A 56,718-nucleotide genomic window follows, 5' to 3' on the forward strand; every position below is an offset into this window, starting at 1 on the left:
GAACGCGTCGGCACCAGGTGGCCGGTCTTTGGCGCCAGTTGGGCGCGCACGCCGGTCTCGCGTATCGACGCCGCCATGCGAAATGAGATGATCACAAGGATTACGGACAGGAGCAGGACCAACAAGCCGTTAGCCGACCAGCGCAGAATGTTTGCAACCACGAGGCCTCGCAAAATCGATCGATCAAAACGGGGGACGAAAACGGACGGGGTTTTAGGCCAACGCGAATGGCTGGCGACTGAAAATACCGGACATGATCAGCGTCCGGTTAACACCGGGAGAAAATACAACCTACTGCCCCGACGGCGTCCGCAGGCCGTGCCAGGCGTCGCGCACCTGATGGTAGTGCACTTCCGGCAGATAGTCCGGCGTGTTGAGGCCGAGGTTCTTGACGTCGAGCCGGCCGATTGCGCTCAGCAGCGTATAGGAGGCGATCACGCGGTCGCGCTGCGCGCCGATCAGGCGAGCCTTTGCCAAAATCAGGTCCTGCTGCGCATTCAGCACGTCGACCGTCGTGCGCTGGCCGCCAGCCGCCTCCCGCTGCACGCCCTGTAGCGCAACGGTGGCGGCGCGGACTTCGGCTTCGGATGCCGTGACCGCAATCTTGGCGCCTTCATTGGCGACCCAGGCGCCGACCGCGGCAGTGCGGGCCTGGTTGCGGAATTGATCCAGTACCTGGCGGCTTTGGGCCGCGACTTCCTTGGCCTGCCGGGTCTGCGAGGCCGCCATACCGCCATCGTAGATCGGTTGCGTGAGCTGGCCGGTGACCGAAGCCTGGTCGGTCCCTGAGCTGCTGAGGGTAGGATCGGACTGCCTGCTGCGGCTCGCGCTGCCTTGCAGCGTGATTGTTGGCATCAGGCTGCTTTCGGCGACGCGGATGGAGGTCGAGGCGACGTCAAAGTCATAGCTCGCCGCCATCACCGCGGGGTGCTCCCGGAAGGCAAGGCCGGTGGCGTCATCGCGGCTGCGCGGCAAGAGCCGGTCCACGGTTTCAGCGGGGCGGAGCGAGTTGGGCGCGTTGCCGATCACCTGGGCATAGGTCGCCTGGCTGATGGCGAGGTTGACCTCGGCGGCATTCAGATCGGCGCGGCCCCGGCTCAGGCGCGCCTCGGCCTGCGCGGTGTCGGTCGGAGTGACGTCGCCGGCATTCAGACGTTTCTGGGTGATGCCGAGCGTTTCCTGCAGAAAAGCGACGTTGGCGCGCTGCGCTTCGACCAGCGATTGGTTGGCGAGAACATTCGTATAAACGGTGACCGCGTCGAGCAGCACGCCCTGGCCGACATTGCGCAGGGCCTCGCGACCGGATTGCACCTGCAGCTCGGCCACGCGCACGCTGTTGGCTGTCTTGAAACCGTTGAACAGCGTCTGCGTCACGGTGATGCCGACGGTCCAGGGCTTCAGGTTTGCGGACTGGATGGTGTTGTCGGGCAGCAGGTTCCGTACCGACTGAAGGCCGGCGGAGAGGCCGGCGATGATCTGCGGCCGGTAGGCCGAAAGCGCCTGCGGCACGTTCTCGTCGGTGGCGCGCTGACGCGCCCGTTCCGCATTGAGAGTGGGATTGGTCTGGTAGGCCTTGGCCAGCGCCTCGGGGAGGTTTTCGCCATGCGCGGCCGGCGCTGCAAACGCAAAGCAAGCCGCCGCAAGGCAAATGCCGGATCGAAGCAACCGCCTTTCAACGTGGCCAGCCCTAGCGGCACGCTTAGCCATTTGATCCCGTAGCCAACACAAGAATGTGATAACCCTGCTTCGAGCCATTCCGCTCTATCTGCTTGTTTGGGCATGGTCTTCGTGAACGCCGGTCACCCGTCATTCCGGATCATGCATTGCTTGTCCGCCCCCGCCGACAGCCTCGGCTCGTCTACCTGTTTAGGGGGCGTCGCCGCTACAGGCAAACTGCCGCGCGACATCAGTACATTAATTCGGTGAAAATCAGCGCTTGGCTGTTGCCGGTTCGTCACAGACGAAGTTCGGCGCCAAATACGCTATAGCTTCGCTGGCTGGCGTCCGATTCAGGGCGGTTGGCTCCCCAGCTATGCCCGGGTCCGCAACTCGATGCCAAAACTGTTTTCCGACCCCGAAGCGATCGCGGAGGATATCATCCGCGATGTCGGAACCAACCTCGTGGTCGGCTTGCCGCTCGGGCTTGGCAAGGCCAACCACATCGTCAACGCGCTGTACGCGCGCGCCGCCGCCGACCGCGCGATCAACCTGACGTTCTTTTCGGCGCTGACGCTGGAAAAGCCGCGGCCCTCGAGCCTGCTCGAACGGCGCTTCATCGGCCCGGTGATCGATCGCCTGTTCGGTGGCTATCCCGACCTCGCTTATGCCGGCGCGCTTCATGCAGGCGAATTGCCGCCCAACATAGAGGTGATCGAGTTCTTCTTCCTGGCCGGCAAATGGCTGCACGTGCCGTTCGCGCAAGAGCGTTACATCTCCGCGAACTATACCCATGCCTCGTCCTATCTGCTGACGCGCGGGCTGAATGTCGTCACCCAACTGGTCGCGAAGCGTGTGGTCGATGGCGTGACGCGCTACAGCCTGAGCTGCAACACCGACACCACGCTCGACATCCTGCGCGCCCGCGGGCAGGGCCGGGCATCGTTCAAGCTGATCGGCCAGGTCAATTCCGAGCTGCCGTTCATGCCGGGCGCCGGCGATCTGCGGGGGGACGAGTTTTCCGCTGTTCTCGACAGCCCCGCGACCGACTTCCCGCTGTTCGCGCCGCCGGCCGAGCCGGTCAGCGACACCAAATACGCGATCGGGCTTCATGCAGCCGGCCTCGTGCCCGACGGCGGCACCTTGCAGATCGGCATCGGGCAGGTCGGCGATGCGCTGGCGCAGGGGTTGATCGTTCGCCACCACGACAACGCGCAGTTCCACGCCATCATGAAGCGGCTTGCGCCAGGAGCGGCACCTGCGGAGAGCGCGCCGTTCGCGAGGGGGCTTTATGGGGTCAGCGAAATGCTGATCGAGGCGTTTCTCGGCCTGATCGAGGCCGGAATTCTCAAGCGCGAGGTCGATGGCGTGACGCTGCACGGCGCGTTTTTCTTGGGACCCAAATCGTTCTATCGCGCGTTGCGCGAGATGCCGGCCGAGCAACTCGCGCGCATCCAGATGATGCCGGTATCCTTCACCAACCAGCTCCATGGCGACGAGGATGCCAAGCGCCGGGCGCGCGTCGGCGCCCGCTTTGTCAACACCGCGATGATGGCGACGCTGATGGGGGCCGCGATTTCGGACGGCCTTGAAGACGGCCAGGTCGTGAGCGGCGTCGGCGGCCAGTACAATTTCGTTGCGCAGGCGTTCGCGCTTGAGGGCGCGCGATCGGTCCTCGCGCTGGAAGCGACACGGCAGGCGGGCCGCAAAACGCTTTCCAACATTCGCTGGAATTACGGGCACCAGACCATCCCGCGGCATCTGCGCGACGTGTTCGTCACCGAATACGGCGTTGCCGACGTCAGAGGCAAATCGGACGCCGAGACCATCGCGGCGATGCTGGCGGTCACGGATTCCCGTTTCCAGGATGAACTGGCCGGGATCGCCAAGGATGCCGGCAAGCTGCCGAAGAGTTTTGAAATTCCGCGCAGCCATCGCGAGAATTTTCCGGAGCGGATCGCGCAAGCCTTAAAGCCTGCGCGCGATGCGGGGCTGCTGCCGTCATTCCCGTTCGGCAGCGATTTTACCGAGGTCGAGCAACGGCTGATCCCGGCGCTGCAATTGCTGCGAGAAGCGCAGCGGACACCGCTGCTGTTGCCCGGGTTGCTGTGGCAGGGGATGCGGCATCCGCCGGACGCCTCGAACCGCGAATGCCTGGCGCGGTTGGGTCTCGATCGCCCGACGACGTTTGCCGAGCGCGCCTACCGTGCGCTGGTCAACGCGGCGCTGGCGCGGAGTGGGGCGGGATAGACGCCGGTGCCGTAGGGTGGGCAAAGCGCAGCGTGCCCACCATCGCTTGCACCGAACGTTGGAACGGTGGGCACGGCGCAAGTGCGCCTTTGCCCACCCTACAAAATTCGAGCAAACCCTACCTGTTCTTGTTCACCGGCTTGCGCTTCTCGATGAACGCCGCCATGCCCTCGGAGCGGTCTTCCAGCGCAAAGGTCGAGTGGAACAAATTGCGCTCGACATTCATGCCTTCCGACAGCGGCGTCTCGAACGCGCGGTTGATGGCCTCCTTGGCCATCGCGGCCGCGGGATGCGACATCGAGGCGATCTTTTCGGCAGCCGAGAGCGCCTCTTCCATCAACTTGTCCGCCGGCACGACGCGGCTGACGAGGCCGGAGCGCTCGGCTTCCGCCGCATCCATCATGCGCCCGGTGAGGCACAGATCCATCGCCTTGGATTTGCCGATCGCGCGCGTGAGCCGCTGGGTGCCGCCGATGCCGGGAATGGTGCCGAGCGTGATTTCCGGCTGGCCGAATTTTGCGGTGTCGGATGCGATGATGATGTCGCACATCATGGCGAGTTCGCAGCCGCCGCCGAGCGCATAACCGCTGACCGCCGCGATGGTCGGTTTGCGGCAGGCGGCGACGCGGCCGCCGCCGATCGCGGCGAAATCGCTGGAGAACATGTCGATGAAGCTTTTCGGCTGCATCTCCTTGATGTCGGCGCCGGCGGCGAACGCCTTTTCGCTGCCGGTGAGCAGGATGCAGCCGATCTTGTCGTCGGCCTCGAGGTCGTCGACGGCTGCCGCGATCTCGCGAAATACGCCGAACGACAGCGCGTTGAGCATTTTCGGCCGGTTCAGCGTGATGATGCCGACCGCGCCCTTGCTCTCGACTATGATGTATTCGAACGTCGCCATGATCCACCCCGGTCCTGATCTTGTGGGCAATGTGCCCGCTGCCGGGGTGGGCATCAAGTGGGACGGGAACGGATCCCTGACGCGGTGTGGCCCGCGTCCGGTACGCCGGTAGCTACGCCATGAACATCCGCGCGGCCGACGCCACCGTCAGCAGCGCGCCGAAGGCGATAAAGATCTTTCCGATCAGTGAGGTCTTGTCCAGAGTGGAACTATCGTTATTCGCGGCCTGGCCGGTCTCCGATGCCGGTCTGCTGGTCGAGGCCATCGCAACCGTCTTAGTGGAGGGGACGTCCTGCAACTGCAGCGCCCGATCGGTCTCGTTGAGCTGGTCGGGGGCCGCCACGGCGGGATCGGCCGGCGCCTCCGCGTAAGCCGGCTTGTCCGCCGCCGCCTGCAGGACTGTGTTGGCTTTCTCCGACATGGCCGCCGACATTCCCTTGGCGCTATCCGGGGGCGCATCGGTGGCAGTCATTTGCGCGTTGGCATTGGAGAGCCATTGGGGAAACGTGAGCGCGGTGCCGCCGCCAGCATCGGCGACCTGCTTTTCGTCGGCTTTCTTGTCCTCGGTGGATTTCGATGCCGTGCGCGTGTCTTTGCGATGGGCGTAGCGCTTCTTCAGGTAACGCGAACCCGATTTGACGGACTTGCCCGACGTCGCATTCTCCGACTTCGAGGTCGGGGCGCTATCCGTATCCGTGCCGGCAGCCATCGCCGCCGGCGGTCCTGCGAAACTTACCAAAAGTCCTGCTGCGAGAATCAAGGCCGACCGCGCGCTGGCTTTGATCGTCATGTAGAAATCTCCCCATTGGCGCCCGCCCATCCACGAAAAAAGACCCCACGCCGTGTCCACAGTTCGGCAGAAAAAGGGAATCTTCGGGCAACACCGGGCAAAAGCTGGGCAATGGTGTTGCAGCGAGCATGTGCCGGCGGCATTTTTGCCGGGCCGACCTTCCTCGGCAGGGGCTGCGCTGGATGCGAGCCTGTGCAATCGATGTTATGAGCCTGCCGTCCGCGCAGCCGGCCGTCCCGATTCCCGGATAGGGCGCGGGGCCGGATGGTGCTGGGCCTTCTGCGTCAAGACTTTCGATCACGACTTCGTGATCGGGTCGTCCTGATGTAACAAATTGAAAGATCGATCGAATTGCAGGGTAGGAGCGCTCTTGCGTGAACGGGATGACGAATGGACCGGCCTGATGCGGTCGGCCATTGCGGGCGACAGTGCGGCGTATCATCGCCTGCTCAAGGCCGTCACACCGGTGCTCCGGGCCGCGGCGCGCCGCGGTCTGGCGCGGGCAGGGCAACCGGTCGATCAATCCGAGGACATCGTGCAGGACATTTTGCTGGCGGTCCATCTCAAGCGGCACACCTGGGACGTTACCGCCCCGTTTGCCCCATGGCTGTTTGCGATCGCCCGCAACAAGCTGATCGATGCGTTGCGCCGCCGCGGCCGGCGCATTTTCGTCGACATTGACGATTTCGCCGAGACGCTGCCGGGCGAGGCGCCGGCCGAGACGGCGTCGGCGAGCGAGGTCGCCGCCCAGCTCCAGACGCTGCCGGCGCGGCAGCGCGACGTGTTGCAGTCGATCGCGGTCGACAGCGCCTCGATCAAGGATACGGCGGCGAAATTTTCGATGACGGAGGGCGCGGTGCGGGTGGCGTTGCATCGCGGCCTGACCAGCCTGACGGCGAAGTTACGGGAACAATGAGAATGGATACCGATCGTCTCATTCGAACGCTGGCGGCCGACAACGAGCACCGTGCGCGCCCGGTGGGATACGCGCTGATGCTGGCGCTGCTGGCCGCGGCGCCGGTCTCGCTGCTGATGTTCTTTACCGAACTCGGCGTCAGGCCCGACGTGATGATGGCGATGCGTAACCCGTTCTTCGACCTGAAATTCGCGGTGACGCTGGCGCTGGCGATTGCGGCGATTGCCGTCAGCCTGCATCTGTCGCGGCCCGAGGCCTCGCTGCGCGGATTTGGCTGGCTGCTGCTGGCGCCGGTGGGGATTTTGAGCGCGGCGATCGGCGGCGAGATGATGATGCCGCAGCGGCTTCCGATGATGACGCGGCTGGTCGGCAAGAACTCGTGGGTCTGTCTGACGGCGATCCCGCTGATGTCGCTGCCGCTGCTGGCCGGAGCGCTGCTCGGATTGCGTCATGGTGCCCCGTCGCGGCCGGCGGTCGCCGGCGCCATCGCCGGACTGTTGTCGGCGGGATTGGCGGCAACGCTCTACGCCTCACACTGTACCGATGATTCACCGCTGTTCGTCGCGACCTGGTACACGATCGCGACCGCGCTGGTGACCGCAATCGGCGCGCTCGCCGGAGCGAAGCTGCTCAGATACTAGGCGCCGGCAGCGGAGCGTAATCCGGGACCCTTTCGCTAGGGGCAGGAACCCCGGATTTCGCTGCGCTGCATCGGGGCTACTAAGCTGAATTCACGCCGTAGGCTCAGGTACTAGGCGCTCACGCCACCGGCGCGTTCTGTTGCATGCGGTGGAAGCGCAGCACCTGCTGCGCCGTCGACGGCCGCAACCGCTCATAGGTGTCCTGGCAGGCCATAAGATCGGCCGGCTCCGCGCCGGACAGCTTGTCGCGCATCTTGATGATGGTCTTGACCGTCGGCCACGACAACCCTGCGACCTTCGCCAGGATCATCACGCCTTCGGCCCGGCTTTCGATCATCATGTTCTCGGCGATCGCCACCGGCACGTTGGCGAGCGCCGCGATCGAGGCATTGGCCTCGTCGAATTTCCCGGCATCGGCAAACGACGCCACTTCGGATTCGTCGAGCCGGCCGTCCTCGTACAGGGACTTGACCCAGCGCGTGCGCAATCTCAGTGTCCCTGGTGATCGTCGAGGTCGCCGAGCGCGCGCGCCGCGTTGCCTCCCTGACCACGGTCGGCACCTCGGCTGCCTGCTGCGGGTTGGCGGCCTCCAGCCGCTGCCGCACCGTATCGGAGGCCTTGGCGAGCAGTTTCAGATAGAGATGCCGCGGCACGGACGGACGCAGGCCGATGCAGCTCGTGAGATTGTCGTCGCCTTCGGCGCGGCTGACGAGGCGGGTAAAGCCGCGCTCGGTGAACTCCGCGCCCGGATTGTTCACGGTCGACTGGATCACCTCGTCGTTGCCGCGCTGGACCAGCACGTCGGTGACCGCGCCGCTCAGGGTCCTGCGGGTCGAAATCGCCATCAAATGCGCCTGGCTCTTGCTGCGCGCATTCTCGATCAGGGTCTTGTCGTCGAGCCGCATCGACTGCGACAGCACGGGACCTGCCACCTCGATGACATCATCGAAAGCAAGCGCGCGGATGGTGAGCGGCGGGGCGGTGTCGACCGCGGCGAGACGGTTGGCCAGGAGCATCCTGGCCGAGGTTTCGATGTGGTCGATCAGGCACTGGAAGACGTCGTCGAACAGCCCGACCTGCTCGTCCGAATAGTCCACCGCGCCGTTGATGAAGAGATCGGTTACCCGGCGCAGGGTCTCTACCCGGCGAGCGACGGTTCCGTGCGCGAGCGTCGACTGCAGCTCATCGAGCAGACTTCCGGGAGAAGGGGACTTGGCGGCTTTCGAAATCATGACTCTGTCCTGGAGCAAAAGCTGGCGGCGTATTCTGCGCCGCCGGAGCTGAAATATGTCGGATCAGGCGCGGGTAATGCGGTTGCGTCCCTGCGCCTTGGCTGCGTAAAGCGCGCTGTCGGCGCGCGCGAGAAATAGGTCTGACGTCTCGTTCGGATTAAGCGTTGCAACGCCGGCCGACATCGTCACCTTCATGCCCGGCGAGAACGCGCTCCAGTCGAGATCGGCAATAATGGCGCGCAACCGGTCGAGCGCCCGCATGGCCTGGTCGGCGTCCATGTCGGGCAGCACCAGCAGGAATTCCTCGCCGCCATAGCGGCCGAACCGGTCGACGCTGCGGATGTTGGCGAACATGGTGATCGAGAATGTCCGCAGCACCTCGTCGCCGGTCGGATGGCCGTAGGCGTCGTTGATGCGTTTGAACCAGTCGAGGTCGATCAGCGCGATGGAGCAGGGCGATCCGCTGCGGGTCGCGCGGGCGATCTCCTCCTCCAGCATTCGCATGATGCAGCGCCGGTTGGACGCCCCCGTCAATTCGTCGAGCTCGGCAAGCTCCTCGATCCGCTTGTACGCCGCTTTCAGTTCGAAGCTGCGGTCGTAGAGCATCTTGCGCATGGTGCTGCCATACAGTCCCACGAAGGCGCACTGTCCGATCGTGAGGACAAAGGAAAGCATGGCCGCGACGCGTTCGGTCTGGGTGGTAATCGGCAAGCCGATCGGGGTGCTGCTGAAGAGGAAGATCGGCGCCAGGCCGATCATGGTGAGCGTCCAGGAGGTGATCGCCTGCCGCGAGGTCATTCGCAGCGCGCCGAACCCGAAAATGAGAAATACCACACTCAGGAAGGCAAATCCGATTTCAGGCGCCGCCAGCAGGAAACAGAGCTGAAGCGCGACGTGGCCGGCAACCTGGAAGATCGTCAGATAGTGGTCTTCGAACCGGTCGTTGAAGTTGGCTTCCGACAACACGACAAAGACCGAGACCAAGCCGATGCCGGAAAGGAAATAGGTCGACGGAATGACGATCGAGATGGTGCCGGCGTAGCAATAGGCCAGCAGCACCGAGGTGATGAGCGCATAGCTAACGACCTGGACGGCCAGCATGTGCCGGCGCTGGCCGACCCGGCGCTTCAATACCTCCGGCGGCAGTCGGACCGGCGCGGCCTTACTGTGGGAGCCTTGCCCCTGAAGCAATGAAGCCGCGCTGCTCATGTCCCGTCGCTATTGGAGGATACCCGACGAAACTTTAGGGAATAAAGCCTTTAGGTTTGGTATCTTTTGCAGTCGAATCGGGTCCGTTAAAACCCTGCCATTGCACTGTTTCGTAACGGAAATCTGCCGAATTCCGATAGCGCGAAACCCGCTTGCGCGGGAAACCTTTGTGCGTACGCAGATGCTGCCCCGCCGGCGAAGCCTTGCTAAGGTTGGGGCGGAGCGTCTTTAAGAAAGTTTTTCCGTATTATGGTACCAATTCTAGAGTTCAGCTCGTCTTTGCCGGGAAAATGGCCTGGTAACGTCCGTCTGTGCGGTAGGTCACACATGCGCTCCGGACATTGCCGTAATGTGAAGAATCTCACCTTTCACATCGAACCGCCGGCCTCTCCCGTCAGACCAACTTTGCGAGACGGCCATTGAACGCGGCACAGGCGGCTTCAGACGAAATTCTGATCGCTCGGATCGCTCAAGGCGACCGGCTCGCCATGCAGGTGCTTTACGGAAGGCACCATGTCAGGGTGTTCCGTTTCGGGCTTCGGCTCGTAAGGGATGAACAGATTGCGGAAGACCTCATCAGCGAGGTTTTTCTCGATGTGTGGCGTCAGGCCGGCAAGTTCGAAGGCCGATCCGCCGTTACCACGTGGCTGTTGGCGATTACGCGGTTCAAGGCCCTTTCGGCACTAAGGCGCCGCAAGGACGTTGGACTGGACGACGAGACTGCGAACGCGATCGAGGATACGTCCGACGATCCCGAAGTGGTGGTGCAGAAGAAGGATACGGGTGAAGCGTTGCGCAAGTGCCTGACGGCGCTTTCGCCAGATCATCGGGAGATCGTCGATCTCGTCTACTACCACGAGAAGTCCGTGGAAGAGGTGGCCGAAATCGTCGGAATTCCGGAGAACACCGTCAAGACGCGCCTGTTTTATGCGCGCAAGAAATTGGCCGAGTTGCTGAAGGCAGCCGGCATAGAGCGAGGTTGGCCATGATGGCGGCGAGCAAAAAAATGCTGGATCACGAGCCCAGCGAAATCGAGATGCTGTTGCCGTTCCACGCGGTCGGCACCTTGAGCGCGCGCGATGCACGCCGTGTCGAGGAAGCGCTCGCCGGCGATCCCGAGCTTGCCCGGCAATACGCCGTCATCCGCGAGGAATACGCCGAGACGATCAGCCTCAACGAGAGCCTCGGTGCGCCGTCCACGCGCGCCATGACGAAGCTGTTTGCCGCGATCGACGGAGAGCCCGTGCGCAAGCCATCGCTTTCGGTCAGCCTGTCCGCCCGGATATCTGAATTTTTCGCACGGTTGTCGCCGCGCACGCTGGCCTGGTCGGCGAGCCTCGGCGCCGTGGCGCTGTTGTTGCAGGCCGGCGTGATCGGCGCCGTGCTGATGAAGAACCAGACCGCTTCGTTCCAGACCGCCTCGCTCAGCCTGAACGAGCCGTCGTCAGCGCCCATCACCCGCGATCTTGCAGGTAGCGCCGCGCCGACGCGCGCGCTGGTGCGGTTTACGCCGGAAGCGCGCATCGCCGACATCACCGCGCTGCTCGACAACTACCAGGCCTCGATCGTTGACGGCGCCAAGGGCGGCATGTTCCGGCTGCAGTTCGGCAACAAGGCGATGAGCAAGGACGAAGCCGCCGGCCTGCTCGCCAGACTGCAGCGCGAGAAGATCGTCAGTCTTGCGGTGGCCACGCCGTAAGAATCTGCCGGCGCGCCGCCCCGGGAAGGCCGAGGTTCCATGGTTCACGATGGTCCGAATTGGCTGATGAAGACGCGCCGCGCGGCATTGATTTTGTCGGCGGCGCTTTTGCCATTGATGGCTTTCGCAGCCTCGGCGGTTCATGCGCAGGGCATCATGCGCACGCCCAATCTCAATGTCGGGGTGCGGACGCCTACCATCAATCCAACGATTACGCCGCGGATCAATCCCGGTATCGCGGCCCGGCCGAGTGTGAGCGCCGATCGCGTGGCGCGGACGCCGCCGTCCCGGATCGGCACCATGAGTTCGACTCTGCGAGTCCGCCCGGGGGCCGGCGTGCCGTCTACGCTGCCCCATGCGCGGTTTTCGCCCAATCTCTATCCGGCCTGCCAGAACGCGTTTCGCGGTCCCGACGGCGAATGCTTCGATCGTCCGGTTATGTCGGCCGGCGACGGCAACGGCAGCTCGGCCAAGAAGGGCAAGGGCGGGTCGCGCAATGACAACGCGCAGGTTGCGGTCAATACGCGCGCGGTCCAGAACGAGCTCGTCGCCGAAATCGACGGCGCATTGTCCACCGCCGAGGCGGACGAATTGGCGCGGCGTCATGGCCTGGAGCGCATTTCATCGCAGAGTTTCCCGCTGCTCGGCGGCACCGTCGGCCTGTTCCGCATCATCGATCGCCGTCCGGTGGACACCGTGCGCCGCGAACTCGCCGCCGACGGCAGCGTGCGCTCGGTGCAGCTCAATTTCCGTTACTTCCTGCAGGATCAGAAGAAGCCCGCGATCGAGGGCGACGCCGCGCAGTACGCCGTCGCCCAGCTTCGGCTGCCGCAGGCGCATGCGCTCGTGCGTGGCATGAACGTCACCATCGCGGTGATCGATTCAGGTGTCGACGTCAAACATCCCGAACTCGCCAATTCGGTCGCCGACAGTTTCGACGCGCTCGGCAGCAAGGAAGGTCCGCATGTCCACGGCACCGGCATTGCCGGCGCGATCGTCGCGCATGCTAAACTGATGGGTAGCGCGCCGGAGGCGAGGTTGCTCGCGATCCGCGCATTCGGCATGGGATCGAAGGGCGCGGAGAGCACGTCCTATGTGATCCTGAGGGGATTGGACTACGCGACCGAGCATGGCGCGCAAATCATCAACATGAGCTTTGCCGGCCCGAAGGATCCGCTGATCGAGCGGGGAATCGCCGCCACTGCGGCCCGCGGCATCCTGATGGTGGCTGCGGCCGGCAATGCCGGCGCCAAATCGCCGCCGCTCTATCCAGCGGCCAATCCGAACGTGATCGCGGTGAGCGGAACGGACGCGCAGCAAAAGCTGTTCGCGGCGTCCAACCGGGGTAACCACATCGCGATATCAGCTCCAGGCGCCGATATCTTCCTGCCGGCGCCGGATGAAAAATATCAGATCACGTCGGGCACCTCGTTCTCCGCCGCCTATGTCAGCGGCGTTGCGGCGCTGATGCTGGAACACAATCCTGCATTGAAACCTGGCGATGTTCGCGCGATCCTGACGAGGACCGCCCGCGATCTCGGCGCCCCTGGCCGCGACGATCAGTTCGGGGCAGGCGAGGCCGATGCCTTTGCGGCGGTCACCGCGGCGACCGCCCCGCCGGCAGTTCCGCTTGCCTCGGTTTCCGGCAAGCCTGCGGGAGAAAAAACGCCGGCGCCTGACGCGTCCGCCGATAACGCTTCCGTGAGCCGGGCGCTGAATGACTCTCAGCCATCGATGGCGGCGGACAAATCGGCCGCAAACGCCGCAAAATAGCCCGCTGCGCAGTGATTTTCCGGCAATCTCCCCGAACACAAGGTTAAAAAAATCGTCCGGCGTTTTGAACGTCCGACGAGGGTGCTGCGACTTATCTATGTGGGAGCGGTAATCCCTCCCCATCGGCTGTATTCGGCGCGAGCGCCCATCCACCCCAAGCGCCCCATATGGCTTGACCCGTCCGGTTGTCCCCCCGGACGGGTCTTTCATTTTCGGCACAGGTTTTGTTGGAAGAAGCCGCGTCGCGCGCGGCGCAGTCCCGGCTTTGCAGACCGCAAGCTCTCCGTCTGTTTGCGTGACGCCCTGATAATTCCCCGCGTGGCTTTCAGACGGATGATCGAGCGTACTTCGCAACACGGCCATGCTGCTGCGCAGCTTGACGGTGGATAGAGCTGACAACTCCGTATTTGTGCGGATTTCTTCGATCGCTGCGTGGCTCCGTAGCTCCACGTACTGGACAAGGAGAAAGTTTTCCACAGAATATACCTGTCACGTTTGATTGATTCGTTTCAGGTTGCGTCTTGCGTCCGTCTCTCTTTTACGGGCTGATTTATGGCACATCCTGCAGACGTGGCACGTGGCCGCAACATTGTTGCGCGCTGGTGCAACCTTGCCGAGCAGCGGCTGGAATACCTTACTGAACTGTTCGAGACCGGGCGCTGGCGCCGATATCACACGGAACTCGAATTTCTCGAAAACATCCAGGAAGCCAAGGCTGCTGTCGAAACCTGGCGCGACTTGTTGAACCGCGAAGCCTCGCTGGAAAACACCGCGATCGACCTGACCTGGCTCGGCCGCCGCCGCACGACGCCGCGGCTACTGACGCCGCTGCCGCGCGATGAAGGGTTCCGTCAGCCGGTTGTGCACCTGCAGCCGGCGCCGATTGCCGCAACGCCGCCGCGCGAAATTCCCGCGGATGTTCTGGTCGCGCTGGAAAGCCGGCTCGCCGTGGCGGACGAGGCGCCGTCCGTACCTGACGCGCCGGCGCTGGATGAGGTGCCGTTGCCCCCACTCGATTTCGACACGATGAAGGAACGCTATCCGCTGCTGCGCAACGCGCTGTAAAGCGGCGAGAGGGGCCGGCGCGAACTAGCGCCGCACCGCGTTGCCCCCGACCACCACCTGCGCGTAACGCTGCGCGCCTTCGGCCGACAGGTCGGTCGTGATGGTGCGCGCATGATCGAGGCCGACCACGGCGCCGCGCGGGGTTTCCGAAATCATGTTGTTGTTGACGAGCGCCGTCCCGGCGCCGGGCATTACCGACACGCCGACGCCGACAAAGGCGTTGCGGATCACGTTGCCTGTAATGGCGACGTCGCGCAGATACTTGCCCCAGCCGGCGATGATGCCGAACGAGGGCGCGTTCTCGATCACGTTGCCTGTCACCGTCGAGTCCGCCTCGACATAGATGCCGATTCCGGCATCGTCGTCTGGCGCGGTGCCGATCGGCCGCTTCGGCAGCAGGTTACGGATGATGTTGCCCTGCACGACGGCGATGCGGCCGCCCTCGTTGAAATTGCAGACGGAGACGCCGACGGCGGCGCCATCAACGGTGTTGTTGGCGATCACGGCGCCTTCGAACGCGAACTCCGAATAGAGCGCGACTTCGCGGACATTGCTGACGCTGTTGCCGGTGATCTGGATGTTCGAGGCCGAATTGCCGCGCACCGCAGAGTAGTCGCAATTCTTGATGCGGTTGCCGCGCACGATCACATTGCCGGCGCGGAACGCATTGATGGCGTTGCCATACTGCCCGGAGCCGCCGGGCCCGGCCTTGATGTCCTCGATGCGGTTGTCGAGAACGAGCGTGCCGTCGTCGCCGATCGACGTGCGCAGGATCTCGATGCCGTTGTCGTTGGTATCGATGATGGTGTTGCGCGAGACGACCAGGCCCAGCGCGTCGAACGATACAACTGCTGTTGTCGCGATCTTCCTGAAGATGTTGCCGGAGATGTCGCCGGAGACCTGCTCCAGCCAAATGCCGTTGCCGCCGCTGCCGATGACTTCGCAATCGGCGATGCGGATGTCGCGCCCGCCGAGGCAATGCACGAGCCCGCGCCGCTCCGGCAGCGGAATGCCGCCGCCATCGAAGGTGATGCCGGTCAGGCCGACACTGTTGGCGCCTTCGCCCTGCAGCATCGAAGGGCCGCCGTTGAATATGAGTTTGGTCGCGCCGCGCACGCCGACCAGTTGCGTGCCGCTTTGCAGGCGAAGCATGCCGGTGCGATAGACCCCCGGCGGCAGCGCCAGCGGCGCTTGCGCGCGCGCGGCTTCGTCGATCGCGCGTTGCAGTTTCGCGGTTTGATCGTCGGGGCTGCCGGGACGCACACCATACTGCGTGACGTCGCGCCCGAGCGCCGAGGCGGGCGGCGCCGCGCGCGCTGGCTCCGGCGACATCGCAAGTGCGGCGGCGACACCGGCGGCGGATGCTCCAATGAGATGGCGGCGATTCATATCCATGGTGGCCCTCGCGCAATGCAGATCGCGGCATTTGCATCTTCATAGGTATCGCGAAAATGCGGCCGGGCATGGTGAAGACCGGGAAGAAAGGCGGCGATTGTTCGGGGTAGGGTTAATGTTGGGTACGATGGCGGTCGGTAGGGTGGGCAAAGCGCAGCGTGCCCACCATTTCCATTTGGGGAGCGTAGTGGTGGGCACGCTGCGCTTTGCCCACCCTCATATGAGGCCTTTTGAGTCAAGCATCCCAACCGGGGCTTGGATGTGATTTTTTGCATTCGGCGGAGCGGCGGCGCGCGGAGCCATGCGTAGCGCAGCGTGCCGCCGCGGTCGGTGCGCTCAGGAACTGGCTTCCGGCGATTTATGCAGCAGCTCACTGCATCACCTCATATCCGGTCGGGCGGTTACAGCCCGGTACCCACATTCCGCATGCTTGCGGCGAGGAAGCCACGAGGATGAGACCCATCTACGAAGCGGCCTGTTGATTTGGCCCAAGGGTGGCACGGTCATCATCCATTCCGCGCTGACCGCGGCTGGTGCCGCGACGCTGACGCGTTGCTTGAAACGGTTACGGCTTTGTGGCCTTGAGCAGGGCTCCTTCGGGGACCAGGCCGGTTGTGAGATAGCGCCAGAGCGCCACCATCAGCTTGCGCGCCAAGGCCACGATGGCGATGCGCTTGTTGCGCTTGCTGGCGTTGTTGTGGGTGCGGCTGCGGAACCATCGGGTGAGCGCACTCTCCGGCTGATGCCGCAGCCACAGCCAGGAAAGTTCGATCGCGGCGCAGCGGGCGCGCGGGTTGCCCGCCTTGCTGATGCCCTGGTCGCGGTCGATCCCGCCGCTCTGCCACGGACTGGGCGTCAGCCCGAAATAGCTCGCGACCTCACGCCGGTTGCGGAAGTCCTTGTAGAACACCTCGCTGGCCAGCGTCGTCGCGAACGCCGGGCCGAGGCATTTGAGCCGGAGCAACAGTTCGCTGCGCTCCGCCATCTGCGCCGCCGCAGGTGCCGGATCCGCTTGAGCCTGTGCCTGTGCGAGCCCCTCGAGCTGTTCGCGTACCAGCATCAGCCGCGCGTGCTCGTACTTGATCTCCGCCAGCATCCGTGGCGGCACCGCCTGGCCCTGCCAATCCCGCTGCGTCGCCAGCCAGTTCAGCCAGTCGCGCCGGCGCGGGTTCCCGACCGCCATGCCCAACAGCCGCAGCAGCGCCTTGATCCGGCTGGTGTGCGCGGTCTGTTCCTTGATCAGCCGGCCGCGTTCGCGGCTGGCGCGGCGGGCGTCCTCTTGCTCCGGCGCAGGTACCCGCACGATCCGTACCACCTGCGGCTCACCGCGCAGATACGCCATCAGCGTCCGCAGCATCTTCTCGCCGTCGATCCGGTCGGTCTTCACCCGACGCGCCCGCTGATCCACCGCAATGCTCGCAGGGTCAAACACGTAGTTCGTGATCCCGGCCGCCATCAGAAGCCGGTGCAGCCAGAACCCGTCGTAGCCGGCCTCGTAGCAGCTCACCACCGCCGGAATGGCTCCCAGCGCCCGAGCCGCTCGGTCGCGCTCCCGACCGATCAGTGCCAGCAACTCGGCATGATCTCCTCCCTCCAACTTATGGCGGGACATCTTGCCTTTGTCCGGGCTGTGCAGCGTCACCAGCCAGCTCTTCTGACTCAGTTCGATTGCAACGAAAATTGTGCCACAATGGTCGACGGTGGGCGTGTCTACGGTCGATGCTTGCATCTGACTCTCCGATGGTTCGAGTGTGGAAACCCAAACCTACCGGAAAGGCCACGCTCACCGCCCCATGGAATCTACGAAGCTACGCAGCCCTTCGCGCCAGCCTTACCATTTCCAGCAGCATCGCCTCTCCGGCGTCGACCAGCTCCTCCAGCGTGATGCGCGGAAAACCCTTGCGCCTGACGGCGCCGCCGCGCGCAAGCGGCGGGATGTGGACGAAGGCGGCGAGGCGGGGGCCGTTGTCGGCATTGACGGCCTCGATCGCGCGCCAGCTCAAATAGTTGCAGAGATAGCTGCCGGCATCGCGCGAGGCGCGGGCATCGAGGCCGGTACCCTCAGCGGCACGCAGCAGTTTGGCGGTGTGCGGGCCGAATCTTTGCGCATCGGCGCCATCTGATATCGATCCCTTACGGGCGCGGGTTTGCGCGGCGTCGGGCCACAGCATGGTGATGGCATTGCGGGCGCGGGTCTCGACCCGGAGATATCCGGTGCGGCCGGCGAGGCCGAACATCAATATTGCGTGCGGTTGGTGCTTCTTCAGCGCCAGCGGCAGTTCGCGGTCGACCGCCTGATACGTCACGGGAAAGATGTGGCTGGACAGTTCGACGTTGGTGAAGGCAGGACGGCGCAGCCGAGTCAGACGCGCCACCAGCGGCTGCGTTGGATTGTAGGGCGCACCGGGAAACGGGCCGAAGCCAGTGACGAGAATGCGAAGTTTTTCGCTCACCGCAGCCACTCCGCGATTTGTTCGGCGGCGACCGCCGGCGTGACGCGGCCGTCGGCTACCTCGGCCTCGGTCTTCTTGACCTTGGCGCGGATCGCCGGATCGGCGCGCAGCCGGGCCATCATGCGTTGCTCCAGCATCGACCACATCCATTTCACCTGCTGCTCACGCCGCCGGCCCGCGAACTCGCCGGAGGCATTCATGGCGGTGCGGTGATCGAGAATCTTCTGCCACAACGCGTCCATGCCGGTGCCGGTCAGCGCCGAGTAAGTCAGGACCGGCGGATGCCAATGCTCCGAGCGGGGGCTCAGGATGTGTAGCGCGCCGCGATACTCGGCCGCCGCCAGATTGGCGCGCTTGACGTTGTCGCCGTCGGCCTTGTTGATCGCGATCATGTCGGCGAGTTCGACCAGGCCCTTCTTGATGCCCTGCAACTCATCGCCGGCGCCGGGCAGCATCAGGGCCAGGAAGAAATCGGTCATGTCGCAGACCGCGGTTTCGGACTGGCCGATGCCGACGGTCTCGACCAGCACGACGTCGAAGCCGGCGGCCTCGCAGAGCAGCATCGCCTCGCGAGTTTTCGCGGCGACCCCGCCGAGCGTGCCCGATGAAGGCGAGGGCCGGATGAAGGCGCTTTCGGAATTCGCCAGCCGCGCCATCCGCGTCTTGTCGCCAAGGATCGAGCCGCCGGTGCGGGCCGAGGAGGGGTCCACCGCCAGCACCGCGACCTTGTGGCCGCGCTCGATCAGGAACATGCCGAGCGCGTCGATGGTGGTGGATTTGCCGACGCCGGGCGAGCCGGTGATGCCGACACGGACCGCCTTGCCGGTGTCGGGCAGCAGCGCCTGCACCAGATCGCGGGCGGCAGCCTGATGATCGGAACGCCGGCTTTCGATCAGGGTGATCGCGCGCGCCAAGGCTGCGCGGTGGCCGGCGCGGAGTTCTTTGGCGAGTTTCCCGACATCGGGGGAAGGAATCTTCGGCAGGGTCATGGCTTGGTTTACAACGCCCGCGCCATGCAGGCGAGGGGGCCCTGCGCAGTCCTTCAGCGCGCCGATGCGGCGGGGACGGGCGCCCGTTTGAGCTTCCGCCACACCCAGACCAGTACCGGCCAGATCAGTGCGCCGATCGCCATGGCGGCGAGAATCGCGGCGATCGGCCGCTCGAAGAACGGAAACACGCTGCCGTCGGATTTGATCAGCGAGGTGACGAAACTCTGCTCGATCATGGTGCCCATCACGATGCCGAGCACCATCGCGGCGACCGGATAGCCGTTTTCTTCCATGACGTAGCCGATGATCCCGAAGGTTGCGACGGTGACGACGCCGAACATGTTGTTGCCGATCGCGAACGAGCCGACCGCGCAGCACAGCATGATGACCGGCATCACGGTGGACCGTGGCGCGCGCAGCACGTAGCTCGCCAGCCGGATCATAATGATCCCAAGCGGAATCATGATGATGTTGGCGATGATGAACATCAGGTAGATCGCATACATGCTCGACGCTTTTTCAGTGAACAGCGTCGGACCGGGGTTGAGGCCCTTCATGTAGAGCACGCCGATCGCAATCGCCGCGATGGTGTCGCCGGGAATGCCGAACAGCAACGAGGGCACCCAGCCCGAGGCGATGCTGGCGTTGTTGCTGGCACCGGCCTCGACCAGGCCCTCGACATGACCGGTTCCGAACTTCTCCGGCTCCTTCGAGAAACGCTTGGACATGGCGTAGCTGACCCAGGCGGCCATGTCGGCGCCGGCGCCCGGCAGCACGCCGATGATGATGCCGACGATGTTCCCGCGCGTCATCTGCCAGTTGTACTTCTTGGTGAGCCTCCACTGGCCGGCCATGATGCTTCCGAACTTGCGCCGCGGGATCGGCGGCGGCTCGGGTGTGAGCATCGCGCGCATCACCTGCGCCACGGCGAATACACCCACCAGCGCCGGGATCGGTTCGATGCCGCCGAACAAATTGGTCATGCCGAAGGTGAAGCGCGGCACGCCGCCGGGGTTTTCGATGCCGATGCACGCGACCAGCAGGCCGATGAACATGCTGGCAATCGCCTTGACCGGAGAGGAGCGCGCGACCAGCGTGGCGCACATCAGGCCGAGGAACGCCAGCCAGAAATATTCGAAGGTCGAGAACGACAGCGCGATCTCGGCAAGCGGCGGTGCCAGGATCATCAGCGAGAGCGTGCCGGCGATGCCGCCGACGGCCGAGAACCAGACGCCAGCCCCGAGCGCAAGTTCGGCCTCGCCCTTGCGCGTCATAGCATAGGCTTCGTCCGCATAGGCCGCGGAGGCGGGGGTGCCCGGGATGCGAAGTAACGCGCCGGGGATGTCACCGGCGAATATCGCCATCGTGGACGCCGCCACGATCGTGGCGATCGCGGCGATCGGCGAAAGATAGAAGGTAACCGGGACCAGCAGCGCGGTCGCCATCGTGGCCGACAGGCCAGGCAGCGATCCGATCACGAGGCCATAGACCGATGCCGCCAGCATCGCGACGATGACTTCCCAGGTGGTGATGAGCGCGAAGGCTTGCGTCAGGGTATTGAGCATCGATCACCAGGGCATTGGCAAAACGCCGGGCGGCAGCGGCACGCGCAGCAATTTTGAGAAAATCAGGTGGATGCCGATCGGCGCCAGCACGGCGAGCGGCAGCGCAACCTTCCAGCGCGCTCCGAGCGCGGTTGCAGTCACGTACACGATCAGCGTCGCCGTAAGGATGAAGCCGAGCCGGTCGGCGATCGCCACGTAGAGCAGCAACAGCGCCGGCGGAAGCAGGGCGCGCAGGCCGTAGAGCTTGCCAGTCGGTGGCGGCGGCTGGCCGCCCTCGACCGGAATGAGCTCTTCTTTCTCTTCGAAGTTGTGGCCGATCCCGAACGCGATGGCGAGCCCGCACAGCGCCAGACCCGAGCCGATCACCAACGGGAAGACGTTAGGTCCGACCGGCTGACCAGGGACCGGCGGCAACTGCCATCCGCCATAGGCGGCAGCCGCGCCGAGACCAACGAGAAACAATCCCGTGACGCGATCGGGAAGACGCATGAACGAGCCCTATGGTTTCCGGTGAAGGGGGCCGCCGGAATGGATCAAGCCTTCGATAGTCCGGCGGCCTTCATCGCCACGCCCATCTGGGCGTCGCCCTTGTCCATGAAGGCGGCGAATTCGGACGCGTCACCCCACACCGTTCCGAAGCCGCGATTGCCCATGAAGTCCTTGAACTCCTTGGAGTCGTAAACCTTCTTCAGCGAGGCCGTCAGCTTGGTCGCGACATCGGCCGGCAGGCCTTTGGGACCGGCAATGCCGCGCCACGCACCGGTCGAATAGTCGATGCCTATGGCTTCCTTCAGCGTCGGCACATCGGGGAATGCAGGATTGCGCGCCGTAGCCATGACGGCAAGGCTGCGCGCCTTGCCGGCCTCGATGATCGCGCGGGCTTCCGGCACCGAGCAGGTGGTGAGGTCGAGGCCTCCTGCCGCGAGATCCTGCATCGCGGGCGCGGCGCCGTTCGACGGCACCCAGGCGACATGATTGGGCGCCAGTCCCATCGCCTGCATCCAGCCGACCAGCGCTAAGTGCCAGATGCCGCCCTGGCCGGTGCCGGAGGCCTTGAACTTGCCGGCTGGCGCGGCCTTGATGGCGTCGGCGAGCTCTTTCACGGTCTTGTAGGGCGATGCGGAACTGACCTGGATGCCGGGCGGATCCTCGTTCATCAGCGCCAGCGGCGTATAGCTCTTCGGTGCCAGTTCCGTGAGCCCCTGCCAGTGCATCATCGAGATTTCCACCGTCAGCATGCCGATGGTGTAGCCGTCGGGCTGGGCGGTCGCGATCGCGGAATGGCCGACCACGCCGGAGCCGCCGGTGCGGTTGACGACGTTGAAGGGCTGGCCGAGATCCTTCTCCAGTAGCGCCGCGACGATGCGCGCGGTCGCGTCGGTGCCGCCGCCGGCGCCCCACGGCACGATCACGGTCACGGGACGCGCCGGATAAGCCTGCGCCAAAGCCGGCTTGAAGCCAAAACCGGCGACGGCCGCGGCAGCAGCGGATGAAGCCGCGAAGGCGCGGCGCGTGATCTTTTTGGACATCGGTGGTCCTCCCTGCGGCATCCGTGAGGCCGGACGCTCTTGTGATGAGACATTCTAGGCGGCTTTTGCGTTGTGGTCGCAAGGCATTGGCTCGTGAGAAGGATCGTCGCCGGCGGGCATCTCGCCACATCCAGAAATCGGGTGGCGGCGACCGGGCTACCCGAAATAGGTATCCATATGCGGCTCAGTCATTGGGCCGCGATCGATTGCGGAGAGAACCATGACGACAGCCTATTACAGCACCGTGCTGAACCATCCCCTGGAAACCGTGTGGGACCTGATCCGCGACTTCAACAATTACCCGGCCTATATCGATGGCGTCAGCGAAAGCATGATCGAGGACGACAAGGGCGACGATGAAGTCGGCGCCGTCAGGCGCTTCTGCTACCTCGGCAACTGGATCAGGCAGCGGCTCGCCGGCCATTCCGACGAAGCGCATTCGCTGACCTATGCGGGCATCGAGCCGCTGCCGTTTCCGGCCGAGGCGACGCCGGATGCGCCCGCGCCGACGCGCTATGAGGGGACGATGCATCTGCTGCCGGTCGTCGAGGGCAACCGGACCTTTATCGAATGGAAAGTGCAACTCGATACCGCGCCGCAGGATGCCGATCGCTGGCAGACGCTGTTCCAGTCATGGATTCCGGATTGGACGCATTCGCTCGAGAGAGCGCTGGGCCGTCAGGCTGCTTGATGGTGCGGCTGTTACTGTGGCCGCTCTTCGTCGTCCTTCGGTCGCGCGCCGCCGAAAATTTTGGCGCCTTCCGGCGTCAGATACGGCTTCAACGTCTCCCACGGGACGAAGGCGATATACTCGCCTTCGGCATAGGAGCCGACCGCGTAAGGTGCGTAGCGAAAGGTCAGGCCGGAGCTCTTGCCTTCCTCGGTCGATGGCGCCAGCGAGACCGGCCCGATCTTGAGAAGCTTCGGCTCGATGGCTTCGATGGCGCTGGCATCCGTGTCTTCCGCGCCCCGCTTCTTTTTCTCGGCCCGGAGGGATGCAATGACGCCCTGCCGCATCGCTTTCAGTGTTGGACCGTTGTCGGCTGTTTCGGTGAAGAACGGACGGATGCTGATGCGTTTGCCTGCTGACCTGTCCCACAGGATCGTGTCGGACGAGCTGTTGGGGTGCGCGCCGCCCGTATATTCGTAGTCGCCCCTGACGATGCTGACATAGCGGCCGTCGACCACCGAGCGCGTCTCGTATTTCCGCTCAAACGACCACGCGTTGCGGAACAAATCGGGGTCCTGCTTGCGCTCCTTGTCGGCATCGGTGCGGCTTTTCTCTGTCCACTTCTTTCCCTCAGCCAGGCAGTTTGCCGCCAACGCCGGATCGGCCTTGATCTTCGCGTCAAGGATGACACTGGCCTCGACCCATTTGGTCTTGATGGAAAAGTCCGGCTTGGGCTCGGCAGCCAACACTGGACCGAGCGCCGCAGCGAATGCGATCGCGCCCGCTAAAGCGAATGTCCGGGCGAATGCGATGTTGCGCAAGGGCGATCCTTTGAAAGTAGCTGCGCCCGGCGGAGGTTATTCCGCCGCCTCGCTGCTGTGGCCGAGCCGGGCGTTGAGCTTGTGGATCAGCTCTTCGGCAGCGTCCGAGATCACGGTGCCGGGCGGGAAGATCGCCTCCGCGCCGGCCTTGTACAGCGCGTCATAATCCTGCGGCGGCACCACGCCGCCGATGATGATCATGATGTCCTCGCGGCCGTGCTTCTTCAGAGCGGCCTTGAGCTCCGGTACGGCGGTGAGGTGCGCGGCCGCCAGCGACGACACGCCGAGGATATGCACGTCGTTCTCGACTGCTTGGCGTGCCGCCTCGTCGGCGGTGGCGAACAGCGGTCCGATATCGACGTCGAAGCCGACGTCGGCAAAGGCCGATGCGATCACTTTCTGGCCGCGATCGTGACCGTCCTGGCCGATCTTGGCGACGAGGATGCGGGGGCGGCGACCCTCGGCATTCTCGAACGCGTCGATCAGCTCCTGCACTTTTTCGACCCGGTTGGACATGGCGGACGCCTCCCGCTTGTAGACGCCGGTGATGGATTTGATTTCGGCGCGGTGACGCCCGAACACCTTTTCCATCGCGTCCGAAATTTCGCCGACGGTGGCTTTTGCGCGCGCAGCATCAATCGCCAGCGCCAGCAGATTGCCGTTGCCTTCGCCGGCGCTGCGTGTCAGCGCCGCCAGCGCCTGATCGACTTCCTTCTGGTCGCGCTCGGAGCGCAGCCGCTTCAGCTTGTCGATCTGTAGCCGCCGCACGGTGGAGTTCTCTACCTTGAGCACGTCGATCGCCGCTTCATTGACCGGCTTGTACTTGTTGACGCCGATCACGGCCTGCTTGCCGGCGTCGATCCGAGCCTGCGTCTTGGCGGAAGCTTCCTCGATGCGCAGTTTCGGCACGCCGGCCTCGATGGCCTTGGCCATGCCGCCGAGCGCCTCGACCTCCTGGATATGGCCCCAAGCTTTCGCCGCGAGGTCGCGGGTCAGCCGCTCGACGTAGTAGGAGCCGCCCCAGGGATCGATGATGCGATTGGTGCCGCTTTCCTGCTGCAGGAACAATTGCGTGTTGCGCGCGATGCGGGCCGAAAAATCTGTCGGCAGCGCCAGCGCCTCATCGAGCGCGTTGGTGTGCAGCGACTGGGTGTGGCCTTGCGTCGCCGCCATCGCCTCGATGGTGGTGCGCATCACGTTGTTGAAGACGTCCTGCGCGGTCAGCGACCAGCCGGAGGTCTGGCAATGCGTGCGCAGCGACAGCGAGCGCGGATCCTTCGGATTGAACTGCGTCAGCAGCTTGGCCCACAAAAGCCGCGCGGCGCGCATCTTGGCGACTTCCATGAAGAAGTTCATGCCGATCGCCCAGAAGAACGACAGCCGCGGCGCAAAGCGGTCGACGTCGAGACCTGCGGCAAGCCCGGCGCGCAGATATTCAACACCGTCGGCCAGCGTATAGGCGAGTTCGAGATCCTGCGTAGCTCCAGCTTCCTGCATGTGATAGCCGGAGATCGAGATCGAATTGTACTTCGGCATTTTTTGCGAGGTGTACGCAAAAATGTCGGAGATGATCCGCATCGAAGGCGCCGGCGGATAGATGTAGGTGTTGCGCACCATGAACTCTTTCAGAATGTCGTTCTGAATGGTGCCCGAGAGTTTTTCCGGCGGAACGCCCTGTTCCTCGGCGGCCGCGACGAACAGCGCGAGGATCGGCAGCACCGCGCCGTTCATGGTCATCGACACGCTCATCTGATCGAGCGGTATGCCCGCAAACAGCGTGCGCATGTCGTAGATGGAATCGATCGCGACGCCCGCCATGCCGACGTCGCCGGACACGCGGGGATGATCGGAATCGTAGCCGCGATGGGTGGCGAGGTCGAACGCAACCGAAAGGCCCTTCTGGCCGGCGGCGAGGTTGCGGCGATAGAACGCGTTGGAATCTTCCGCCGTGGAGAAGCCGGCATATTGCCGGATGGTCCAGGGCTGGTTGACATACATGGTGGGGTAGGGGCCACGCAGATAGGGCGCGACACCCGGCCAGGTTTCCAGGAAGTCGATGCCTTCGAGATCGGCCTCGCTGTAACCGGGCTTCACCGGAATGCCCTCGGGCGTCAGCCACGGCTCGGCGCTGCCGGCGGGCTGCGCGGGCGCGGTGGCTTCAAAGGCGATATCTGCGAAGTTCGGTATGCGGCTCATGGTACCCATCATAGCACATGTGAACGTCGGGGATCGTCACCCCTAGTCATGGTCTGGATGCTGGTGGCTGGTGATGGTCGCCATCTTCTCCGGGCCGTAATTCTGCTGTGTGGTCTGGCTCGGCAGGTTGGCGATGCCGACCACCCAGCCGAGCCGGGATTCGGTTCCATATTGCCGCGTCGGCACCACCCGGTCGGGGCGGTCGAACGCGCCGGTCATGATCTCGATCCGGGGGCCGCCGATCAGCCGGTAGGTCAGGGGCGTGCCGCAGGCCGAGCAGAAATCGCGCTCGGCGATGGAAGAGGACTGAAACGTCGCCGGCTTGCCGCGGGTCCAGGTGAAATGTTCATGCTCGATGTCAGCGAGAGACGCGAAGGGCGCTCCGGACGCCTTCTGGCACATCCGGCAATGGCAGATGCTGATCTTGGTCGGTGCCTTCAACATCGCAAAGCGGATGGCGCCGCACTGGCAGCCGCCGGTCAGGACCGTCTTGTGGTTGTTTTCCGTCATGCTCGCTCCATCCGCCGCCAGGCTTCCTGCAGCATCGCCAGCGCATCGCCGCCGGCGAAGATGAAATCGCCGACGCCGGCCGAGCGTAGCGCGGCCTCCTGTTCGCCGGGCCGGCCTGCCAGATAGATATGCTTGGCGCCGGCCGCGTGAAGGGCCTTTGCCGCGGCCACCGCGTGTTCCGCATAGACCTTGTCGGACGAGCACAGGCAAACAATAACCGCGCCGGACGCCTTGAACGCGGTGGCCAGCGCCGCCGGGTCGGCAAAGCCTTGGGTGTCGATCGCCTCGATGCCGCCGGTCTCGAAGAAACTCTTGGCGAAGGCGGCGCGCGCGGTGAAGTCGGCCGCCGTGCCGAGATTGGCCAGGAAGATTTTGGGTCGCGCGCCTGACGTCTTGAGCCTTTCGTCCGATTTGTCGCGCAGCGCCTCGAACGGCGCGGCCAGCCGCATCGGCGGCAGGGGATCGAATTTGAATTTTGCTTCGCCATAGGACGGCAGCACGATCGGCTTCGCATCGAGCACGGTGACATCGGCCTCGTGCAGGTTCGGAAATTCGCTCGCGCCCGTCAGCACGTCCCGGCGTTTGGCGATGTTGGCCTCGCGCACAGCCCGGGTTGCGGCGACCTTGCGCTGGATCAGGCCTTGTTCGAGGCTTGCGAACATGCCGCCGGCCTTTTCGATCTCCTGGAACAGCGACCACGCGGCTTCGCAGAGTTGCCTGGTCAGCGTTTCGATGCCGCCGGAGCCGGCTGCGGGATCGCTGACCTTGGCGAGGTTGGACTCTTCCAGCAGCACCAGTTGTGTATTGCGTGCGGCACGCCTGGCGAACGGATCGGGCAATCCCAGAGCCAGCGTGTGCGGCAAAACGGTGATGGTGTTGGCGCCGCCGAGGCCGGCGGAGAAGGTCGCCATCGTCGCGCGCAGCATGTTCACGTAAGGGTCGCGCTGCGTCAGCATGCGCCAAGCCGTATCGGCCGCAATGAACAGCGGTGTTGGCGTCAGGCCGCAGGCCTGTTCGACCCGCGCCCACAACAGCCGCAGCGCCCGGAATTTCGCCAGCGTCAGGAACTGGTCGGCGTCGGCGGCTAGCCGCGCATACACCATGCCTTGCGCATCTTCGAGCGCAACGCCTGCCTGTTCGATCGCGCGCAGATAGGCTGTGCCGGCGGCCAGCACAAATGCCAATTCCTGGACTTCCGATCCGCCGGCATCATGGATCACGCGCCCATCGGCAGCTGCGAACGGGCCTTTGAAGCTCATCGCGGCGAGGCCTTTGATCGCGCCGGTGACCGCGGGCACGATCTCCTCCCAGCTGTAGGGACTGGAGCCCCACACCACGCAGGACCCGAGCGGGTCCAGTCCGAAGCGGATATCGCAGGCGGCGGGGTCGATACCTCTGCGCTTGATATATTCCGCCATGTGAATGGCCGCCATTCGCGACTGCGGGCCGATCTGAAGCTCGATGCCGATCCCGGCGTCGAGATAGATACCGTCGAGAACCTGCGCGACCGCCTCAGCCGAAGGATCGAGCCCGAAACCATGGGCGCCATTGGCGCCGGCGAATACGAGGGTCAGTCCCGTCGCGCCGTTCTCCAGATCGTGCAGCGCCTGCGCGTTGGCCGCTTTCGCGTCGGGATGATCGATCCGCTGCATGATCTGCCAGGGCGCAGCCGCAGCACGGCCGGCGACCGGCGTGGCCCCTTGGGCGCGGCGGTAAATCGGATCGATTTTCAACCCATCGGACGTCTTGCTGACCAGTTTCTCGAACGGCGCGCCCTTCAGCACCCCGTCGACCAGCTTGCGCCAGTCCTCGTAGGTTGCCTGCGGAAACTCCGCGGCCAATGTCAGCTCGTCAGTCTTGGTCATCCGGGCTATTTATTCCCTGGTCGTCTCTTGATTTGGCCGGAAATTGCCACGGGGCGGCCGCCAAGCCAAACGGTTGTTTTGGGTCCTTACCGGTCAATCCAGGTCGGGTAGCCGCTGGATCCCCTCGGTCGAAAGCAGCGCCAGCGCATCGGCGACGCGACGTCCCGCAATGATACGGTCGGGTGCGATCTCGGCCAGCGGCACCAGCACGAAGGCGCGCTCGAAGGCCCGCGGATGCGGCAGCGTCAGTTCCGGCTTGTCGAGCCTGACGTCATCATAGGCGATCAAATCGAGGTCGAGGGTGCGCGGACCCCAGCGTGTCTCATGGGCACGGTCGCGGCCGAATTTTTTCTCGATCTTGTGCAGCGTGAACAGCAGCGCATGCGGATCGAGGCTGGTTTCGATCTCGATACAGGCGTTGGTGAACGGCGCCTGCTGTTCCTCGCCCCAGGGCGGGGTGGTGTAGTCGGAGGAACGCGCGAGCAGGGCGGCCTGCGTCATGCCGCAAATATTGGAGATGGCTTTCTTGAATGTGGCCCGGACGTCGCCGACATTGCCGCCGAGCGCGATCAGCACGTCCGCCATGTCAGGGCGATTGCCGCTTGCGCGTCAGCACGACGCCGACATCCTCGAAGATCGCGGCGATCGGTGCATGCGGCTTGTGGACGGTGACCTTGACCGCGTCGACGCGCGCAAACGCCGCCAGTATCGCGTCTGCAACGGCGCCGGCGGCGCGCTCCAGGAGCTTGTAATTGGTGTTCTTGAACGCTGCCGTCGCGGTCGAAACCACACTGGCATAGGACACGGTGTCGGACAGGTGATCGGTGTGCGAGGCTTCCGACAGGTTGACGGAGAGTTCGAGGTCGATGACAAAACGCTGCCCGACTTCGGTCTCGTGCTCCATCACGCCGTGGCGGGCATGGATGACGACGCCGGTGATGAAGATAGTATCGCTCATCCCTGTTCCCTGATTGCGGCGGTGACGCGCAGCGCCTGTACGGTCTCGGCGACGTCATGCGCCCGGATGATCCGCGCCCCGTTCTGGGCCGCCAGCAGATGCGCGGCAATCGAGCCACCGAGACGCTGATGCGGCTCCGACGGCGTCACCGTGCTGATGAAACGCTTGCGCGAGGCGCCGACCAACAGTGGAAGTCCGAACGACTGCAACTCACCGAGCCGCGCCAGCGCGGTCATGCTCTGCTCGGGCGTCTTGCCGAAGCCGATGCCGGGATCGAGCACGATCTTGTCAGGCGAAATTCCCGCTTTCGCCGCGATATCGAGCGACCGCGCGAAGAAATCGGCGATGTCCTGCATGATGTCGATGGCGGGATCGGCGCTATCGCGGTTATGCATGATGATGACGGGCGCGCCGCGCTCGGCGACGAGGCCAGCCATGCCGGAATCGCGCTGCAGACCCCAGATGTCGTTGGCGATGGCGGCGCCCTGATGGAGCGCCCAGGCGACGACGGCCGATTTCATGCTGTCGATCGACACGGGAATGCCGAGCGCGACGACGTCAGGTAGCACCGGCTGCAGGCGCTTCAATTCCTCATCCGCCGAGATCGGTTCCGACCCGTAGGGCCGGGTGGATTCCGCGCCGATGTCGATGATGTCGGCGCCCTCGGCGATCATCCGCCGGGCCTGGGCCAGCGCGGGCTCAGGGGCGGCGAATTGCCCGCCGTCCGAGAATGAATCGGGCGTTACATTCAGCACGCCCATCACCGCCGGATAGGGCCTGGACTTTAGCGCAGGCAGCACCGGATGACCGGCCGGACCGGTCGCCGCGGTGGGTCTGGGCTTGGCTGCGATCATGCGGTGGCTTTGCGCGGTCCGCGCCGGGGAGTCAAGGCGTGACAGCCAGGCCCCGCGGGCTGGCCTGACCGGCCTTTAGTAGCTGATCATCGGCGGAAGCTTGCGCGCCTGCTCGATCAGTTGTTCGACCGATCTTTCGGAGGGCAGAACCCGGACCAGTTTGCGCTTGGTATTCACGTCTTTCATATTCTGGGCGAGCCGCGCCGGATTGCGGAGCGCGAGTTCGCGCACGGTGGTGACACCGGCCGCGCGCACCAGGCCTACCTTGGCCTTGCCCATGCCGGGAATTCGCATGTAGTCGGAAAAATTCGCCCATTCGAGCAGTTGCTGTTCGCTGATGCCGGTCTTCGCTGCGAGCGCCTTACGCCCCTTGACCGTGCGGGCGGCTTCCAGCAGCGCTTCCGTGGTGCGAATGCCCTGCGATTTCAGCTTCGAGGCAGAGTAGGCGGTCAAGCCTTCGATCTCGGAGAGGGGATATGTCATGATACTCGATGAAAAAAATATGCTCAGGCCGAATGTGCTCAGAAGAGATGCGCTTTACGCGAACTGGCTGAGGCCCGGCGTCCCTGAAATGATTTCGCCCATTTGATCCGCTCCGATTTTGTCGCGGCCGAACCTGAAAAGTTCACGCGCCACGTTTTGAATCTCGCTCATGCCCAGACCAAGCGCCATCAGTCGGGTGCCCACCGCCATCAAGCCTCCGCCCATCAGCCGCGAGAATCCGCCATTGCTGCTGGAAGCCGCAATCGCAGCCTCGGCACCCGGAATTTGGTCGATCAGGGCCTGAACCTTGTCGGAGGGTCCCTCGTTACGGAGAAAACCGAGAACGATGCCGATGGTTTTTTCAGCGACAGCGCTATCGATGCCGGCCTTGGAGGCCAGCCGTCCAATCAATTCGTCCATATTGTGCCCCGTCCCCAACCGGTTTCACCGGGTCGTCTGCTTGTAAATTGATCTTGAGCGCCTGCGATCTGAAATACAAGCGATCCCCGCACATCAAGACGATGTGGTTCTCGATTCGCGTGGCAAGTGTTGCAGCAATGCAAGAGTGGGTGCCAGATTCATACAGAGTTATTGCGCTGCGCCCTCGATTTTTCTGCCGAAGGTCGGAAAAAAGTATGAGAGGAACGGTCCTTGGTGCGCTGCGACGGTGTGCTGACGGTTTCAATCAGCGGACAGGATGCGATATGATGGAGTGACTTGACACCTAAGAGTCCCCCGATGCGCGATGAGGCGATGTGATGGCGACCTCCGATAACAAGACCGCCGATACCGACGAGAAGATTTTTATCGGGAAGGGCGAACAAACGGCCTGGCTGACGCTAGCGCTTGGCAATCGGCATGGCCTTGTCACCGGAGCGACCGGGACCGGCAAGACCGTGTCGCTGCAGGTGATGGCGGAGGGCTTTGCCCGCGCCGGTGTTCCCGTGTTCGCGGCCGATATCAAGGGTGACCTGTCCGGTATCTCCGAAGTCGGCGAGGCCAAGGACTTCATCCTCAAGCGCGCCGGAGAGATGGGCCTCAAGTTCGAGCCCGATCAGTTCTCGACGGTGTTTTGGGACGTGTTCGGCGAGCAGGGCCATCCGGTTCGCGCCACGGTCACGGAGATGGGGCCGTTATTGCTGTCGCGGATGCTCGATCTGAACGACGTGCAGGAGGGCGTCCTCAATGTCGCATTCCGTGTGGCGGATGAAAACGGCCTGACGCTGATCGACATGAAGGATCTGCGCTCGCTGTTGGATGCGATCGTTCCCGATGGCCGCAAGAAGGGCCCGGATGCCGAGGAAGATCCGTTTGCCGAGATCCGAAAGGTCGCGCAGGGCTATGGCAATGTCAGCAAGGCAACCGTCGGGACCATCCAGCGCCAGCTTCTGGTGCTGGAAAACCAGGGCGGAACGAAATTCTTCGGCGAGCCGGCGCTGGCGCTGAAGGATTTCATGAAGACCGACAGCGATGGTCGCGGGATGGTCAACATTCTGGTTGCCGACAAGCTTATGGAGAGCCCCAGGCTCTACGCCACCTTCCTGTTGTGGTTGCTGTCGGAACTGTTTGAGGAACTGCCGGAAGCCGGCGACTTGCCGAAGCCGAAACTGGTGTTCTTCTTCGACGAGGCGCATCTGTTGTTCAACGATGCGCCGAAGGCGCTGATGGACAAGATCGAGCAGGTGGTCCGCCTGATCCGCTCCAAGGGCGTCGGCGTCTACTTCGTCACACAGAATCCGATCGACGTGCCGGACAAGGTGCTGGCCCAATTGGGCGGTCGCGTGCAGCACGCGCTGCGTGCCTTCACGCCGCGCGACCAGAAGGCGGTGAATGCGGCGGCGCAGACCTTCCGGCCGAATCCGAAGCTCGACACCGCCCGCGTCATCATGGAACTCGGCAAGGGTGAAGCGCTGGTGTCGTTCCTCGAAGGCGGCGGCACGCCGACCATGGTCGAGCGTGTCATGATCCGGCCGCCGACGGCGCGGATCGGGCCGATCACGCCGGAAGAGCGCAAGGCGATCATGAACAAGAGCCCGGTCAAGGGCAAATACGACACCCCGGTCGATGCCGAATCCGCCTATGAGATGCTGCAGAAGCGCGTTGCCGGAACCGCGGCGCCTGCGGATGGAGCAGATGGCGGTGCGGGCGTCGGCGGTGGCGGGATCCTCGGCCAGATCGGTTCGATCGTTGGCACGATCTTCGGCACCAACGTCAAGCGCGGCAGGCTGTCGACCGGCCAAGTGATTGCGCGAGACGTTACGCGATCCGTCACCAACAAGGTGGTCGGCGGCATCGTCGCCGATCTCGGCAAGTCGGTCGGCGGATCGCTTGGCGGTTCGGTCGGGCGCGCGCTGGTGCGCGGCGCGCTCGGCGGCTTGCTGCGGCGGTAAGAGTTTTTCGAGCGAAGTGGCGGTCGGTTCGCGTGAAGAGTTGTGACGTAATCTCCTCTGAATCCGGAACGAGCGCGTGCTGAGATATCCATCGCTACGAAGGCCGCTCGATCTCCTGTTTCTGGTCTGCTGCATCGCGCTGACGGCCGACGTGCTGGTCCCGGAAATCTGGGGCAACGGCAAAACCAAGGACTATCCGCTGTGGTTCTGGGCGGGGCAGCAGGTGCTGCAGGGCAGGAATCTCTACCCCGACAACCCCGCCGCCTATTTCGAATTCATTTATCCGCCGCTGTCGGCGGTGCTGCTCGCGATCCCGAGCTGGTTCGGCAAGATCCCGCTCTATCTCTGCCTGTCGTTCCTCAACATCGTCGCGTGGTGGATGACGGCGCAGTTCTCGCACGCGATGGCGGGATCGGGGCGCAAGCCCGGGCCGTGGCTGGAAGCGCTGCCGGGCTTCGTCACCGTCACCTTCGTGTTCGACATGTTCGACCTCGGCCAGCCGAACTTGGTCTTGCTGGTGCTGATGCTTTACGGATTCTGGCTGCTGCGGGATCAGCGCGGATGGATGGCGGGATGCATGTTTGCGCTTGCTACCGCCATCAAGGTATTCCCGGTGGCGGTGTTGCCTTATCTGGTGTGGCGCAGGCAGTGGGCGGCGGCCGCGAGCATGCTGGTGTTCATCGGCGTGTTTCTGTTCGTGCTGCCGGCGCCGTTTCGCGGCTTCCAGCACAATGTCACGGAGTTGAAGACCTGGTACCAGGGCATGGTGGGGTCGAGTTCGGAGAAGGGGTTCGGACAGCGCGACGAGCAGAACTGGTCGTGGGTCAACCAGTCGATCATCGCGGTGACGCACCGGCTGACGCGGCCGGTGAACTACAATCAGGATGATCCGTCAAAGCCGGTGCGCACGATGAACTTCGCCAATCTCGATTTCAGGACGACGAACTGGATCGTGCTGGCGATCTCGCTGGCGATCGGGCTCGGATATCTCGCCGTCATGCCGCCCGCGTCGCGCCGGACCGAGCGGTCGGATGCCGAGGAACTCGGCATCCTGTTCTGTCTGATGACGGTCGCTTCACCGCTGGCTCGCCAATATTACTTTCTGTGGCTGTTCTTTCCGATCACCGTGCTGGCCCATCGCGCGGCGTATGATCTCAGGCCGACGGTCAAGACCGGCACATGGGTGTTGCTAGCCGTGGCGGGCGGTTTGTTGTGCCTCTCGCTTCCGCTGTTTCCGATCGACCTGCAGGCGTATGGCAATAATCTCGCCGCCACCATCCTGCTGACGGCGGGGCTGGTCTGGCACATATTGCATCCGCCTGCCGCGGATGTCGCCTTGCCTCAGGCCGCGGGCGAGCTACAACTTGAGGTCAACAACAAGGCCCACAGCCAAGGGTAACTTCAAGGGTAACTTCAAGGGTAACTTAAGGGATAGTCAGCCATGTCCAACGCAAAGATCCAGCCGGTCCTCGATCATATCGACGCCGACTTCGACAACAGCCTCGAGCGGTTGTTTGCGCTGCTGCGGATCAAGTCGATCTCGGCCGACCCGGCCTTCGCCGGTGATTGCAAAGTGGCCGCTGATCATCTTGCGAAAGATATCGCGACGCTCGGCTTCAAGGCTGAGGTGAGGCCGACGGCGGGGCATCCCGCGATCGTCGCCAAGGCGAACGGTAGCACCGATGGCCGTCCGCATGTTCTGTTCTATGGGCACTACGATGTGCAGCCGGTGGATCCTTTGAACCTCTGGCACCGCCCGCCGTTCGAGCCTGTGGTCACTGACCACGCTGATGGCCGCAAGATCATCGTTGCACGCGGGGCGGAGGACGACAAAGGACAGCTGATGACCTTCGTCGAGGCCTGCCGCGCCTGGAAGAAGGTGACGGGATCGCTGCCAGTCGACATCACGATCCTGATCGAAGGCGAAGAAGAAGTTGGCTCGAAGAATTTCGTGCCGTTTATGGAGTCGATCAAGGATGAGTTGAAGGCCGACTTCGCCATGGTCTGCGACACCGGCATGTGGGACCCCAACACGCCCGCCATCACAACCTCGCTGCGTGGCTTGATGTATGACGAGGTCTCCATCAAGGCCGCCAACCGCGACCTGCATTCCGGTGTGTTCGGCGGCGGCGCGCGCAACCCGATCCGCGTGCTGACCAGCATCCTCGGCGGCCTGTTTGACGACAACGGCCGCATCACCATTCCCGGCTTCTACGACGGCGTGAAGGATCTGCCGCCGGACATCCTGGCGCAGTGGAAGAACCTCAACCTCACGCCTGAGTCGTTCCTGAAGCCAATCGGCCTCTCGATCCCCGCCGGCGAAAAGGATCGCCTGCTGATCGAGCAAGTATCCTCACGTCCGACCTGCGACATCAACGGCATCATCGGCGGCTATACCGGCGAGGGCTCGAAAACCGTGATCCCGGCGGAAGCTTCCGCAAAGATCTCCTTCCGTCTGGTCGAAGGCCAGGACCCGCAGAAGATCAAGAAGGCGTTCCGCGACTATGTCACCGCGCGGCTTCCGGGCGATTGCAAGGCCGTCTTCACCGAACACTCCAGTGGGGCGGCCATCGCGCTCGACTGGAACATGAAGCCGCTGGCGGCTGCCAAGCGCGCGCTGACCGAGGAATGGGGCAGGGAGGCGCTGCTGGTCGGCTCCGGCGCCTCGATCCCGATCGTCGCCGATTTCAAGCGCACGCTCGGCCTCGACAGCCTGCTGATCGGCTTCGGTCTCGACGACGACAACATCCATTCGCCGAACGAGAAGTACGACCTCAAGAGCTTCCACAAAGGCATCCGCTCCTGGGCGCGGATTTTGGGAGCGTTGGCGGAAGCGAAGTAGCGCGGGATGGGAAGGGTGGGCAAAGCCACCGGGTCGCGCGAATGCGCGCCCGATGACAGGCTCCGCGTGCCCACCATCTACCCGCTGGGCTGGTCTTTGAATGGTGGGCACGCTGCGCTTTGCCCACCCTACGGCACAACTCAAATAAAACGCCGCCCGGGATTGGGCGGCGTTTGATTCTAAACGTGTAGAGGGTGTGTAACTGCTAGTTTAGCGCATCCGCCCGACGCGTCTACCGGATATTTCCGGTTCCTCACTCCACCGGGTAGGGTCCCTCACGAAAATCGCGATCGTGATAGCCCTTGCTGCCGATCTCGCGCGCGAGTGGGCTGTGGATGTCCTCGTCGGCCCGCAGCCGCGCAATCAGCGTGCGGAAATCATGGCGCGGCTGCCAGCCGAGTTCGGCGCGCGCCCGGTCGTTGACGTAGATGCGATCGATGCCCGGAAGCATCGTCCAGCCGCGCCGGGCGAATTCGGCCTCATAGTCCGGCACGCAACGGCGGACCACACGCGGCGCATCGTTGCGCAGTTCCGCCGCGTCGTGGCGCGAGAATGGCGTAGTGGCGCTGATGATGTATTTCGCGAAACCGGCCGATGGCGCGTGATCGATCGCCAGCAGTTGCGCGCTGACCACGTCTTCGATATCGACGCGGCGATAGAGGAACTCGCTGGTCTTGATGTTGGCGTCGGTATAGGCCTCGCGTATCGCGCGATTGTCGTCCTCTTCGGGAAAGAATCGCGAGGTGCGCAGCACGATGACGCCAAGCGAATGATTGCGCGCGAACAGCTGGCACAGATCCTCCGCGGCCGCCTTGGTGACGCCGTAGATATTTTTCGGCACCGCCGTGACGTCTTCGGTGATCCAGGCCGCCGGCTCGCCTGGCGGCGGCACCAGCGCATCGCCGAACACGCTGGTGGTGCTGGTGTAGACAAACGCCGTGACACCGGCTGCGACGGCTTCTTCGAGCAGATTGAGCGTGCCTGAAATGTTGACGTCGACAAAATCCTGGCGGCCGTGTGTTGCCACATGCGGCTTGTGCAGCGTCGCGGCGTGCAGCACAGTGGCGACACCCCTCATGCAACGCCGCACGAAAGCCCGGTCGGCGATCGAGCCGACGTGCTGGGTGAACATGCCGGGCAGAACATCGATGCCGATGGCCTCGCGCCGTTGCGCCTGCAACGTGCGCATCAGCGCCTCGCCGAGATGGCCGGAACTGCCGGTCACCAGTACTTTCACGCCCTGTAACCTTTCGCGCGCCCGTCGGCCTCAGGTCTTGTAGCTGGGATCGATGCGATCCAGTTTCCGCAACAGCGGCGGCCACACCAGATTGGTCGAGCGCCGTTCCGCGAAATCGGCATTGCCAAACAGTTGTTTGTTCTTGTCGATCACGGCCTGTTCGATCGGGTAGGCGGTCGGCCCCAGCATGCGGGTGCGCACCTGCATCGTGCAGGCCCGCTCCAGATGGTACATGCGCTCGAAGGCGGAGGCGACCGAGCGGCCGACCGTCAGCGTGCCGTGATTGCGTAACAGCATGTGGTTCTTGCTGCCGAGGTCCTTCTGCAGCCGCGGGCGCTCGTCATGGTCCAGCGCAACGCCTTCATAGTCATGATAGGCGAGGTCGTGGGTGACGAATTGCGCGGTCTGGTTCATCGGCAGCAAGCCCTCCATGCAACTCGCGACCGCCGTTCCGTCGGGCGTGTGCAAATGAAGTACGCAGCCGGCGTCCTCGCGCACCTCGTGGATTGCCGAATGGATGGTGAAGCCTGCCGGATTGATGCTGTATTCGCTCTCGCTGAGCTGGTTGCCGTGCAGGTCGACCTTCACCAGGCTCGACGCCGTGATTTCCTCGAACATCAATCCGTAGGGGTTGATCAGGAAGTGATGGTCGGGACCCGGCACGCGCGCCGAGATGTGGGTGTCGACCAGGTCGTCCCAGCCATACAGCGCAACGAGGCGATAGCAGGCGGCGAGATTGACGCGCTGGTTCCACTCGGCGTCCGTCATGCCGGTCGGAACCTGCTTCACGCGAGCTTCGGCTGGCGACATGGCGCGCTTTCTCCGGAAAATTGTTGATTTTCGAAAAGCGAGCCTAGCCCTGTGCCGGACGGGCAGCAAGGCGGACGTCCTGCGTGGCAGTCATGCTCTCACGGCGATGCGCCGTTACGGCGCCGGGATTGCCAGCAGCGTCGAGATACCGCGGCCGCGGATATCGTAGACGCGCGCGAACACGACATCGTCACGCTTGATTTCCACCATGACGGGCGCGGTCAGGCCCTTGCAGTAGAACTCGCCCAGCGTCATCGCGAAGTCGGCGGACTGGCTGTCCCAGCCGATCGTGAAGTCGGGGCCGAGCGCCACCTGCGCAGGGCGCTGCGGGCCGCACACTGCGACTTTCCATTTACGTCCCAGCGGCGGCGATTCCTGCCGCTCGACCAGCTCTTCGCGCAGGCCGTCGGACGCCTGCTTCAGTGCCAGCCCCCAGTAATCCAGCATGAACAGGCTGTCGGCGCCGCGAACGGTGCCGACGAGGTGATTGAAGTGCGTATACTCGTACGGATGCAGGCGGATCATCTCGCTGAGCGGCAACAGCAGGCCGAACGAGAACACCGCCAGCGCGGCGGGTTGCCAGCGGCGGTGATTATTCTTGAGCCAGTTCATGCCCCAGGCGAACGATACGCCGGCGAGCACCGCCATCGGGGGGATGACGAAGACGAAATGCCGGATGCCGTTGTAGAGCGCCGGGCGCTTCACCATCGCGATCACCAGCGGCAGGGTGGCCGCCAGCGTCAGCATCAGGAACATGGTCTTGCGGCGGGCCGAGACGTCGCCGCGCGACAGCGACATGAAGCTGCCGACGACACCGGCGACCAGAAGCGCGAGCAATATTTCGGGAAGCTGCAGCGCGAACAGCGTCGGCAGGTAGGACCACGGCATATCAGGCACCGAGACCAGCGCGCCGTCGAACATTTCCTTCCAGGGCTTTTCGAAGAAGTGCGAGAAATAGGTCAGCGCCTTGAAGGGATGGTCCGCCTCCATGATCGACCACGGCCACACCAGGCCCATGATCAGGTATCCGACCACGAGGCCGGGCAGCAGCACGTACACGACATGGGCGAAGCGGCGGATCGCTTCGCGCCCGCCTTGCGTGCGAACGTCATCGATCAGCAGCGGCACGAAGCCCACGATCGCATAGACCAAAGCCAGCCCGCCGAGAATCCGGCAGCCGATGGAGAGACCGGCGCCGAGGCCGACGATCAGGATGGTTCGCGGCGAGGGCGCGGGATATTCCTCGGCGAGGCGCACCAGACCCAGGATCAGGATTACCATCGAGACGGCAAACGGCGCGTCTTTCGGGTTCATGAACATGTGCCCGTAGAAGGTCGGGCACAGCGCCAGCAGCAGCAGCGTCGCGAACCCGGCAAGCGGGCCTCCGACGCGCCGCGCCAGCCGCCAGGTCACGGCCAGGCCGATGACGCCGACGACGGCGCCGAGCAGGCGGCGCGTTTCAAACAGTTCGAGCGGGATGACCTTGTGCAGCAGGGCCGCCGCCATGTCGAAGCCGCCGCCATACATATAGAGATTGGCGAACGACAGCGCGCCGGTGTCCTTGAAGCCGGAACCGTACATCCGCAGCAGTAGATCGGCATATTCGGCGTGCGTGTAGTCGTCCCAGCCGAGCCCGTAGTCACGGAAGGTCAGGCCCGCGACAATGGTGACCACCGCCAGCACGAAAATGGCAAGGTCGTCGCAGGTCCGCTCCACCGAGCGCCGCGCGGGCGTATCGAGGGCAGAAGTCGTGATCGATGACATGGCGATTGGTAACCCAGTCCCCTATGGCCCAGCGTGGATATTCTTGAGCCTCATTCCCCGGGTACCCATATAGCGCAGTTCCATTTCCAAAGTAATTGGGAATTGTGGCCTAAATCCCTGATGCAATGCAACAAAAGGGCAGTAATTGGTAGGTGGTAAAACTACGGTTGGTGGGCTGAATGGTAGCTGAATGGCAATGATCGCACGCGATCGGAATCCTGCAGCCGGACGGCGCTGTTACAGGAACCATGGGCTCAATTGGCGGTTGGCGGTGCACACAATATGACGGTATCGTGGCGTGGGGCGGCTTGCGAGCGTTTCGGGCGCGGCTGAGGGATTAGTTCAATGATGTTCGTTATGTTGGTCGCCGCGATCGGCCTCGTTTTGGCGGGCCTGTTGGCAACCGGCTATGGAATCTCGATCAAGGAATTCAGTACCGGCAACACGCTCATCATCACCGGTGTGATGGCTGTTTGTACCGGCGCGATGATGCTCGCGCTCTGGATGGCGGTCAGGGAACTGAAGACGATCGCGCGGCGGCTCGGTACTGGCGTGCCTGAAGCGCGCGGGGAGGCCCGAGGTGAGGCCATGGTGCGGCCGGGGCTTCCCGCCGCCACGCGGGATTCCGCCCCCGCCAATGGCGGCTTTCCGGCCGCCGAGCAGGCCGGCGGTCCCGGACCCTTCTCTCCACCGGCACCGCCTGCTTTCTCTCCACCGGCACCGCCGCCATGGCAGAACGAGGCTGTCCTGCGCGATCATCCGATTCCGGAACCGATGCACCCCGAACCGCCATCGTCGGCTTCGAAACCGAAGCGCAATTTGCTGTTTTCATCGACGTCGCGAAAAGAGCGCGAGCGTGCCCAGGCGCGGTCTGGCGAGCCGCTGCCGCCGGACCTGTTATCGTCGGACCTTCGCCCCAGGCCGCCCACCGTGCCGCCGGTCGAAACGGCCGAACCACAGCCGGCATCGTTCGACGATGCCTGGCCGAAAGCGGAACGCGCAAAGCCCGGTGAAATTTCGCCGCAGCGGCGCAGCGGCCGCATGCCCCCGACGCACGCAGAAGCCAATGGCGGACCGGTGCGGCGTGAGGATCAGCCGGAGGTGACGGTGCTGAAATCGGGCGTTGTCGATGGCATGGCCTATTCGCTCTATTCCGACGGTTCGATCGAGGCCCAGATGCCGGAAGGGATGATGCGCTTCGCCTCGATCGATGAACTGCGCGCGCATCTCGACCAGCGGTCCTAGGACCGGCAATACTTGCCGCGAAGCCCGCCCTCGAAAATAAAGCGCCGCCGTTCTTGTCAGTTTCCCGGCACTTCGTTCATATTCGCAAGTCGTATGAGATGCCGCTGATGTATAGGCGCGGCTGGATACTGTCCGAACCGTATGGACAGATGCATTCGTGATCCCAAAAGGTTGAGCCATGACCGATTCCGCCAGCAAGACGCCCGTCGAACTGACCGCCAATATCGTATCGGCCTATCTCAGCAACAATCCGACCCAGGCCTCGGAAATCCCGAACCTGATCAGCCAGGTCCATGCCGCGCTGATGCGGGTGTCGAGCGGCCGCCCCGAGACGCCGCTGGAGCCGGCCAAGCCGGCCGTCTCGGTGAAGAAGTCGATGACCCCGGAATATCTGGTCTGCCTCGAGGACGGCAAGCGCTTCAAGTCGCTGAAGCGCCATCTGCGCACGCAGTACAACATGACGCCGGAACAATATCGCGACAAATGGGGCCTGCCGCCGGATTACCCGATGGTGGCGCCGAACTACGCGGTGGCGCGTTCACAGCTCGCCAAGAAAATGGGCCTCGGCCAGCAGGCGCGGAAGCGGAAGTAGTAGCCCGTCATTGCGACCCGTTGGCTCGCAATGACGTTGCCTAGGAAGCCGCGGCCAGCGTCTCGCGCGCGTCGGAGCGGATGCGCTCGACCATGGAGCGCAGGCCGTTGGAACGCTGCGGCGTCAGATGCTCGCGGAATCCGAGTTCGTCGAAGACGGCAACCGCATCCATTGCCAGGATCTGCTGCGGCGTGCGGCCGGAATAAAGCGTCAGCAGGATCGCAATCAGGCCGCGCACGATATGGGCGTCGCTATCGCCCAGATATTTCAGTCGCGGTTCACCGCTGCCGCTGCGGTCGATCTGCCTGGACAGCCAAACCTGGCTGACGCAGCCGTTCACCTTGTTCTCGGCGGAATGCTCGGCCTCCGGCATCGGGTCGAGCGTGCGGCCGAGTTCGATGACGTACCGGTAGCGGTCGTCCCATTCCTCGAGCAGCTCGAAATTGTCCCTGATTTCGTCGATCGTCATCTTGGCCCGCGTCGGTTTCCTTAACGTTCTATATAGGATGCGGATCGAGCGAAAGCGACGGAAATGGAACCGGTTCCGTAGCCTTATTTTGAGGCCAACGGCGTCCGCGGCAGCCGCCATTCGATCGCCATGTCGTCGTCCGTCAGCGCGTCGGCGGGCGACGCGTTCACGACCACGGCCTCGGCGTCGTCGCCGATCGAGCTGGTATGGTCGGGCTTCTTGTCCGGGACGCCGGGATGGTCGGGCTTGGTGATGATCTTATAGAGCTTGCGGGCGCCATCCTGGGCGCGCTGGCCGATCGCGGTCGCGGCCTGACCGCCGACCTCACAGGCCGCCGGCTGGCGCTTGCAGAACTGGCCCATGTCGGAGACGGCCGCGGTCGCAGCCGATACGGCTTCGGAAGCGCCGATCTGCGGCACCTTGTCCGATTCAGGCGTCTTTTCCCTGGGCAACAGCACGAGCACGAGCCCGAGCCAGAATGCCATGCGAAGCAGAAAAAACATCTCGCGACCCCGGTCGTCTCTTATGGTTGTGTTGCGGTTAAACCGCAGCTTTGTTCCTGATTAACAGCCGTCGATAAATCGGAAGTGTTTGCATTGAGGTAAAGTCACCGAAAATTCGTTGAAAGTTTGAATGATTCGATTCGGCGTAAATTTTAGATTTATGACCACTATCGCGCGAAGACTTCGCGCCGCTCGCGCATCCACCATTTCGAAACCATAGATCGATCCCGCTGGAAACCTGTCGTTCACCATCCGGGCCGAATGAGCGTTGTGCGAGGCGTGAAACGCCCGCGAATGCACGATGCTGGTCGGTCGCTCCCGGCGCCTTAGCGTTCGCTTAAGTTCGCTCTGACACGGTGACGCAAAGATTGAGGGGGCGTTCCGGCGCGTCTGTCTGACGATCAAGCCGAAGCGCGAGAGCCGTGACTGTTTTGAGTATCATCCGCGATTGTCTCGATGCCCTGCTGCATCCCTCGGCACGATATGATGCGCTGACGCGTGCGCGTCACCGTGCATTCATGGCGCCGCGGCTGCTCGGCAGCCTGGTGGCGCTTGCGGCTTTTCCGATCTATCTGGCGATGCGCGGGGCGCCCACGGCGCTCGAGGTCGCGGCCTTCGCCTGGCTGATCGCACCGATTCTGTTGTCCTGGTTCCTGTCGCGCACCGGCCGCTACGAAGGCGCGCACATCCTCTCCGCGCTCGCGCTGGCGGGCCTCGTCATGATGGTTGCCATAACCACCGGCGGTATCGAATCATTCGCCGCGGTCTGGCTCATCGTCGTTCCGCTGGAAGCCGCGCTGTCGGCCTCGCGCCGCGTGGTCGCGTTCGCTTCCGCGCTGGCGCTGGCATGCGTCGCCTTGCTGATCGCGCTCGGACATTTTCACTTGCTGCCGGTGCCGGAGTCGAACGCGGCCCTGCGCGGCGTCCTGATGGGGGCGGGCGTGGCTTCCGCGACGCTCTATGCGGCAGGACTGGCCGTCAGCGCGGAATCGCTGGCGCGCACTTCCGTGGCGCTGCTCTATGTCGAGGAAGACCGCTATCGCTTGCTCGCGCGAAACATGAGCGACGTGATTTCGCGTCACAACCGCAACGGCGCCGTGGAATTCATTTCGCCGGCGGCGGAAGCCATGCTCGGCACGTCGGGTGCACGGCTTACCGGCCATGGCCTGTTCGACCGCGTCCATGTTGTCGATCGTCCGGCCTATCTCACGGCGCTGTCGGATGCCGCGCGCGGCAGCGAGCAACGCGTCGAATTCCGTCTCCGCCGCGACGCGGTTCGCGGCCAGAACATTTCTGCCGATTTCATCTGGGTCGAGATGCGTTGCCGGCCGCTCGAGCAGGTTTCGCCCGAGGCCGATGTCGTCGCCGTGATGCGCGACGTCACCGACCGCAAGGTCCAGGAGCAGGCCCTCGAACTGGCGCGCACCGCCGCCGAGCATGCGGATGCCTCCAAGACCCGATTCCTGGCCACCATGAGCCACGAATTGCGCACGCCGCTGAACGCCATCATCGGCTTCTCCGAGATGATCGTGCACGAAGAGGCGATGATGCTCGATGCCGCGCGCCGCAAGGAATACGCGCAGTTGATCAACGATTCCGGCCAGCATCTGTTGTCGGTCGTCAACGGCATCCTCGATATCTCCAAGATGGAAACCGGCAATTTCGAAATTTCGCCGGAGCCGTTCGCGCCGCGTGCGGCGCTCCTGCACTGCTGCAATTTGCTGGCGCTGAAGGCGCGGGACAACGGCGTCGATCTGATCACCCGCGCGGCGGAGGACTTGCCCGTGATGAACGGCGATCCCCGCGCGTTCAAGCAGATCGCGCTGAACCTCGTCGCCAACGCCATCAAGTTCACCGAGCGCGGCGGCAGCGTGACGGTTTCAGCCTCAGTCGAGGGATCGCGGCTGATGCTGAGTGTCACCGATACCGGGGTCGGGATCGACGCCGAGGATCTCGCACGGATCGGCGATCCGTTCTTCCAGGCCGGCAAGACCTATCAGCGCAAGCACGAAGGCACCGGCCTCGGCCTGTCGATCGTGAAGGGCCTGGTCGGATTGCATAATGGCGAGATGAACGTGCAGAGCACGGTCGGCGAGGGTACCACGGTGACTGTTGCCTTGCCGCTTGACTTTGCGCCGCTGTTGACGCCTTCAAATAACATCGCGCCGCTGAAACCGGCGCTGCGATCCGGATCACAGGATCAAGTCCATCAGGTGAAGAAACGTGCCTAGGCGTAGTGACGATAATGACGAGATGCCGCGCCGCCGCCGTCGCGGCGCGAAGGCGGCGGCGATTGAAGTGGAGGAACATCGCGGCCTTGTGATGCGCATCCTCCTGCACAGTCCGAAAGACATGGTCGCGGGCCTGCTCGCCGCTGCCGCGATCTGCGCCATCCTCGCCAATGCGCTGTTCTTGCAGGCCGGCCGCCATCCCTCGCCGATGTTCAGCTCGGTGGTGACGCTGCCGGCGCCGCAAGCCGCCGCCGTGAGCCCGCTGCCGCGCCCGCGCCCGGTCGAACTGACCTCAAGGCCGGCGGAGACAGAGCCGCCGGAAATCAGGCCGGTCGAGGCGAGGAGCGCTGATCCCAAGCACGTCGAGATCAGGAGCGGGGATTCCAGGAGCGATTCCAAAAATCCTGACTCGGTGGTCAAGTCGACCGGTGCGCCTACTGCTGCGCCCGCGAATGTGGCGCGTCCGCCCGCGCCGATTCCAGCCACCGCGCAAAGCGCCGGCGCACGCCGCGTGGCGGCGGTGCAGCGCGCGCTCACCCAATATGGCTACGGCCAGTTGAAGCCGACCGGGGCGGTCGGCGCGGACACGCAGGCCGCGATCACAAAGTTCGAGCGCGACCGCAAGCTCCCGGTCACCGGCCAGATGTCCGATCGGCTGGTGAAGGAACTCACCGCCATGATCGGCCACCCGATCGACTAGCTTCCACCTGATCGCTGGCCTATACGTCGCCACCATGCGATTGAAATCATCCATCTGGGTGGCCGCCTATCTGCGCCGCTGCCAGACTGAGGGAATCTTTGGCGCCGTGCGCAAGCGCGGCGCGGAGGAGGCGGGGGCGGTGTTCGTCAAGGTGGCGCTGCTCGACGGCAACGCCATGCTGTATGCACCGGCGCCGCAGACCGTCTATGACGAGAGCCGTCCGGCCGAGCGGCTGTTCGCGCCGGCCTCGCCGCAGCCGGTGCCGGAGCAATCGGTGGAGGAACGTCTCACCAAGGAACTCCGCTTCGATCCCGACGCCTGGATCGTCGAGACCGAAGACCGGGCAGGGCGGCACTTTCTGGATCTGGCGAAGGCTTAATTAAAACCGCGCGCTAACGCTTCGAGCCGTCGGTGCCAGTGCGAATAGCCGGCGCCGTTCCGGGCTGCACGGCAGGCCGTGTTTGCAATGTCGCCGCACGGGCGCGATGGCGTTCGTCGTCGTAGAGCGCAGCGCGATATTTGGCGCGGGTGACCGCCATGGTCGAGCCGCGCCACGCCGCCAGCATCACCAGCGCGGATCGTTCGCTCAAGCGGTCGTAAAGCCGCGACAAACGATAAACATGATGCACGGATGAGCCGAACTCGGGATTAAGGAACAGCAGCACGCGCTGGAACGCGGCGCTCGGCATGTCCAGCGCGCGCGCGGCGCAGGCCAGCGGCTCGCCGCCGGGATCGTGGACCACCTGTTCGGCAATCCGCTGCGGCAGGATCAAGGCTTCGCCGATTTCGAGCGCGAAGTTTTCGGTGTCTTCGGCGAATGCGGCCATCTCCAGGATATGGAGCGCGCGCGCGGCGCGGGCTGCGGGAATTCGCGCCGAGGCTTTCAGCGGCGTGTCGGCAAGATTGTGCAGGATCAGCGCGCGTTCGCTGGCGCCCGCCGCGAAGAACATGTCGCTGATTTCGGCGGCATCGTTGGGCCGCATCGACAGGGTGGACGCCATCCGCAGTTGCGCTTCCGTCGGCGCCTTCACCACTGGCTCGCTGGCCGGAGCCGCGGCAATCGGGGCTGCGAGCGGCAAGTCCTGGCCGGGGGGCGAACGCCGCAGCCCGAGCTTGTCCATGATCTCGGCCGGGGTCGCCGGATAGATCGCGAGCCGCGCCCGCACCGCGGCGCGGGTCGCGTCATCGACCTGGTCGATCAGGCGGGAGGTCAGTTCGACGAACTGCCGTTCCTCGTCGGCGGAATGGACGCTGGTCTGGACATAGAGGTCGGTCAGCACGCGCAGCAAGGTCGGCCTGATATCGACGCCCTCGCGGCGCGAGAGCGTCATCAGCCCGTCGAATCCTGGAAACAATGGAGCTGCGGTCATGTCAGGTGTGTACGCGACTTCGGTAATCCCTCGCGGCAGCCTACGCACGGCACTTTAAGAGTTGGTTAAGGAAAACAGCCCGTGAAGAAATCCACTAAAATGCCAACTTTCGGCGGGCGCCGGGCCCGGAACCCGTAACTGTACCGCCTGCATAAATTAAGATGCCGTTAACCACGTTCTGTTCTGAATAATGGCATGTCGCTGGCCAGATCGTGTCCGTGCGGCAACCAGAGAGAACGGAACATGGGCACCATCATTGAATTTCCGGCGGATGCGGCTTCGCGACGGCCGGGCTCAACCATGGATGGCGCTCCACGCGATGGCTTGGGAACCGTGCTGATCCTTCCCGTTGTCCGCATCGAACGTGCAGCCGGCGAAACCGGCGACGGGCGCGGGCCGGAAGAGGGGACGGCGCCCGGTCGCCGTCGCCGTCGGCGCCCCTGAACGACGGACGTTTGCAATGCCGGAGCTGTGCCTCCCGATCCGGACCACCGGGCTTCGGTCACTCCCGGCGCTCATGCTGCTCGTGGCAAGCGCTGTGCTCGGCGGCTGCAGCGGCGGCGATTTCGGCCGCACCCGCGCCGATATGCGCAACGACGACATGCACCGCTGGCTGGGCGCCGAGGCTACGGCCAGCGTCGGCCTCAAGCCCTCCCACTTCCAGCTAACCGAAAACGAACGCCAGCTTCGCGATCTCGCCTATCCCCTGATCGAGCCGCCGCACTCGCGGCCCGCCTGGAAGAGCGTGTTCGGCGATTACCAGCCATTGCCTTCGCCATGGCGGCAGAAGGTGGTGTTCGACCGCACCACCTACGGACGCGCTTTGATCGACGAGCCGCACCGTTCGCACACCTCGCGTTATCAGCAGTTGATCGAGGACGTCCGCAACGACATCACGCGGTTCGAGCCGTTCTTTGCCTCCGCCGCGCGCGTCATCGAACTCGACCGCAAGCGCAGCGCCAGCCTCAAAATGGTGTCGGAACTATCGCCGCGCGAACAGGCCGATGCGATCGCCCGCATGGAAGAGAACACGCTGATCGTGCAGTGGGTCCAGCAATGCCTGGAGCGGCGCATTTCGTCGTATCGCTGGGCGCTGGAGCGGTTGGTGATTCAGACGCCCGACACTATTGCGGCCGATGCCGACCGCCTGATCGGTGAACTCGCAGCGCAAACTGCAAACCCGCCGGTCGCTGCCCAGCCCGTGATCGGGCGGGCAGTGACGGTGAAGGGTTAAACTACGGCGTTACTCATAAATCTGAAAAAGAGCCATGTACTTGGCGATGTTCGGATTACGCTCAGAAGCGGACATCTGGGCTGGCCTTCAGCGAGTCTGCAGAAGTTCGCGAGATCGATCCTTCTGGCCCTTATTGCCTGTTCGCCATTCATTTCTGGCGAAGTCCTGCCTTGCGTAGGCCGTCGGCGATGCGAGCTCGCTGCGTAAGACAGGTCGGATTATCCGTTGGCGAACTGGCGTGGAATTGAGCGATACTGAAATCCGGAGCAAGGATGAGCCCCGCCTGCACATAAGCTCGTGATTCCTCGATCTGACGGAGATGAGCCAACGCGGCGGCAAGATAGAAATGGACGAACGGGGCAATGTTCCGGTTGGTCTCGATGGAGCGCTTGAACCAGTGAACAGCCGTCTCATCGGCTCCAAGATATGACTGCGCTACGCCGGCCGTATTCATCCAGGAAGAGGCCTTGTTGTCGCGGGGAGAGAGCCGGAATGCTTCCATGATGTGGGCTTCAGTCTCCTCGGCCCGACCCAGATTGCACTTGCCAAGTCCGATCCATGCATGGGCGGTGGCCAGATTTCGATCCAGCGCCAACGCCCGCTCACATTCGGCAATGCCCTGGGCGGCGCGTTTGGTGAAAATCTGGACGACGCCCATCAGGCAATGCGCCCTCGCGTGATTAGGCGTGTGGGCAAGTATTCCGGCCAAGGACGCCTCGACCACCCGCAGGGGCGCCGTCCGGTCGATCAGCATGGAGGTAGCCCGCATGGCATCGACGTCGGCCATGCCCACCATGGCTTCGACGTTCGCGGCGTCCAGGCGGAGCGCTTGTTCGAAGAATGGGCGCGCCTGCGACAGGCTTGCGGGATCCGTTCCGCGATTCAGATACAACATGCCCTGGAAGTACAGGTCCATCGAATCCGGATGCGGTGCCCGCGCTGCGCGCCGTGCCTCCACCATTACCAGCTCGGTTCCCAGTTGATTGGCAAGACGGGCACCGATCTCGTCCTGCATGTCGAAGAGGCCGGCGACCTGTTTGTCGAAACGTTCGCCCCACAAATGATTGCCGGTCTCGGCATCGATGAGCTGGACGTTGATGCGCATCCGGCCTCCAGCCCGCTGCACCGATCCCTCGAGCACGTAGCGAACGCCGAGCTCGCGGCCGATCTGCGTTAGATCGACATGCTTTCCCTTGTAGGTGAAGGCGGTGTTGCGGCCGATCACGAAGATGCCGGCCATTCGCGACAGATCCGTGGTCAGGCTCTCGGTCACGCCGTCGACGAAATAATCTTGCGCGGGATCGGGGCTCAGATTGGCGAAGGGCAGAACCACGAGCGACGGCTTGCCTGCGGCGGGGCTTGGCGAGCTGATGACCGTCGCTGTTGTCGGGTCGGGTGCCTCGCGAACGGTGGCGACGAATCGGACGCCCTTGCGTGGAAAGGTCTTGATGAGTCGCTGCTCGTCTCCGGAATCGCCGATCGCCTTCCGCACCGCATTGAGCCGCGTGGTCAGAGCGACGTCCGTGACGACGCGGCCTTGCCAGATTGTGCTGATCAGGTCGTCCTTGCTGACGACGCGCTCGCGGTTGCCGATCAGATAGCCGAGCAGGTCGAACACCTGTGGCGCGATGGCGATCACATCCGCTCCGCGGCGCAGCTCACGCCGGTCGGTGTCGAGAGAAAAATTATCAAAGAAATAGCGCAAACCACCTCCCCGCAACCGCGGTCGATCGTTGAAATCCTTCTGTTCAAGAATAAGCTGCCGGTAAGGAAAAAGTAAGCCGGCGACCAAGCCTGTCGGTCCCCGACGTGATACATCCGACGGTAGAACCCGCGCGGAAACATTGGGCTACGTCAGGGAGACAGGCGATGATCACGCGTCGTAACGTGTTGACGGTGTCGGCGGCCGCTGCCGCGTTCTCCGCCGCGCATCTTGTGCCGCGGGCGCTTGCACAGCCGATCGCGAGAACCGTGCATATCCTGATGGGCTTCACGCCCGGGCTACAGGACGCCCTGGCGCGGCTCGTGGCCGGTCAGATGAGCGGCTATGCGCAAACCATCGTGGTCGAGAGCCGGCCGGGCGCAGGCGGTCGCATCGCGGTGGAGGCGGTGAAGAGCGCCGACGCCGACGGAGCGGTCATGCTGTTCGCGCCGCTCGGCTTCATGATGTTTTTTCCGCACGTCTATAAGACGCTGAGATACCAGCCGCGGGATTTCACGCCGGTGTCGACCGTCGCCTCGACCCCGACATTGCTGACGGTCGGCCCGAAGGTGCCGGCCGACGTCAAGACGCTGGCAGATTTCGTTGCTTGGTGCCGCGCCAATCCGAAGCTCGCCACCTTTGGCACGCCGGGCGCTGGAACCACGCTGCATTTTCTCGGTACGATGCTGGGCCGCAGCGCGGGCTTCGATTTTCTTCACGTGCCCTATCAGGGCAATGGCGCGATTCAGGATCTGGTCAAGGGCGTGATTGCAGCGGCTGTCATGCCGATCGGCAGCGCGCTCGGACTCGTCCAATCTGGAGACCTTCGTGCGCTGGCGACCACTGGGCCCCGCCGCTGCCCGTTCGTTCCGGCGGTACCGACGGTGCGGGAAGCTGGATATCCGTCGCTCGAGGACCTCACATGGTTTGCGTTCTTCGTTCCGGCGAAGACGCCGGCGTCGATCGTCGACAAGCTCAATGCCGCGATCCAGGCGGCCTTGCGCACCGACGAGGTCAGGGCCGGTATGGCAAAACTGGCCGTCGAGCCCGACGCGATCGCCATGGGAGACTTCGCCCGGCTGATCGCATCCGAATCCGACCGGTGGAAGGCGATCGTGCAGGCAACGGGGTTCGTCCCGACCGATTGAACCCGGCATTGACAGGAGGCAATACATGAGCCGGCCAGCATCCGTGCATGATCTCGTGCAGTCGCATCGCATCACCGCAGTGATCTATGCGGCGGCGAAGCTCAAGCTCGCCGAGGTCATCGGCGATGAGGTGAAATCGGTGGCCGAACTCGCCCGGCTGGTGTCCGCCGACGAAAGTGCGCTGCGCAGACTGCTCGTTGGCCTGACGACACTTGGCCTATGCAGGCAGGCCGACCGGGACCGGTTTGCCATGACCGATCTCGGCCGGCAGCTCGACGAGACCGCCGATCCATCCTTCAAGGACTGGGTTCTCTTTGAGGGCGAGATGCTCGCGCAATCCTGGAGCGGACTGGTCGACTCGGTTCGCTCTGGGAAGAGCGCGGCCGAGTTGCGCGGCGATGGCGACGATCGCTATGCCGCGACAAGCAATGCGCCGGAATGGACCCGCCAGTTCAACGCTGCGATGGTCAGCCTCACGCGGACCATCGTTCCGAAGGTCGTTGTGGCGCACGACTTCGCGGCCGCGCGCGTTGTCATGGATCTCGGCGGCGGCACAGGCGAATTGATCGGCGGCGTGCTCAAGCACAACCCACATCTTGAGGGCATCGCCTTCGACCTTGCGCGCTGTGAGGCAGAAGCGCATGCGCATTTTGATCGACTTGGCATCGCCGATCGCTGCCGGTTCGTTGCCGGCAGTTTCTTTGAAGGAGTTCCGGGCGGTGCCGACACGATCCTAATGAAGAGCATCCTACACAATTGGAAAGACGATCGTTGCGAGGTCCTTCTGCGCAACTGCCGGGACGCGCTGCCGGCCGGCGGAACGTTGATCGTGATCGAGCGGATCATGCCGGAGCTTGCCACGACCGAGACCCAGGACCGCTCCTGCGCCATGAGCGATCTCAATATGCTGAGGGGACCTGGTGGATGCGAGCGGACGGAAGCCGAGTATCGCAGGCTGGCCGTCTTGGCCGGCTTCGCCTTCGTCAGGACAAGCGGTATCGGCTCGTTCAGCTTAGTCCAATTCAGAAAGGTTGGACACTAATTGTGCCTACCACCGCGCCTCACTGACGTATCCGGATTTTCCTAAGGATAACGGGAACGATTTCCGCCTCGTCCGGATGTCCGCTTTTCCGGAGTGACCAGCGCATGTCTTGTGAGTACACGCCCACAGCTAGCGCCCGGTCTTGCCCGCCGATTTGGCGCGGCCCGCTTTGGGGCGTTGCCGCTGCAGTTTCGCGATAAAGTTCTGCAAGGCTTCTGACGGCGGCCGCGCCGCGCTGTAGGCGAGGCCAACTTCGCGCTTCACATCGACGTCGATCTCGCGCACGGCGACATCGGAATTGGCGCGCGCCACGCCTTCGGGAACGATGGCAATCCCGACACCGGCGGCCACCAGCGCCATCGCCCAGTCTTCCGATTCAGCGATCGCCGCGGGCTGGCGTGACGCCGATGCGGCACGGCCGAAAAACTCGCTCTGCTCGCAATGACAACGATCGACCATGGCGACGCCGGCGAGATCCGCGGTGCGCAGCCGCTCCTTCAGCGTCAGCGGATGCGACGGCGGCAGCGCTGCGACATAGCGCTCGACCCAGAGCGGAACGAAATGCTCGTCGGCGCGCAGAAGGTTTTTGGAGACGATCCGCGCATCCGAAGGCTCATCGACGCCGACGAGGCGGAGCGCGATGTCGGAAGTCGCGGTCAGCGGCTTCAACAAAGCAATGGTTCGCGGCCGATCGAGCGTGCGCATCAGGCCGAGCGTCAATGCGCTCCGCGTCGCAGGTTTCCGGAACAGGTTTTTTGCGGCGTCGGCCTCGTCGATGATGCGGCGGGCCACGACGTGGAATTGTTCGGCCGCTTCCGTCGGCGCCACGCCCTTCTTGTGCCGGATGAACAGCGCCGTGCCGAGTTCGGCTTCCAGATTGGTGATCGCCGCCGAGATCGAGGGCTGCGAGATGAAACAGCGCCTGGCGGCCGCCGTCAGGTTGCGCTCCCTGAACACGGCCGCGAAATAGCGGAGTTCGCGCATATCCATAGTCTGTTCCTATTGATAGTATCAGATATTGATATTTTACCTATGGTGTGCCGAATGGCAAGCAGGGCGCCTGACCTCGAAGGAGACCTTGTCATGCGCGTCCACCATCTCAACACCGGCACCATGTGCCCGATCGGCCGGCGCCTGGTGAACGGCACCGGGAGCATTTTTCAGCGCGCGCGCATGGTGTGTCATTGCCTGCTGATCGAGACCAATGACGGGCTGGCGCTGGTCGATACCGGCATCGGATTGGACGACATCGCCAACCCGCCGCGGCTCGGGCCCAAATGGGTCCGGCAGACGACGCCGCGGCTCGATCCGGCCGAGACCGCCGTGCTGCAGGTCGAGACGCTCGGCTATTCCAGAAGCGATGTGCGGCATCTGTTGCTGACGCATCTCGACCGCGATCATGCCGGCGGCATTCCGGATTTTCCGAATGCGAAGGTGCACGTCCATCGGCGCGAGTACGACATGGCGGTGACCGGCCGGATGTCCGCACCGAAGGGCCGCTACATCACCGATCAGTGGAAGCATGGGCCTCAATGGGCCTTCTATGGGGATGGCGGCGAGGACTGGTTCGGTTTCAAGGGCGTGCGCGCGCTTGCCGATCGCGAGCCTGACGTCCTGATGATCCCGTTGCCGGGCCACACATTAGGCCATTGCGGCATCGCCGTGCGGAGCGGGGACAAATGGCTGCTGCACGCCGGCGATGCCTATTTCTTCCACGGTCAGATGCAGGCTTCGCCAAAAATGCCGCTGGTGCTGGGCATGTTTCAGCGCCGCGCCGACATGGATCGCGCCATGCGCGTCGAAAACCAGGAGCGGCTGCGGGTGCTCAAGGCCAATCACGGCGATGCCGTGACCATCTTCAACAGCCACGATCCCGTGGACTACGAGAATTGCCGCTGCGGCCAGCACCAGGAAGTGCCGGCTCACGCTAGAGCAGGATGTGATTAGGTTGGGCCGTGACGACGGACCATCTCGTGCCGGACGCAAGCGGCGTGAGTGCTGCGAGCCGGGACCCATTCTACTTTGCATGGGGTTGTTTTCGCGATTTTGTGTCTAGGCCCTGCGGTGTACCGCCGAAGAGTATCTGCACTGCGTCCGGGACACGAGATCGTTAGCTTCGCGCTACTGGCGAATCGATTCGACTCCAACCCATCCCGCTCTAGGCAGTGATCAGCGCTTGGACCGTGGCGCAGGGGCCGGGGGAGGCGGCGCCGGTTCGGGTTGCTTGGCCGGTGGCGGCTCGGTCTGCACGGTGCACTGCGACGCCGCGAGCGAAGCCTGCGCCTGCGGCATTAAGCCGGGCTCCGGCGCCAAGGCCTTCAGCACGATCAGGCCGGTCGCGGTGGGGGAGTCGATGATCAGTCGGTCGGCGGCGGTGATTTCCTCATCCTCCGGCAATTCGGAATGCTGCTCTTCCGTCATCAGGTCGAGTTCGATCACCTTGCGGCCGGCCGAGCGGTCGTTGATGGCGTAGTAGGCGACCTCATTGCGCGTATAGAACGACACCGAAGTATAGGCTTGGCTGACCGGCACCGTCAGCTTGATCGGTCCGCCGGTAAGGTCATAGCGGCAGATCGCGACCGCAAAGGCCGGGTCCATGAACGGCATCGGCGCGTTGTTGGGCTCGGCGAGCGGCAGCGCCGTGACGGCGTTCTCTTTGGTCATCGGCGTCAGCCGCGAATAGGCGTCCTGGGTGGCAATGCGCGGCAGCGCCAGCACGCTGACGAGATGCACCACGCCGCCCAGCAGCACGCCCGCGATGATGGTGAATACCAGCCGGATCATGGGCAGCCTACCGTCGTGATGGAAGGCATCGGCGCGTCGCGCTGCGTCCGCGTCGCCACGCCGACCGGCGTATCATAGAGCCGCAACATCAGCGCGTAGCGCTCGATGCCGCCGGTCGGCAGCCAGTTTCCGGCCCGCGACCGCGCCGCCACGCGGATCTCGAACGCGCCGTCGGAGCCACGGACGATTTCCTGGCTGGTGAAGCCATAGCGCTGCAGCGAATTGGCGACCAGATGGCCCTTGCGGTCGAACAGCGTCAGCGTCCAGAACCGGGCCGCCGGCGTCACCCCGCTGACAACCACGTCGCAGCGCCCGTCGAGCGGCTTGTTCTTGTCGTCTGACGTGGCCGAGAAGGCGATGCCGTCACCGGTGCCGATCGGCAGTTCGCCGCTGCGGGCAATCGAGGCGCGCGAATAGGGATCGACCTCGGCGGTGCCGCTCTTGGGCCGCGCGGTCCAGGCGCCGATCGTGAGCGTGCCGAGATCGGTGCCGCGCGTCGCCGTCATGTAGGTCGAGCCGAGACCGACGGCCGTGGCAAGCGCCAACGCCAGCAAGATGATGAAGATCAGCCGCACGGGCCAGTGCTCCGAAATCTCACGACATCAGATTCCGGTTGAACCGGCTTCATCCGAAACCTGAAGCGTTTCTTTTGGTGTGAGCATGTCGGCGCAGACGCCTCGCATCTGCTCCGAGGAAAGCCGGTTAACATTCTGCCGGATCATGCCTTTTAATTCTTCCGCTGCGCCGGTGCAGGCTGGTCGCCAGCGGCTGCGATATAATTCTCGGGGAAGGCCAGCGCGCCTGATGTGACCGGCTTGGCGGGCTGCTTCTGATCGTTCGACGAGGTCTTGCCCGCGGCCTTGCCGGCCTCGTCGAGCAGCTTTTCGACGCGCACCAGAATATCCGCGCCGCGCTTGGTCAATACCGGCGGCGGTCCCGGCTTGGTCTCCAGCACCCGTGCCGCGCTGTTGGCCGCGACGTTGGCAGGCTGGGCGGGCGGCGGCAGTTTCGTGCCCATGCCGATGCCGGGGATTTCCTTCACCTCGACGCCCTGATGGGCGACGAGCATGATGTCGTGCCAGGTTTGCGCGGGCAGCGAACCGCCGGTCATGCGGTTGGTCGGCGAGTAGTCGTCATTGCCGTACCAGACCGCGCAGGTGAAGTTGCCGGTGTAGCCGACGAACCAGGCGTCGCGGTAGGCGTTGGTGGTGCCGGTCTTGCCCGCGGTCGGAATGCCGTCGAGCGCGGCGCGGCGGGCGGTGCCCTCGCTGACGACGTGGCTCATCATCCACGCCATGTCGGCGGCGACGGAGGCGGGAATGGCCTGCACCGGCTTCTTGCCGTCGCGGTCGAAGCGCCAGACCAGATCGCCGGCGCCGGTGCGCACTTCCAGCACCGCGTGAGGCTTTACGGATTTGCCCTTGTTCGGGAACGTCGCATAGGCGACCGCGTGTTCGAGCACGGTGACTTCATCGGAGCCGATCGGCATCGACGGCGTATCCGGCAGGGGGGCTGTGAGGCCGAACTTCCGCGCCACCTCAGTGATCTTGACGCGGCCGGCCTTGGCGGGGTTCGGTGACTTGCCGCCGAGCGCAATCGACAGCTTCACCGGCACGACATTGATCGAGCGGGTGATCGCCTGGGTCAGCGTCACCGAGCCGGAATAGGAGTGGCCATAGTTCTGCGGGCACCAATTGCCGATGCAGACCGGACCGTCGACCACGATCGATGACGGCTTGTAACCGTTCAAGAGCGCTGTGGTGTAGACATAGGGTTTGAACGAGGAGCCCGGCTGCCGGTAGGCGTCGGTCGAACGGTTGAACTGGCTGGCGCCGTAGTCGCGGCCGCCCACCATGGCGCGGACGCCGCCATCGAGATCGGCGACCACGGTGGCGGCCTGCGTGGCGTGATAGTCGCGGCCGAACTGGCGGAGCTGGTTTTCGACCGCGTCCTCGGCGGCGCGCTGCACGTTCATGTCGATCGCGGTGCGGACCACGAAGACGCGCTCGACATAGGATTTCGGGAAGGTGTCGACCAGCTTGCGCATCTCTTCGAAGGCGTAGTCGAGGTAATAGTTCGGTGAATTTTCGTCGCGGCGGTCGACGGCCATCGCCGGATTGCGCCGCGCACCGAACACCTGTCCTTCGGTCATGAAGCCGGCATCGACGAGGTTGTCGAGCACGATGTTGGCGCGGGCGCGGGCGGCGGGCAGGTTGATGTGCGGGGCGTATTTGGTCG

Annotated in this window: 53 protein-coding genes and 1 pseudogene (2 of these 54 only partly in view); 21 read left to right on the forward strand and 33 right to left on the reverse strand. The window is 64.0% G+C overall.

Annotation, left to right across the window (positions count from 1 at the left end):
• A protein-coding gene (locus V1294_RS15810) for an alpha/beta fold hydrolase (RefSeq protein WP_334498445.1) crosses the window boundary here: on the reverse strand, positions 1-161 show its start. It extends 811 nt beyond the left edge of the window; only the first 161 of its 972 coding nucleotides appear in the window; it begins with the start codon at positions 159-161; its stop codon lies off the left edge, out of view.
• Between the two features lie 130 nt (positions 162-291).
• A complete protein-coding gene (locus V1294_RS15815) occupies positions 292-1,707 on the reverse strand; it encodes a TolC family outer membrane protein (protein ID WP_334498447.1) in 1,416 nt (471 codons plus the stop codon).
• Positions 1,708-2,052: 345 nt separating this feature from the next.
• Here V1294_RS15815 and V1294_RS15820 point away from each other — a divergent pair, with 345 nt between their 5' ends.
• Positions 2,053-3,906: an acetyl-CoA hydrolase/transferase C-terminal domain-containing protein gene (locus V1294_RS15820; RefSeq protein WP_334498449.1), complete on the forward strand. Its 1,854-nt coding sequence runs from the start codon at positions 2,053-2,055 to the stop codon at positions 3,904-3,906.
• A 118-nt stretch (positions 3,907-4,024) separates the two neighbouring features.
• Here V1294_RS15820 and V1294_RS15825 read toward each other — a convergent pair whose 3' ends face one another.
• Together V1294_RS15825 and V1294_RS15830 are read right to left on the reverse strand one after the other, a co-directional pair.
• A complete protein-coding gene (locus V1294_RS15825; protein WP_334482275.1) occupies positions 4,025-4,804 on the reverse strand; it encodes an enoyl-CoA hydratase in 780 nt (259 codons plus the stop codon).
• A 112-nt stretch (positions 4,805-4,916) separates the two neighbouring features.
• Complete coding sequence (locus tag V1294_RS15830; protein WP_334498452.1) at positions 4,917-5,594, reverse strand: hypothetical protein; 678 nt, start codon at positions 5,592-5,594, stop codon at positions 4,917-4,919.
• A 370-nt stretch (positions 5,595-5,964) separates the two neighbouring features.
• Between V1294_RS15830 and V1294_RS15835 the strand changes: the two genes are divergently transcribed.
• Both V1294_RS15835 and V1294_RS15840 read left to right on the forward strand, forming a co-directional pair.
• Positions 5,965-6,510 (forward strand): sigma-70 family RNA polymerase sigma factor, encoded by a 546-nt coding sequence (locus tag V1294_RS15835; protein ID WP_334482273.1) that lies wholly within the window; start codon positions 5,965-5,967, stop codon positions 6,508-6,510.
• A gap of 2 nt (positions 6,511-6,512) precedes the next feature.
• Positions 6,513-7,151 carry a DUF1109 domain-containing protein gene (locus V1294_RS15840; protein WP_334498456.1) on the forward strand — a complete coding sequence of 213 codons (639 nt, stop codon included), beginning with the start codon at positions 6,513-6,515 and terminating at the stop codon, positions 7,149-7,151.
• Between the two features lie 118 nt (positions 7,152-7,269).
• Here the strand turns inward: V1294_RS15840 and V1294_RS15845 are convergent.
• Both V1294_RS15845 and V1294_RS15850 read right to left on the reverse strand, forming a co-directional pair.
• A pseudogene (locus V1294_RS15845) lies at positions 7,270-8,383 on the reverse strand (DUF2336 domain-containing protein).
• Between the two features lie 63 nt (positions 8,384-8,446).
• Entirely contained in the window at positions 8,447-9,592 is a 1,146-nt protein-coding gene (locus V1294_RS15850; RefSeq protein WP_334498458.1) for a GGDEF domain-containing protein, read from the reverse strand.
• Between the two features lie 419 nt (positions 9,593-10,011).
• Here V1294_RS15850 and V1294_RS15855 point away from each other — a divergent pair, with 419 nt between their 5' ends.
• From V1294_RS15855 to V1294_RS15870, 4 genes are all read left to right on the forward strand, one after another.
• Positions 10,012-10,581 (forward strand): sigma-70 family RNA polymerase sigma factor, encoded by a 570-nt coding sequence (locus V1294_RS15855; RefSeq protein ID WP_334498460.1) that lies wholly within the window; start codon positions 10,012-10,014, stop codon positions 10,579-10,581.
• Positions 10,578-11,291: a hypothetical protein gene (locus V1294_RS15860; protein ID WP_334482263.1), complete on the forward strand. Its 714-nt coding sequence runs from the start codon at positions 10,578-10,580 to the stop codon at positions 11,289-11,291. Before V1294_RS15855 ends, V1294_RS15860 begins: the two co-directional genes overlap by 4 nt.
• A 66-nt stretch (positions 11,292-11,357) precedes the next feature.
• Complete coding sequence (locus tag V1294_RS15865) at positions 11,358-13,064, forward strand: S8 family serine peptidase (RefSeq protein WP_442895341.1); 1,707 nt, start codon at positions 11,358-11,360, stop codon at positions 13,062-13,064.
• Positions 13,065-13,616: 552 nt separating this feature from the next.
• Positions 13,617-14,129 (forward strand): TIGR03809 family protein, encoded by a 513-nt coding sequence (locus V1294_RS15870; RefSeq protein ID WP_334498462.1) that lies wholly within the window; start codon positions 13,617-13,619, stop codon positions 14,127-14,129.
• A gap of 24 nt (positions 14,130-14,153) precedes the next feature.
• Here the strand turns inward: V1294_RS15870 and V1294_RS15875 are convergent, their stop codons facing one another.
• The 7 genes from V1294_RS15875 to V1294_RS15905 form a co-directional block, all read right to left on the reverse strand.
• Complete coding sequence (locus tag V1294_RS15875; RefSeq protein WP_334498464.1) at positions 14,154-15,524, reverse strand: TIGR03808 family TAT-translocated repetitive protein; 1,371 nt, start codon at positions 15,522-15,524, stop codon at positions 14,154-14,156.
• 565 nt (positions 15,525-16,089) lie between these two features.
• Entirely contained in the window at positions 16,090-17,253 is a 1,164-nt protein-coding gene (locus tag V1294_RS15880; protein ID WP_334498466.1) for an IS110 family transposase, read from the reverse strand.
• A 79-nt stretch (positions 17,254-17,332) separates the two neighbouring features.
• The gene (locus V1294_RS15885) at positions 17,333-17,977 is read right to left on the reverse strand and encodes a pyroglutamyl-peptidase I (RefSeq protein WP_334498468.1); all 645 of its coding nucleotides are present in this window, start codon (positions 17,975-17,977) and stop codon (positions 17,333-17,335) included.
• Positions 17,974-18,966, reverse strand: coding sequence for a methylmalonyl Co-A mutase-associated GTPase MeaB (meaB, locus tag V1294_RS15890; protein WP_334482256.1), 993 nt, complete (start codon positions 18,964-18,966; stop codon positions 17,974-17,976). Before meaB ends, V1294_RS15885 begins: the two co-directional genes overlap by 4 nt.
• Before the next feature lie 53 nt (positions 18,967-19,019).
• A complete protein-coding gene (locus V1294_RS15895) occupies positions 19,020-20,531 on the reverse strand; it encodes a tripartite tricarboxylate transporter permease (RefSeq protein ID WP_334498469.1) in 1,512 nt (503 codons plus the stop codon).
• A gap of 3 nt (positions 20,532-20,534) precedes the next feature.
• Positions 20,535-21,020 carry a tripartite tricarboxylate transporter TctB family protein gene (locus V1294_RS15900; RefSeq protein WP_334498471.1) on the reverse strand — a complete coding sequence of 162 codons (486 nt, stop codon included), beginning with the start codon at positions 21,018-21,020 and terminating at the stop codon, positions 20,535-20,537.
• A 44-nt stretch (positions 21,021-21,064) separates the two neighbouring features.
• Positions 21,065-22,060: a tripartite tricarboxylate transporter substrate binding protein gene (locus V1294_RS15905; protein ID WP_334482250.1), complete on the reverse strand. Its 996-nt coding sequence runs from the start codon at positions 22,058-22,060 to the stop codon at positions 21,065-21,067.
• A gap of 220 nt (positions 22,061-22,280) precedes the next feature.
• Here V1294_RS15905 and V1294_RS15910 point away from each other — a divergent pair, with 220 nt between their 5' ends.
• Positions 22,281-22,751 (forward strand): SRPBCC family protein, encoded by a 471-nt coding sequence (locus V1294_RS15910; protein ID WP_334498473.1) that lies wholly within the window; start codon positions 22,281-22,283, stop codon positions 22,749-22,751.
• A gap of 11 nt (positions 22,752-22,762) precedes the next feature.
• Here the strand turns inward: V1294_RS15910 and V1294_RS15915 are convergent, their stop codons facing one another.
• The 9 genes from V1294_RS15915 to V1294_RS15955 all read right to left on the reverse strand — a co-directional run bounded on the left by V1294_RS15915 (position 22,763) and on the right by V1294_RS15955 (position 30,837).
• Positions 22,763-23,542: a PdaC/SigV domain-containing protein gene (locus tag V1294_RS15915; protein WP_442895446.1), complete on the reverse strand. Its 780-nt coding sequence runs from the start codon at positions 23,540-23,542 to the stop codon at positions 22,763-22,765.
• Positions 23,543-23,587: 45 nt separating this feature from the next.
• Complete coding sequence (gene scpA, locus V1294_RS15920; protein WP_108513455.1) at positions 23,588-25,747, reverse strand: methylmalonyl-CoA mutase; 2,160 nt, start codon at positions 25,745-25,747, stop codon at positions 23,588-23,590.
• 42 nt (positions 25,748-25,789) lie between these two features.
• On the reverse strand, positions 25,790-26,257 hold the full coding sequence (locus V1294_RS15925) for a GFA family protein (RefSeq protein ID WP_334482247.1): 468 nt from the start codon (positions 26,255-26,257) through the stop codon (positions 25,790-25,792).
• Positions 26,254-28,122 carry a methylmalonyl-CoA mutase family protein gene (locus tag V1294_RS15930; RefSeq protein ID WP_334498476.1) on the reverse strand — a complete coding sequence of 623 codons (1,869 nt, stop codon included), beginning with the start codon at positions 28,120-28,122 and terminating at the stop codon, positions 26,254-26,256. Before V1294_RS15930 ends, V1294_RS15925 begins: the two co-directional genes overlap by 4 nt.
• A gap of 93 nt (positions 28,123-28,215) precedes the next feature.
• A complete protein-coding gene (gene folK, locus V1294_RS15935; protein WP_334498478.1) occupies positions 28,216-28,707 on the reverse strand; it encodes a 2-amino-4-hydroxy-6-hydroxymethyldihydropteridine diphosphokinase in 492 nt (163 codons plus the stop codon).
• 1 nt (position 28,708) lies between these two features.
• Entirely contained in the window at positions 28,709-29,080 is a 372-nt protein-coding gene (gene folB / locus V1294_RS15940; RefSeq protein WP_334498482.1) for a dihydroneopterin aldolase, read from the reverse strand.
• Positions 29,077-29,934 carry a dihydropteroate synthase gene (gene folP, locus V1294_RS15945; RefSeq protein ID WP_334498485.1) on the reverse strand — a complete coding sequence of 286 codons (858 nt, stop codon included), beginning with the start codon at positions 29,932-29,934 and terminating at the stop codon, positions 29,077-29,079. Before folP ends, folB begins: the two co-directional genes overlap by 4 nt.
• A gap of 75 nt (positions 29,935-30,009) precedes the next feature.
• Positions 30,010-30,417: a DUF4332 domain-containing protein gene (locus V1294_RS15950; RefSeq protein ID WP_334482238.1), complete on the reverse strand. Its 408-nt coding sequence runs from the start codon at positions 30,415-30,417 to the stop codon at positions 30,010-30,012.
• A gap of 54 nt (positions 30,418-30,471) precedes the next feature.
• On the reverse strand, positions 30,472-30,837 hold the full coding sequence (locus V1294_RS15955) for a DUF2267 domain-containing protein (protein ID WP_334482237.1): 366 nt from the start codon (positions 30,835-30,837) through the stop codon (positions 30,472-30,474).
• Positions 30,838-31,175: 338 nt separating this feature from the next.
• Here V1294_RS15955 and V1294_RS15960 point away from each other — a divergent pair, with 338 nt between their 5' ends.
• The 3 genes from V1294_RS15960 (at position 31,176) to V1294_RS15970 (ending at position 35,649) form a co-directional block, all read left to right on the forward strand.
• A complete protein-coding gene (locus V1294_RS15960; protein ID WP_334498487.1) occupies positions 31,176-32,807 on the forward strand; it encodes a helicase HerA-like domain-containing protein in 1,632 nt (543 codons plus the stop codon).
• 76 nt (positions 32,808-32,883) lie between these two features.
• A complete protein-coding gene (locus V1294_RS15965) occupies positions 32,884-34,206 on the forward strand; it encodes a glycosyltransferase family 87 protein (protein WP_334498488.1) in 1,323 nt (440 codons plus the stop codon).
• A gap of 42 nt (positions 34,207-34,248) precedes the next feature.
• Positions 34,249-35,649, forward strand: coding sequence for a M20/M25/M40 family metallo-hydrolase (locus V1294_RS15970; protein ID WP_334482231.1), 1,401 nt, complete (start codon positions 34,249-34,251; stop codon positions 35,647-35,649).
• Positions 35,650-35,902: 253 nt separating this feature from the next.
• Here V1294_RS15970 and V1294_RS15975 read toward each other — a convergent pair whose 3' ends face one another.
• The 3 genes from V1294_RS15975 to V1294_RS15985 all read right to left on the reverse strand — a co-directional run bounded on the left by V1294_RS15975 (position 35,903) and on the right by V1294_RS15985 (position 39,460).
• On the reverse strand, positions 35,903-36,886 hold the full coding sequence (locus V1294_RS15975; RefSeq protein WP_334498489.1) for an NAD-dependent epimerase/dehydratase family protein: 984 nt from the start codon (positions 36,884-36,886) through the stop codon (positions 35,903-35,905).
• Positions 36,887-36,916: 30 nt separating this feature from the next.
• Positions 36,917-37,696: a class II aldolase/adducin family protein gene (locus V1294_RS15980; protein ID WP_334498492.1), complete on the reverse strand. Its 780-nt coding sequence runs from the start codon at positions 37,694-37,696 to the stop codon at positions 36,917-36,919.
• 114 nt (positions 37,697-37,810) lie between these two features.
• Entirely contained in the window at positions 37,811-39,460 is a 1,650-nt protein-coding gene (locus V1294_RS15985) for an ArnT family glycosyltransferase (protein WP_334498493.1), read from the reverse strand.
• A gap of 345 nt (positions 39,461-39,805) precedes the next feature.
• Here V1294_RS15985 and V1294_RS15990 point away from each other — a divergent pair, with 345 nt between their 5' ends.
• Together V1294_RS15990 and V1294_RS15995 are read left to right on the forward strand one after the other, a co-directional pair.
• Complete coding sequence (locus tag V1294_RS15990) at positions 39,806-40,705, forward strand: DUF308 domain-containing protein (RefSeq protein ID WP_334498494.1); 900 nt, start codon at positions 39,806-39,808, stop codon at positions 40,703-40,705.
• A gap of 178 nt (positions 40,706-40,883) precedes the next feature.
• Positions 40,884-41,297: a MucR family transcriptional regulator gene (locus V1294_RS15995; RefSeq protein ID WP_108513078.1), complete on the forward strand. Its 414-nt coding sequence runs from the start codon at positions 40,884-40,886 to the stop codon at positions 41,295-41,297.
• A 40-nt stretch (positions 41,298-41,337) separates the two neighbouring features.
• Here the strand turns inward: V1294_RS15995 and V1294_RS16000 are convergent, their stop codons facing one another.
• Positions 41,338-41,766 carry a SufE family protein gene (locus tag V1294_RS16000; protein ID WP_334498497.1) on the reverse strand — a complete coding sequence of 143 codons (429 nt, stop codon included), beginning with the start codon at positions 41,764-41,766 and terminating at the stop codon, positions 41,338-41,340.
• An 83-nt stretch (positions 41,767-41,849) separates the two neighbouring features.
• Positions 41,850-42,269, reverse strand: a complete 420-nt coding sequence (locus V1294_RS16005) for a DUF5330 domain-containing protein (protein ID WP_108513076.1) — start codon at positions 42,267-42,269, stop codon at positions 41,850-41,852.
• 422 nt (positions 42,270-42,691) lie between these two features.
• Here V1294_RS16005 and V1294_RS16010 point away from each other — a divergent pair, with 422 nt between their 5' ends.
• Genes V1294_RS16010 through V1294_RS16020 form a run of 3 tightly spaced genes read left to right on the forward strand, consistent with a single transcriptional unit; the run spans position 42,692 to position 45,579 of the window.
• Complete coding sequence (locus V1294_RS16010) at positions 42,692-44,500, forward strand: sensor histidine kinase (protein WP_334498499.1); 1,809 nt, start codon at positions 42,692-42,694, stop codon at positions 44,498-44,500.
• Positions 44,493-45,200, forward strand: a complete 708-nt coding sequence (locus tag V1294_RS16015; protein ID WP_334498501.1) for a peptidoglycan-binding domain-containing protein — start codon at positions 44,493-44,495, stop codon at positions 45,198-45,200. Before V1294_RS16010 ends, V1294_RS16015 begins: the two co-directional genes overlap by 8 nt.
• Before the next feature lie 34 nt (positions 45,201-45,234).
• On the forward strand, positions 45,235-45,579 hold the full coding sequence (locus tag V1294_RS16020; protein ID WP_108513073.1) for a DUF1491 family protein: 345 nt from the start codon (positions 45,235-45,237) through the stop codon (positions 45,577-45,579).
• A 13-nt stretch (positions 45,580-45,592) separates the two neighbouring features.
• Here the strand turns inward: V1294_RS16020 and V1294_RS16025 are convergent, their stop codons facing one another.
• Positions 45,593-46,570 (reverse strand): DUF2336 domain-containing protein, encoded by a 978-nt coding sequence (locus V1294_RS16025; RefSeq protein ID WP_334498503.1) that lies wholly within the window; start codon positions 46,568-46,570, stop codon positions 45,593-45,595.
• Between the two features lie 243 nt (positions 46,571-46,813).
• On the opposite strand from V1294_RS16025, the gene V1294_RS16030 reads away from it, so the two are divergent.
• Both V1294_RS16030 and V1294_RS16035 read left to right on the forward strand, forming a co-directional pair.
• The gene (locus V1294_RS16030; RefSeq protein WP_108513071.1) at positions 46,814-47,014 is read left to right on the forward strand and encodes a hypothetical protein; all 201 of its coding nucleotides are present in this window, start codon (positions 46,814-46,816) and stop codon (positions 47,012-47,014) included.
• Between the two features lie 16 nt (positions 47,015-47,030).
• Positions 47,031-47,804, forward strand: a complete 774-nt coding sequence (locus tag V1294_RS16035; protein WP_334498505.1) for a hypothetical protein — start codon at positions 47,031-47,033, stop codon at positions 47,802-47,804.
• 148 nt (positions 47,805-47,952) lie between these two features.
• On the opposite strand, the gene V1294_RS16040 is transcribed toward V1294_RS16035, so the two are convergent.
• Positions 47,953-49,509, reverse strand: coding sequence for a winged helix-turn-helix domain-containing protein (locus V1294_RS16040; RefSeq protein ID WP_442895447.1), 1,557 nt, complete (start codon positions 49,507-49,509; stop codon positions 47,953-47,955).
• Between the two features lie 164 nt (positions 49,510-49,673).
• On the opposite strand from V1294_RS16040, the gene V1294_RS16045 reads away from it, so the two are divergent.
• Both V1294_RS16045 and V1294_RS16050 read left to right on the forward strand, forming a co-directional pair.
• Complete coding sequence (locus V1294_RS16045; RefSeq protein WP_334498509.1) at positions 49,674-50,654, forward strand: Bug family tripartite tricarboxylate transporter substrate binding protein; 981 nt, start codon at positions 49,674-49,676, stop codon at positions 50,652-50,654.
• A 25-nt stretch (positions 50,655-50,679) separates the two neighbouring features.
• Entirely contained in the window at positions 50,680-51,696 is a 1,017-nt protein-coding gene (locus V1294_RS16050; RefSeq protein WP_334482210.1) for a methyltransferase, read from the forward strand.
• 129 nt (positions 51,697-51,825) lie between these two features.
• On the opposite strand, the gene V1294_RS16055 is transcribed toward V1294_RS16050, so the two are convergent.
• Positions 51,826-52,686 carry a LysR family transcriptional regulator gene (locus V1294_RS16055; RefSeq protein ID WP_334498511.1) on the reverse strand — a complete coding sequence of 287 codons (861 nt, stop codon included), beginning with the start codon at positions 52,684-52,686 and terminating at the stop codon, positions 51,826-51,828.
• A gap of 93 nt (positions 52,687-52,779) precedes the next feature.
• Between V1294_RS16055 and V1294_RS16060 the strand changes: the two genes are divergently transcribed.
• Positions 52,780-53,643: an MBL fold metallo-hydrolase gene (locus V1294_RS16060; RefSeq protein ID WP_334498513.1), complete on the forward strand. Its 864-nt coding sequence runs from the start codon at positions 52,780-52,782 to the stop codon at positions 53,641-53,643.
• 222 nt (positions 53,644-53,865) lie between these two features.
• Here the strand turns inward: V1294_RS16060 and V1294_RS16065 are convergent, their stop codons facing one another.
• The 3 genes from V1294_RS16065 to V1294_RS16075 form a co-directional block, all read right to left on the reverse strand.
• Entirely contained in the window at positions 53,866-54,480 is a 615-nt protein-coding gene (locus tag V1294_RS16065) for a DUF1254 domain-containing protein (protein ID WP_334498515.1), read from the reverse strand.
• Positions 54,477-55,055 (reverse strand): DUF1214 domain-containing protein, encoded by a 579-nt coding sequence (locus V1294_RS16070; protein ID WP_108513064.1) that lies wholly within the window; start codon positions 55,053-55,055, stop codon positions 54,477-54,479. Before V1294_RS16070 ends, V1294_RS16065 begins: the two co-directional genes overlap by 4 nt.
• 152 nt (positions 55,056-55,207) lie before the next feature.
• On the reverse strand, positions 55,208-56,718 hold the 3' portion of the coding sequence (locus V1294_RS16075) for a transglycosylase domain-containing protein (protein ID WP_334482201.1). It continues 775 nt past the right edge of the window; only the last 1,511 of its 2,286 coding nucleotides appear in the window; its start codon lies beyond the right edge, outside the window — the gene reads right to left on this strand; it ends in the stop codon at positions 55,208-55,210.

Origin of the sequence: Bradyrhizobium sp. AZCC 1678 (genome assembly GCF_036924765.1) — a bacterium.
Classification (GTDB): Bacteria; Pseudomonadota; Alphaproteobacteria; order Rhizobiales; family Xanthobacteraceae; genus Bradyrhizobium; species Bradyrhizobium algeriense.

Coding starts and splice junctions, on each gene's coding strand:
- V1294_RS15815 (WP_334498447.1), bottom strand. CDS start 1,707: ATGGCTAAGCGTGCCGCTAGGGCTGGCCACGTTGAAAGGCGGTTGCTT.
- V1294_RS15820 (WP_334498449.1), top strand. CDS start 2,053: ATGCCAAAACTGTTTTCCGACCCCGAAGCGATCGCGGAGGATATCATC.
- V1294_RS15825 (WP_334482275.1), bottom strand. CDS start 4,804: ATGGCGACGTTCGAATACATCATAGTCGAGAGCAAGGGCGCGGTCGGC.
- V1294_RS15830 (WP_334498452.1), bottom strand. CDS start 5,594: ATGACGATCAAAGCCAGCGCGCGGTCGGCCTTGATTCTCGCAGCAGGA.
- V1294_RS15840 (WP_334498456.1), top strand. CDS start 6,513: ATGGATACCGATCGTCTCATTCGAACGCTGGCGGCCGACAACGAGCAC.
- V1294_RS15850 (WP_334498458.1), bottom strand. CDS start 9,592: ATGAGCAGCGCGGCTTCATTGCTTCAGGGGCAAGGCTCCCACAGTAAG.
- V1294_RS15860 (WP_334482263.1), top strand. CDS start 10,578: ATGATGGCGGCGAGCAAAAAAATGCTGGATCACGAGCCCAGCGAAATC.
- V1294_RS15865 (WP_442895341.1), top strand. CDS start 11,358: ATGAAGACGCGCCGCGCGGCATTGATTTTGTCGGCGGCGCTTTTGCCA.
- V1294_RS15870 (WP_334498462.1), top strand. CDS start 13,617: ATGGCACATCCTGCAGACGTGGCACGTGGCCGCAACATTGTTGCGCGC.
- V1294_RS15875 (WP_334498464.1), bottom strand. CDS start 15,524: ATGGATATGAATCGCCGCCATCTCATTGGAGCATCCGCCGCCGGTGTC.
- V1294_RS15880 (WP_334498466.1), bottom strand. CDS start 17,253: ATGCAAGCATCGACCGTAGACACGCCCACCGTCGACCATTGTGGCACA.
- meaB (WP_334482256.1), bottom strand. CDS start 18,966: ATGACCCTGCCGAAGATTCCTTCCCCCGATGTCGGGAAACTCGCCAAA.
- V1294_RS15895 (WP_334498469.1), bottom strand. CDS start 20,531: ATGCTCAATACCCTGACGCAAGCCTTCGCGCTCATCACCACCTGGGAA.
- V1294_RS15900 (WP_334498471.1), bottom strand. CDS start 21,020: ATGCGTCTTCCCGATCGCGTCACGGGATTGTTTCTCGTTGGTCTCGGC.
- V1294_RS15905 (WP_334482250.1), bottom strand. CDS start 22,060: ATGTCCAAAAAGATCACGCGCCGCGCCTTCGCGGCTTCATCCGCTGCT.
- V1294_RS15910 (WP_334498473.1), top strand. CDS start 22,281: ATGACGACAGCCTATTACAGCACCGTGCTGAACCATCCCCTGGAAACC.
- scpA (WP_108513455.1), bottom strand. CDS start 25,747: ATGAGCCGCATACCGAACTTCGCAGATATCGCCTTTGAAGCCACCGCG.
- V1294_RS15925 (WP_334482247.1), bottom strand. CDS start 26,257: ATGACGGAAAACAACCACAAGACGGTCCTGACCGGCGGCTGCCAGTGC.
- V1294_RS15930 (WP_334498476.1), bottom strand. CDS start 28,122: ATGACCAAGACTGACGAGCTGACATTGGCCGCGGAGTTTCCGCAGGCA.
- folK (WP_334498478.1), bottom strand. CDS start 28,707: ATGGCGGACGTGCTGATCGCGCTCGGCGGCAATGTCGGCGACGTCCGG.
- folB (WP_334498482.1), bottom strand. CDS start 29,080: ATGAGCGATACTATCTTCATCACCGGCGTCGTCATCCATGCCCGCCAC.
- folP (WP_334498485.1), bottom strand. CDS start 29,934: ATGATCGCAGCCAAGCCCAGACCCACCGCGGCGACCGGTCCGGCCGGT.
- V1294_RS15950 (WP_334482238.1), bottom strand. CDS start 30,417: ATGACATATCCCCTCTCCGAGATCGAAGGCTTGACCGCCTACTCTGCC.
- V1294_RS15955 (WP_334482237.1), bottom strand. CDS start 30,837: ATGGACGAATTGATTGGACGGCTGGCCTCCAAGGCCGGCATCGATAGC.
- V1294_RS15960 (WP_334498487.1), top strand. CDS start 31,176: ATGGCGACCTCCGATAACAAGACCGCCGATACCGACGAGAAGATTTTT.
- V1294_RS15970 (WP_334482231.1), top strand. CDS start 34,249: ATGTCCAACGCAAAGATCCAGCCGGTCCTCGATCATATCGACGCCGAC.
- V1294_RS15980 (WP_334498492.1), bottom strand. CDS start 37,696: ATGTCGCCAGCCGAAGCTCGCGTGAAGCAGGTTCCGACCGGCATGACG.
- V1294_RS15985 (WP_334498493.1), bottom strand. CDS start 39,460: ATGTCATCGATCACGACTTCTGCCCTCGATACGCCCGCGCGGCGCTCG.
- V1294_RS15990 (WP_334498494.1), top strand. CDS start 39,806: ATGATGTTCGTTATGTTGGTCGCCGCGATCGGCCTCGTTTTGGCGGGC.
- V1294_RS15995 (WP_108513078.1), top strand. CDS start 40,884: ATGACCGATTCCGCCAGCAAGACGCCCGTCGAACTGACCGCCAATATC.
- V1294_RS16000 (WP_334498497.1), bottom strand. CDS start 41,766: ATGACGATCGACGAAATCAGGGACAATTTCGAGCTGCTCGAGGAATGG.
- V1294_RS16005 (WP_108513076.1), bottom strand. CDS start 42,269: ATGTTTTTTCTGCTTCGCATGGCATTCTGGCTCGGGCTCGTGCTCGTG.
- V1294_RS16020 (WP_108513073.1), top strand. CDS start 45,235: ATGCGATTGAAATCATCCATCTGGGTGGCCGCCTATCTGCGCCGCTGC.
- V1294_RS16025 (WP_334498503.1), bottom strand. CDS start 46,570: ATGACCGCAGCTCCATTGTTTCCAGGATTCGACGGGCTGATGACGCTC.
- V1294_RS16030 (WP_108513071.1), top strand. CDS start 46,814: ATGGGCACCATCATTGAATTTCCGGCGGATGCGGCTTCGCGACGGCCG.
- V1294_RS16035 (WP_334498505.1), top strand. CDS start 47,031: ATGCCGGAGCTGTGCCTCCCGATCCGGACCACCGGGCTTCGGTCACTC.
- V1294_RS16045 (WP_334498509.1), top strand. CDS start 49,674: ATGATCACGCGTCGTAACGTGTTGACGGTGTCGGCGGCCGCTGCCGCG.
- V1294_RS16050 (WP_334482210.1), top strand. CDS start 50,680: ATGAGCCGGCCAGCATCCGTGCATGATCTCGTGCAGTCGCATCGCATC.
- V1294_RS16055 (WP_334498511.1), bottom strand. CDS start 52,686: ATGGATATGCGCGAACTCCGCTATTTCGCGGCCGTGTTCAGGGAGCGC.
- V1294_RS16060 (WP_334498513.1), top strand. CDS start 52,780: ATGCGCGTCCACCATCTCAACACCGGCACCATGTGCCCGATCGGCCGG.
- V1294_RS16065 (WP_334498515.1), bottom strand. CDS start 54,480: ATGATCCGGCTGGTATTCACCATCATCGCGGGCGTGCTGCTGGGCGGC.